Origin of the sequence: Micrococcus sp. HMSC067E09 (assembly GCF_001812555.1) — a bacterium.
Classification (GTDB): domain Bacteria; phylum Actinomycetota; class Actinomycetes; order Actinomycetales; family Micrococcaceae; genus Micrococcus; species Micrococcus lylae.
Map to the genome: position 1 here is coordinate 85,528 of NZ_KV809431.1, position 40,880 is coordinate 126,407.

A 40,880-nucleotide genomic window follows, 5' to 3' on the forward strand; every position below is an offset into this window, starting at 1 on the left:
GCTGGGGTGGCACGGTGCCTTCGATCCGAACGGGAGCACTCCTTGCAGGCCCTGGATCGGATCGAACGCACGGGTGTGGCGGGGCTGGGGTGGCACGGTGCCTTCGATTGTGGCGGGGCTGGGGTGGCACGGTGCCTTCGATCCGAAGGGGAGCGACCCTTGCATGCTCTGGATCGGATCGAGGGCACAGGTGTGGGAGGGCAGGCTGGGGCGGGTCGGTGCTCACCCCCCCCAACACACACGGACGGCGGTCAGCCTCCGGACGCGGACCCCCGGACGCGGGACGGCCCCTCACCCGGGTGAGAACTGCTCCCCGTCTCCTGGAACTGGATATCCAGTCCAAGAAACGGGGAGCAGTTCAGTGTGGGTGAGAGGCCGTCCTGCGGAGGTCGGAGCGCCGGCCTCAGGCGAGCGGGGCGCCCGGGGTGACGTAGCGGCTGGTCTGGCGCTGCCATAGGGAGGCCATGGCGCCGATGGTCAGCACGGAGCCGAGCATGTGCAGAAGGACCAGTCCCTCCGGCAGACCGGTGAAGTGCTGCCAGTAGCCGATGGCGCCCTGGTAGACGATGACCCCCAGCATCATCAAGGTGGTGCCACGCTGGGCCTTGGAGGAGCCGGCGGTCCTGAACACGAGCACGGCGGTGACGATCGCGGCGATCACGAGCGGGTAGACCGGGATGGCGTGCAGGCGGGTGATCATCACGGCGTCGAAGCCGTGGCGGGCGGCATCCGGGTCGCCGGAGTGCGGGCCGGTGCCGGTCACCACGGTGCCGATGGCCACCATGACGGACGCGAGGATCAGCACGATCCACGCGCCGAGGCGGGTGCCGGAGGTGGTGGCGCCGTCCACGAGGGCGTAGCCGCCGCCATGGTTGCGCTCGTCCCTCACCCGCTGGCAGATCATCGCGGCGATGAAGATCATGATCGCTGAGGCCACGAAGTGCGCGCCCACGATCCACGGGTTCAGCTGGGTGAGCACGGTGATGCCGCCGATACCGGCCTGCACTGCCACGCCCACGAGCAGGCCCAGAGCGAGGCGGAACAACTCACGGTGGCTCTGCCGCAGACGCCACAGCAACATCACGAGCCCGAGCGCCAAAAAGCCCAGCAGCCCGGTGAGCGTGCGGTTGCCGAACTCGATGACGCCGTGGATGCCCATCTCCGCGGTGTTCACGAGCGACTCGGGGGTGCACTTCGGCCATGTGGGGCAGCCCAGCCCCGAGCCGGTGAGGCGGACGGCGCCGCCGGTGAGCACGATGCCCATGTTCGCGGCCAGGTTGGCCACGGCCAGTACGACCGTGCCCTTGGTGATCGCCGTGGGCAGCCAGTCGGGTCCGGTGGCGAGCTCGGCACCGTGGAGCGGTGCGGCGGGGCGGTCGGTGACGGTCACGTCTGCCGTCCTTTCGTCTCGGGTGCGGCGCTCGTGCACGCCGCGGTGGTCTGTTCGTTGGGGGCGCCGTCGTCAGGGGCGCCAGCGGAAGAGTCTTAGGCACAGCAGCACGCCGGCCGCGGACCAGACGAGCAGGACGGCGAGGGCGCCGAGGTCCCAGGTGCCGTCGATGAACGCCGTGCGCAGGCCCTCGCCGAGGGCGCCGGAGGGCAGCAGCCCGATCCAGTCCCAGCGCGGCGGGAAGACGGTGCCGCCGAGGGCGCCGAAGAGCACCCAGAGTAGGTTCGCCGCGGCCAGGGTCGCCTCGGGGCGCGCCGTTCCCGCCAGCAGCAGGGCCAGAGCGGTGAATGCCACGGCGCCGGTGCCGACGGTCACCAGGCCGGGGAGGATGCCGGACAGCGCGGGCGACCAGCCCAGGGCCAGCGCCACGCCGCCGATCACGACGACCTGCACCGCCAGCTGGGCCAGCACGGCCAGCGCCTTGCCGAGCACGAGCCCGGCGGTGCCCAGCGGGGTGGTGGCCAGGGCGGCGAGCACGTCGTAGCGGCGCTCGAAGCCGGCGGCGATCGCCGTCGAGGTGAAGGCCGAGCTCATGACGGCCAGCGCCAGCACACCCGGGGCGGCGACGTCCACGCCGCTGCGCCCCGGGGTGTCCAGCAGGCCGGTGACGTGGACGCCGAGCAGGGCCAACAGCGGCAGCACGAGCGTGACCAGGAGCTGCTCGCCGTTGCGCAGCGCCGTCCCGGCCTCCAGGCGTGCCTGGGCGAGGATGCGGGCCGGCAGCGAGGCGGGGGCGGCCGTCGACGAGAAGGCGACGGGACCGTCGTCGTGCCTGAGGCGGTCACGGGCGGGGGCGCTCATCGGCTGACCTCCTCGAGGACGGCCTCCAGGCGCTGGGAGGCGCGGTCCCAGCGGCGCGGGAACAGGTCGTGACTGGCCCATCCGGCGGCCACGGCGGCCATGGCGGCGGGGGAGTCCACACCAACCACCCGGGCGGTGGTCCCGTCCTGCCCCAGGCGCACCTGGACCGCGGCGTGCGGGTCCTCGGCCCAGGCGGCCACGGTGCGCGGGTCCGCGTCGCCGAAGTCCACGTCCACCACGTCACCGGCGCCGATGCGGGTGAGCTCCGCGAGCGTGCCACGGCGGACGATCCGGCCGTCGGCGAGGATGGCGACGTCGTCGGCCAGGCGTTCGGCATCGTCCAGCAGGTGGGTGGTGAGCACGACGGCGGCACCGCGCTCGGTCTGCTCGCGCACCACGTCCAGCACGAGCGGACGGGTCTGCGGGTCGAGGCCGGCGGTGGGCTCGTCCAGGAACAGCAGATCCGGCCGGCCGATCAGGGCGGCGGCGAGGGCCACACGCTGGCGTTGGCCGCCGGAGAGGCGGCGGATGCCGCGGTCGGCACAGGAGGTGAGGTCGAGGCGCTCGAAGAGGTCGCGGGCCGGGATCGGGTCCCGGTGGAGCCTGCCGACATGCTCCACGAACCGTCGCGCGGACAGCGACGGCGGCAGCCCGCCGTCCTGCCACATCACGCCCACCCGTGCGCGCAGGTCGGCTCCCGCCCGCCAGGGGTCACGGCCGAAGACCCGGACGGTGCCGCCGTCGGGCCGGTCGGTGCCGTGGCAGATCGCCAGGGTGGTCGACTTCCCGGCACCGTTGGGTCCCAGCAGCACGGTGACCGTGCCTCGGCGCGCGGTGAGGTCGACGCCGTGGAGCACAGCGGTCCGACGCCGGCCGCGGCCCAGCGTGCGCTGCACGTCGTGCAGGCGCAGGGCGGGCTCGGCTGAGGGGACGTCCGAGGTCAGGGCGACAGAGGGCACCCACCCAGTCTACGTTCACCCTCCCGCGCGGGCGGGTGTGGGCTGCTGGTGTGGCAGGTCTCACGAAGGCCCCGCCGACCGGCGCGCTCACTCCCCGACGCCCGGCGCGCTCACTCCCCGCCGCCGTCCGGTCGACCCCGCCACGGGCCGCCACACCGCCCCGCCGAGGGGATAGGCGCTCCTTACTTGGGCGACCCCCGTCGAATAGGCCACTATGGACTTGTGTATTCGGACGAGTCTGCCCCCATGCCGGGACCGTTTCCGGCGGAAGGCACGCGTGAGCGTGTCCTGCAGCTCGTGCTCACCCGCGGACCGGTCAGTGCGGCCGAGATCGGGCGTGAGCTCGAGCTGACCGCCGCCGCGGTCCGACGCCACCTCGACGCCCTCGAGACCGAGGGCCTGGTCGAGGTCAAGCTGGTCAAGCCCTCCCGGGGCGCCGGGCGTCCCTCGCGGCGCTACGTCGTCACCGAGCGGGCCCAGACCAGGCTGGCGGACGCCCATCTCGCCGTCGCCACCGACGCCCTCGCGCGTCTGGCTGAGCTCGGCGGGGAAGAGGAGCTGCGTGCCGTGGCCCGCCGGTCCTTCGCTGACGTCGAGGAGCGCTTCCTCGCCGCCGTCGGGGACCGGGAACCGGACCTGGGTGAGCGCACCGAGATCCTGACCCGGGTGCTGGACGGGCTCGGCTACGCCAGCTCGCTGCGCCATGTGGGCGAGGGCATGGCACCCACCCTGCGCGCCGCACAGGTCTGCCAGGGACACTGTCCCCTGCAGGGCCTGCCCACCCGGTTCCCGGAGTTCTGCGACGAGGAGACCGCGCTGTTCGCGCGCCTGCTCGACGTGGACGTCCGGCGCCTGTCCACCCTCGCGACCGGCGGCCACGTGTGCACCACGCACGTGCCCACCGGCCGCCACTTGACCGCCCCCGCCCACGACTGACCCGAGAAGAAGACGAGGAGAGGCTGAGATGACCGATCAGATCCTCCAGAAGGACGTCTCGGAGACCACCGACCCCGGTGTGATCCAAGAGATCCTCGAGAAGAACCCCGAGCTGAACGCCATCGGCGCGTACCAGTACGGCTGGCACGACGCCGACGCCGCGGGCGAGGCCGCCCGTCGCGGCCTGAACGAGGAGGTCGTGCGCGACATCTCCGGCAAGAAGGACGAGCCGGAGTGGATGCTCAAGACCCGCCTCAAGGGCCTGAAGTACTTCGACCGCAAGCCGATGCCCGCCTGGGGCCCGGACCTGAGCGGCATCGACTTCGACCAGATCAAGTACTTCGTGCGGTCCACCGAAGGCCAGGCGAAGACCTGGGAGGACCTGCCGGAGGACATCCGCAACACCTACGAGCGCCTGGGCATCCCGGAGGCCGAGCGCGACCGCCTGGTCGCCGGCGTCGCCGCCCAGTACGAGTCCGAGGTCGTCTACCACCAGATCCGTGAGGACCTGGAGGAGCAGGGCGTCATCTTCCTGGACACGGACACCGGCCTGAAGGAGCACCCGGAGATCTTCGAGGAGTTCTTCGGCTCCGTGATCCCGGTGGGCGACAACAAGTTCGCCTCCCTGAACACCGCCGTGTGGTCCGGCGGCTCCTTCGTGTACGTCCCCAAGGGCGTCCACGTGGAGATCCCGCTGCAGGCCTACTTCCGCATCAACACGGAGAACATGGGCCAGTTCGAGCGCACCCTGATCATCGCGGACGAGGACTCGTACGTGCACTACATCGAGGGCTGCACCGCGCCGATCTACAACTCCGACTCGCTGCACTCGGCGGTCGTGGAGATCGTGGTGAAGAAGAACGCCCGCGTCCGCTACACCACCATCCAGAACTGGTCCACCAACGTGTACAACCTGGTGACCAAGCGTGCCGTCGTCGAGGCCGGCGGCACCATGGAGTGGATCGACGGCAACATCGGCTCCAAGGTGACCATGAAGTATCCGGCCGTGTACCTCACGGGCGAGCACGCCACCGGCGAGACCCTCTCGGTCGCCTTCGCCGGCAAGGACCAGCACCAGGACACCGGTTCGAAGATGGTCCACATGGCCCCGCACACCTCCAGCGCCATCGTGTCCAAGTCCGTGGCCCGCAACGGCGGCCGCGCGGCCTACCGCGGCCTCGTCCAGGTCAACGAGGGGGCGACGAGCTCCGCCAACTCGGTGGTCTGCGACGCCCTGCTGGTGGACACGATCTCCCGCTCGGACACGTACCCGTACATCGACATCCGCGAGGACGACGTCACCCTCGGCCACGAGGCCACCGTCTCCCGCGTCTCCGAGGAGCAGCTCTTCTACCTGATGAGCCGCGGCCTCTCCGAGGACGAGGCCATGGCGATGATCGTGCGCGGCTTCATCGAGCCGATCGCGCGCGAACTGCCCATGGAGTACGCCCTCGAGCTGAACAAGCTGATCGAGCTGCAGATGGAAGGATCGGTGGGCTGAGCCATGACCACGACCGACAACACCACCCTCGGCGCCGAGTCGCCGCTGATCCCGGGCATGGGCGAGGAGGGCGAGAAGCTCACCGTCACCCAGGCCACGGCCGCCCCGGCCCGTCGTGCCACCCAGGGTGTGGACTCCCGCGGCTCACGCCCGGTGTCCCGCGAGCTCTCCGCCTTCCCGGTGCTCACCGGCCGCGAGGAGGACTGGCGCTTCACCCCGCTCAAGCGCCTGCAGGGCCTGCACCTGCCGGACGGCGATGAGGGCCGCCTCACCGGTGCCGCCCCGTCCGTGACCGTCTCCGAGCTGGAGGGCGTCCGCGTGGAGACCGTCTCCCGCGACGACTCCCGTCTGGGCACCGTCCACACCCCGGAGGACCGGGTCTCCGCCGCCGCGTGGAACTCGTTCTCCGAGGCCACCGTCGTGACCGTCTCCGGCGAAGTCTCCGCCCCGGTGCGCATCGACGTGGTCGGCACCGGCACCGAGGCCGCCGCCTCCCACCTGAAGGTGGTCGTGGAGGCGAACTGCCGTGCCGACGTGGTGATCACCCACAAGGGCTCCGCCGTGCTGGCCCAGAACGTCGAGTTCGAGCTGGCCCGCGATGCGGCACTGAACGTCACCTCCATCCAGGCCTGGGACGCCGGCTCCGTGCACGTGTCCTCCCAGCAGGCCTCGGTGGACACCGGCGCGCACTTCAAGCACGTCGCGGTGACCTACGGCGGCGACCTGGTGCGCCTGACCCCGACCGCCCGTTTCGCCGACGAGCGCGGCGAGGCCGAGCTCTACGGCCTCTACTACGCGGACGCCGGCCAGCACCTCGAGCAGCGTCTGTTCGTGGACCACAACCGTCCGAACTGCGTCTCCAACGTGCTCTACAAGGGAGCGCTGCAGGGCCAGGACGCCCACACCGTGTGGGTCGGCGACGTGCTGATCCGAGCCGAGGCCGAGGGCACGGACACCTATGAGAAGAACCAGAACCTGCTGCTGACCGACGGCGCCCGCGCCGACTCGGTGCCGAACCTGGAGATCGAGACCGGCGTCATCGAGGGCGCCGGCCACGCCTCTGCCACCGGCCGCTTCGACGAGACGCAGCTGTTCTACCTCATGGCCCGCGGCATCGGCGAGGACGAGGCCCGCAAGCTCATCGTGCGCGGCTTCCTGAACGAGATCATCCAGAAGGTCGGCGTGGCAGACGTGGAGCAGGAGCTCACGGACGTCATGGAGGCCGAGCTCAAGATCGCCTCGCTCTGAGGCAGCCCTCCCCACCACACACTTTCTTCAGAATCAGGAGTACACACACATGGCAACCCTGGAGATCAAGGACCTCCACGTCCAGATCGAGACCGAGAACGGCCCCAAGGAGATCCTCAAGGGCCTGACCCTCACCCTGAGCACCGGCGAGACCCACGCCATCATGGGCCCGAACGGTTCGGGCAAGTCCACCCTCGCCGCCACCATCGCCGGCCACCCGCGCTACGAGGTCACCTCGGGCTCCATCACGCTGGACGGCGAGGACGTCCTGGAGATGGAGGTCGACGAGCGCGCCCAGGCCGGCCTGTTCCTGGCCATGCAGTACCCGGTCGAGATCCCGGGCGTCACCATGACGAACTTCCTGCGCACCGCCAAGACCGCCCTGGACGGCGAGGCCCCGTCGCTGCGCCACTGGACCAAGGACGTCAAGGGTGCCTTCGAGGCCCTGCAGATCGACCCGGCCTTCATGAACCGCAACGTGAACGAGGGCTTCTCCGGCGGTGAGAAGAAGCGCGCCGAGATCCTGCAGCTCGAGCTGTTCAAGCCGAAGTTCGCCGTCCTCGACGAGACCGACTCCGGCCTCGACGTGGACGCCCTGCGCATCGTGTCCGAGGGCGTGAACCGCGCCCAGGCGGCGAACGAGATGGGCACCCTGCTCATCACCCACTACACCCGCATCCTCAACTACATCAAGCCGGACCACGTGCACGTGATGGTCGACGGCCGTGTGGTGGAGTCGGGCGGCCCGGAGCTCGCCGACCAGCTCGAGGCCGAGGGCTACGCCCGCTTCGAGCAGGCCGTGGCCGCGGGGGCCTGACATGACTGCTGACCGTACTCCCGTCGAGGACGTGCGCGAGGCGATCAAGGACGTCATCGACCCGGAGCTGGGCGTGAACGTGGTGGACCTCGGTCTGCTGTACGGCCTCCACTATGCGGACGACGGCGCCCTGATCGTGGACATGACACTGACCACCGCGGCGTGCCCGCTCACCGACGAGATCGAGGACCAGGTCTCCCGGGCGATCGGCACGATGGTGGACGAGTGGCGCCTGAACTGGGTCTGGATGCCGCCGTGGGGTCCGGAGCGGATCACCGAGGACGGCAAGGACCAGATGCGCGCCCTGGGCTTCAACATCTGAGTGACCGCGTCACGACGACGGCCCCTCGCCTTCCAGCCGAAGGCGAGGGGCCGTCTCGTCGTCGGGCGGGCACAGCGACCTCGGTCCCGTCCCGGCGGCAGGTGTCGGGCCGTCGTCGTCCGGGGCCCGTCAGGGCCGGCTCAGAGCTGGTCTGCCGGGATGGAGAGGGTGTCGCACTGGTTGATGTCCGGGTTCGACCGGCCGGACTCGTAGCCGCGCATGAACCAGCGCTGGCGCTGCTCCGAGGTGCCGTGGGTGAAGGCCTCGGGGCGGACCTGGCCGGTGGAGGCCTGCTGGATGCGGTCGTCGCCGACGCTGGCGGCGGCGTCCAGGGCCTGGCGCAGCTGCTCGTCGGAGATCGGCTTCAGGAAGGTCTCGCCGGACTCCGGGTCCACGGTGTGCGCGGCGGAGCCGGCCCACATGCCGGCCATGCAGTCGGCCTGCAGCTCGACGCGCACGATGCCCGAGTCCGGGCCGGTGCGGCCGTCCTGGGAGTAGCGCAGCCAGCCGATGACCTGCTGGATGTGGTGGGCGTACTCGTGGGCCACGATGTACTGCTCGGCCAGCGGGCCGCCCTCGGCGCCGAAGTCGGTCTGCAGGGTGGAGAAGAAGTCGGTGTCGAAGTACATCGACTCGTCGCCGGGGCAGTAGAACGGGCCCATCGCGGAGGAGGCGGAGCCGCACGCGGTGTTCACGCCTCCGGAGAACAGCTCCACGCCCGGCTCCCGGAAGGAGACGTCGCGGTACTGGGACAGATGCTCCTCCCAGAAGGTGTCCGCGGCGATCGTGGTGGCCAGGACACGGCAGTCGGAGCGCTCGTTGGCGTCCGCGCCGGTGCGGCACGAGTCGATCTGCTGCCCCGGGCCGGAGTTCTGGCTCTCGCCGATCTCGCGCTGCTGGTAGGAGCCGCCGCCGATGGTGCCGTCCGGGTTGATGCCGACCTGCTGGGCGAATCCGGGGGCGATGAAGTAGATCAGCACGGCGAGCAGGCCCGCGCCGCCGCCGAGGGCGATGCCCCGGCCGCCGACCCGTCCGCCGCCGAGGACCGCGCCCCGGCCGCCGGAACGTCCACGGCTGTCCCGGGCGCGTCCCGGGTCCAGCTGGACATTGTCGTTGAAGCTCATGCGGTGAGTGTAGACGCACTAGACTGGCCCGGCCTGTGTCCTGCCCTCCGAGACGAAACGAGTGTCCGAGACCCCATGCTGACCGTGACTGACCTGGAGCTTCGCGTCGGTGCCCGCCTGCTGATGGACGAGGTCACCTTCCGGGTGGCGAAGGGCGACAAGGTCGGACTGGTCGGCCGCAACGGCGCGGGCAAGACGACCCTGACGAAGGTGCTCGCCGGCCGTGCCGAGCCCACCGACGGCACCGTGACCCGCTCGGGCCGCATCGGCTACCTGCCGCAGGACCCCAAGGTCGACGACATGGACCAGTCCGGCCGGGACCGGATCCTCTCCGCCCGCGAGCTGGACCAGACCCTGCGCCGGATGCGCGAGGCCGAGCAGCAGATGGCCGCCGCCGCAGACGCCGACCGGGACCGCGCCATGGCCCGCTACGCCTGGCTCGAGGCCGAGTTCTCCGCCCGCGGCGGCTACGCGGCCGAGTCCGAGGCGGCCCGTATCACCTCCAACCTGGGACTGCCGGACCGCGTGCTGGACCAGCCGCTGCACACTCTCTCCGGCGGCCAGCGCCGCCGCGTGGAACTGGCCCGGATCCTCTTCTCGGACGCGGACACGATGCTGCTGGACGAGCCGACCAACCACCTGGACCACGACTCGATCGTCTGGCTGCGGGACTACCTGAAGACCTTCGAGGGCGGGCTGCTGATGATCAGCCACGACGTGGAGCTGATGGAGATGACGGTCAACAAGGTGCTCTACCTGGATGCGAACCGTCAGACCATGGACGTGTACAACATGACGTGGAAGAACTACCTCGCCCAGCGACAGCAGGACGAGGCGCGCCGCCGCAGGGAGTTCGCGAACGCGGAGAAGAAGGCCACCGCGCTGATGGCGCAGGCGGAGAAGATGCGGGCGAAGGCCACCAAGGCCGTGGCCGCCCAGCAGATGATCCGGCGTGCCGAGCGCCTGATGCGCGGTGTGGAGGGCGAGCGTGCGCAGGACAAGGTGGCGGCCATCCGCTTCCCGACCCCCCAGGCCTGCGGCAAGACCCCGCTCACCGCACAGGCGCTGTCCAAGTCCTACGGATCGTTGGAGATCTTCACCGGAGTGGACCTGGCCATCGACCGCGGCTCCCGCGTGGTGATCCTCGGCTACAACGGCGCCGGCAAGACGACGCTGCTGCGTCTGCTGGCCGGGGTGGAGGCACCGGACTCCGGGCGCGTCGTGGAGGGTCACGGGCTCAAGCTGGGCTACTTCGCCCAGGAGCACGACACCCTGGACCAGGAGGCGACCGTGCTGGACAACATGCGTCACGCCGCCCCGCAGCTGGGGGACACCCAGGCCCGGACGCTGCTGGGCTCGTTCCTCTTCCAGGGCGACGACGTGGACAAGCCAGCCCGTGTGCTCTCCGGCGGCGAGAAGACCCGGCTGGCCCTGGCCACCCTCGTGGCGTCCTCGGCCAACGTGCTGCTCCTGGACGAGCCGACGAACAACCTGGATCCGGCCTCCCGCGAGGAGATCCTCAACGCCCTGCGCACCTATGAGGGCGCCATCGTCCTGGTGACCCACGACGAGGGCGCCGTGGAGGCACTGGACCCCGAGCGGGTCGTGCTGCTGCCGGACGCCGTGGAGGACCTGTGGAACGACGAGTACCGGGACCTCATCACGTTGGCCTGATCGGCATCGGGGACGCTCCGGCCTGATCGGGCCCGCCGACCGGTGACGCCGGTCGTACCCGGTGGGCGGGCCTTCAGTCGAAGAGCGCGTCCTCGGCCTCCTCGTCCGTGATCCGCCCGGAGCGGCGGCGCTTCACGCGCTGCCGGCGCGGGTGGTGCTTGGCGGGGATGACGGCGTCGTCACCGGCCTCGGCGGCGTCCTCGAGGTCGTCCCTGTCGTTGCGGGCGCGGGTGTAGGCCATGTAGCCCCAGACGCCGAAGCCCATGAGCGCGAACAGGTACCACTGCAGGGCGTAGGACAGGTGTGGCCCCTCGTCCAGGGTCGGCTGGACCAGCGGCCGGGGTCGCTCGCCCGGGTCGTTGGACTCGGACACCATCTCCCCGTAGGCGCGGTCCGCGACCTCCATGCCGGTCACGCGGCCGATCTGCCGCAGGTCGATGGAGGCCACCTGGCCCTCCGGGGCGTCACGGTCCAGGGTGGGCTCGCCGGGGCGCAGCCGCACCTCGATCTCCTGCTGTCCCTCGGCGGGCGCGGGGATGCTGTCCGGGCGGCCGGGGGAGTTGCCGATCGGCAGCCAGCCGCGGTCCACCACGACGACGGCCCCCTCCTCGGTCTTGAACGGCACCAGCACCTCGTAGCCGGGGCGGCCGGCCCGTGGCCGGTTCCGGACCACGAGGGTGTCCTCGACGAGGTACTCGCCGGAGAGGGTGACCGGGGTCCACTCGTCGTCGGCCTGGAAGTCGGCCACAGGGGCGTCGGCGAAGGGGACCGGGGCGTCGTCGTAGTTCTCCAGCACCCGGTTGATCTGGTTCATCACCTGGATGCGGCGGTCGATCTGCCACTGCGCCAGGTGGTGGCAGGCGAAGGCGAAGAGGATGCATACCACGAACCCGAAGATCCACGGGGCGGTCAGCAGGAAGCGGAAGTCCAGCTTGGTGCGCTGCTGCGCGCCGTACTGCGGCGCGTCGGGGCTCTGGCGGTGCGCCGCGCCGGTGCCGGGGGCGGTCACTCAGCGTCCCCTCCTCGGGTGCTCGGGGTCCGGTCCGCGGTGCTCGCGCGCCCCGCCGCAGCGTCGGCGGGGCAGTCCAGGCCGGGCAGCTCGGCCACGTCCACGGTCTCGCGCAGGAAGCCGCGGTCGGACAGGAAGGCGGTCAGGTGCTCGCGGTGGACGGGGCAAGCCAGCCACGTCTTGCGCCGCTCGGGCGTGTGGATGCGCGGGTTGTTCCAGCGCAGGCCGAACGCGGCCTCCGCGGAGCAGCCGCGGGCGGAGCAGGGCAGCGGGGCGCCGTCGGCGCCGTCAGCGGAGCCGGCCGCGCCGGCGTCCCGGCCACGGGAGGAGGAGCCGGGGGCACCCGGGTGCGCGGCCGTCGTCGTGTCCCGGGCGGCCTCGTCCGGGGAGGACCCGGACATGAGCGAGCCCAGCAGATCGAAGCCGCCGGTCATGCCGCCGGGCCCTTCGTCTGGGCGGAGTCCTCCGGACGGTGCCAGGAGCCGGCGGGCAGGGCGGGGGTGTCTTCGACGACCTCGCCGACCACCACGTCCTGAGCCGTACTCGGCGCGGTGGGCTCGGACGGCTCGGCGGCGAGGGCGGTCGCCTGCGTGGCCGGAGCCTGCATGGTGCCGGGGGAGTAGGGCCGGGCGTTGTTGCTGCCCACCACGGCCACGTAGGGCAGGACGGCGGCGGCTGCGAACAGCACGATCTGCAGCCAGCCGTCGGCGAAGAAGGCGCCGATGAAGCAGCCGGTGCGGATGATCATCTGGATCAGGTACTTCCGCATGCGCTGCTCCCGGTCCGCGGAGCTGGCCTGCGGCGCGGTGGTGACGGACTGGATCGCGGCGGGACCGCAGGCCTCGGCAGCGGACGCAGCCATGACAGCCTCCCTCAGGTCGGTGCAGACGAATCGGGCTCGGACAGGCGTCCATTGTCTCACGCCGGGCGCCACGTAGAGTGGACCCGTACGTCTGCGTGACGGACGCCTCCGCACGGCCCCGGGCCGTCCGGCGCCCGCCGCGCAGTGAACGACGACGTCACCGAACGTGCCGGTCACGGGCCGGCCCAGGATGCAGGAGGACCCGAGCATGGCCGCAGAGAAGACCACCACCGAGGGGCAGACCACGGGCCGCAGCGTCCTGGTCACCGGCGGCAACCGCGGCATCGGCCGGGCGATCGCCGAGGCGTTCCTGGCCAACGGGGACACGGTGGCCATCACCTCCCGCAACGGCGAGGGGCCCGCCGGCGCCCTGGCCGTCGCCTGCGACGTCACCGACTCCGCCTCGGTCGACGCAGCGTTCACGCAGGTCGAGCAGGCCCACGGCCCGGTCGAGGTGCTCGTGGCCAATGCCGGCATCACCAACGACCAGCTGCTGCTGCGCATGTCCGAGGACGACTTCACCTCCGTAGTGGACACCAACCTCACCGGCTCCTTCCGCGTGGTGCAGCGCGCCACCAAGGGCATGATGCGCCTGAAGCGCGGCCGCATCGTCCTGGTCTCCTCCGTGGTGGGCCTGCTCGGCTCGCCCGGTCAGGTGAACTACGCCGCCTCGAAGTCCGGCCTGGTCGGCATGGCCCGGTCCATCACCCGTGAGCTCGGCGCGCGCGGCATCACGGCCAACGTGGTGGCCCCCGGCTACATCGACACCGAGATGACCCAGGGTCTGGACGAGGACCTGAAGAAGCAGTACAAGAAGTCCATCCCGGCCGGCCGCTTCGCCCAGCCGTCCGAGGTCGCCGACGTCGTCACCTGGCTCACCTCGGACCAGGCCGCCTACATCTCCGGCGCCGTCATCCCCGTGGACGGCGGCCTCGGCATGGGCCACTGAGCCCGCGCCCCGCTCCGAGCAGACCCACCAGCCCAGACCACGTCCCAGGAGGGAACATGACCGAGAACACCACCGCCGCCTCCGGCGAGAAGGACCTGGCCGGCAAGGGCGTCGTCGTCACCGGCTCGTCCCGCGGCATCGGCGCGGAGACCGCCCGGCTGCTGGCCGCCCGCGGCGCCGGCGTCGTCGTCAACTACCGCCAGAAGGCTCCGCGCGCGAACAAGGTGGTCACGTCCATCGAGGAGGCCGGCGGCCGGGCCGTGGCCGTGGGAGGGGACGTCACCTCCGCCGAGGACCGCGCCGCGCTGCTGGACGCCGCGGTGTCGACCTTCGGCTCGCTGGACGTGCTGGTGCTCAACGCCTCCGGCGGCATGGAGTCCCAGTTCGGCGAGGACTACGCCATGAAGCTCAACCGGGACGCCCAGGCCGCGTTGGCCGACGCCGCCGTCGAGCGGATGTCCGCCGGCGGCCAGATCGTCTTCGTCACCTCCCACCAGGCGCACTTCATCAACGAGGTGCCCACCATGGACTCCTACGAGCCGGTGGCCCGCTCCAAGCGCGCCGGCGAGGACGCCCTGCGTGAGCGCATCCCCGCGTTCACGCAGAAGGGCATCGGCTTCGTGGTGGTCTCCGGCGACATGATCGAGGGCACCATCACCGCCACCCTGCTCAACCGTGCCGAGCCGGGCGCCATCGAGGCCCGCCGCGAGGCCGCCGGCAAGCTCTACACCGTGGAGGAGTTCGCCGCCGAGGTCGCCGCCCTGGTCGGCCGCACCGACCTTCCGGCCGGCCACACCGAGCTCGTGGGCGGCGCCCGCGACTTCCAGGGCGACCAGCAGGGCTGAGCGGCCTCATCCGGGCGCGTAGCTGAGCTGCCTCATCCGGGCGCTGAGCTCGGCTGCCTCATCCGCGCGCTTACTGGTGAGGACTCACCCTCTGCACCTCACGTTTCAGGTCGGTTGGCGGTGTGTCCTCACCAGTAAGCGGGGAGGTGGGGCACCAGTAAGCGGGGAGGTGGGGCACCGGCGCCGCTCAGAGCCCGAGTATCCAGCGCACGACGGCCAGGTGGGGCACGTCCACGCAGGCGTCGGCGACCTCCCGCAGGGCGGGCTTGCCGCACAGGGCCACGCCGCACCCGGAGGCGGTGAGCAGGTCGATGTCGTTGGCTCCGTCGCCGCAGCCGAGGGTCCCGAGCAGCGGCATCTCGGCCTCGGCGGCCCATTGCCGCAGCATCTGCTCCTTTACGGCGCGGTCCACCACGGAGCCGGCCACCCGGCCGGTGAGGTGGCCGTCGGCGATCTCGAGCTCATTGGCGCAGAACCCGGACAGTCCCCACGCGGCGGCCAGGGGAGCCAGGACCTGGGTGAAGCCTCCCGAGACGGCATAGATCCGACCGCCCGCGCCGGTCACGGCGGCGATCAGGTCCCGGGCACCCGGGGTCGGGCGCACCCGGGCGACGACCTCCTCGATCACCGCCACCGGCAGTCCACCGAGGACCTCCACACGCGCGTGCAGGGACTGCGCGAAGTCGAGCTCGCCGCGCATGGCGCGCTCCGTCACCTCGGCGACCTCGGCCTCGCGCCCGGCGTGGGCGGCGAGCAGCTCGACGACCTCGTCCTGGATCAGGGTGGAGTCCACGTCCGTGACCACGAAGGGCATCGGGGCATCCACCACGTCCGCGGGGACGCGGACGGCATGCCAGCCCTCGGGGGCCTCGGCGGCCGCGGCCCAGTTGTCGGACAGCCAGCGCCAGCCCTCCACGGCCGTGCCCGCTTCGGCCGCGGCCGTCAGGTGCTCGGCGTGCTCGGGCACGCCGGCGGGACGGTCGGGTTCCACGCCCGGCATCGTGCCCGGCGCAGCCTGCCCGGGCACGGCGAAGGACCCGGCCACGGACGCTTTGGAGGGGAGGGCGCCGTCGTCGGGAAGGGGACGGTAGACCACATCACGGACCTGGCTCATACGGCCGATGGTAGGCAGATCGCAGGCCGGGCGGTCCCGTGCGTCGTGACCGGGTCCGCATGGTGGAGGCCACTACAGTGGTCCGCATGAGCACCTCCGCCTCGGACGCCCACCTCCACGACGACCTCTTCGCCCCGGACAGCGACGCCGTCCTGCAGCTGCGCGGGGTGACCGTGCGCCGCGGGACGAAGGCCCTCATCGAGGACGTGGACTGGACCGTCCGCGAGGGCGAGCGCTGGATCGTGATGGGCCCGAACGGGGCCGGCAAGTCGACGCTGCTGCAGGTCGCCGCCGCCCGCATGCACCCGACCACCGGCGACGTCGGCATCCTGGACGAGGTGCTCGGCGCGGTGGACGTGTTCGAGCTGCGTCCGCGCATCGGCCTGTCGTCGGCTCAGCTGGCCCAGCAGGTGCCGGACGGGGAGAAGGTCCAGGACGCCGTGGTGACCGCCTCCTACGGCGTGACCGGCCGCTGGCGCGAGGAGTACGAGGTCGAGGACGAGGGCCGCGCCCTGGCCCTGATCACACAGTGGGGCCTGTCCCGCCTGGCCCACCGCCGCTTCGGCACCCTGTCCGAGGGCGAGCGCAAGCGCGTGCTGATCGCCCGCGCCCTGATGACCGACCCGGAGCTGATGCTCCTGGACGAGCCGGCCGCCGGGCTGGACCTGGCTGGACGCGAGAAGCTCGTGGCCCAGCTGACCGAGGTGGCCGAGGACGAGTTCGCCCCGGCCCTCGTGCTGGTCACGCACCACCTCGAGGAGGTGCCGCCGGGCTTCACCCACGCCCTGCTGCTGCGCGACGGCCAGGTGGTCACGGCCGGTCCCATCGAGCAGACCCTCACCGAAGAGCACCTCTCCGCCGCCTTCGGCATGCCGCTGAAGGTCTCCCAGCACAAGGGCCGGTACGCGGCCGTCGCCGCCTGATGGAGCTGCTGACCGCGGACGTGCTGGGGCTGGAGCTCTGGCAGGTGCTGGTGGTGCTGCTCGCCGGGTTCTGGGCCGGCACCATCAACTCGATCGTCGGCTCCGGCACGCTGGTCACCTTCCCGGTGCTGGTGGCGGTCGGCTTCCCCCCGGTCACCGCTCAGATCTCCAACGCCATGGGCCTGGTGGCCGCCGGCTTCTCCGGCACCGTCGGATACCGGCGGGAGCTGAAGCAGTCGATGGCGGTCGTGCCCGTGCTGACGGTCGCGTCCCTGCTGGGCGGCGTCATCGGCGCCTTCCTGCTGACCGTGCTGCCGGAGCGGGTCTTCGAGATCGCCGCACCGTGTCTGATCGTGGTGGCCCTGGGCTTCGTGGTCTTCCAGCCGCGCCTGAACCGCTGGGTGAAGGCCCGCAGGGCCACCGAGCAGGGGGAGGGACAGCCGGTGGGTGCCTTCGCCGGACCCGTCGACCAGGCCGACGACGTCCCCCGCGGCCCCGTGTCCCCCCTGCTCTGGGCCCTGGTGTTCGGCGCCGGGGTCTACGGCGGCTACTTCGTGGCGGCCCAGGGGGTGCTGCTGATGGGCATCCTCGGTGTCTTCCTCACCGGTCTGCTGGTGCACGCCAACGCGGTGAAGACGTGGCTGTCCCTGTGCGTGAACCTCGTGGCCGCCGTGTTCTACCTGCTCTTCGCCTTCGACCGCATCGACTGGGTGGCCGTGCTGCTGATCGCCGCCTCCTCACTGGTCGGCGGCTCCGTGGGCGCGAAGATCGGCCGCAGGATCTCCCCGACGCTGCTGCGCGGCGTGATCGTGGCCGTCGGTCTGGTGGGCCTGGCCGTGATGCTCCTGCGCCTCGTGCAGGGCTGAGCCGGACGTGGTCGCCTCCGCCGGCACCGCCGCACCGCGTCCCGACGACGGCCGCCTCAGCGTGCTCGTCTCCCGCCGAGACCTGGACTCGCCCGAGCTCGCCCCCTACGTCTGCATGACCGATGCGGCGCTGCGCCGCGCCGCCGATGCCGAGCACGGCGTGTTCCTGGCAGAGTCCACGCCCGTGGTGCGCCGGGCCCTGGACGCCGGCTGCCGGCCGGTGTCCTTCCTGCTGCCGCAGCGGTACCTGGAGACGGCGGCCGAGCAGCTGGCCGACGCGTTCGAGACGTTCCCGGAGGCGCCGGTGTTCACCGGGGACGACGAGCTGCTCAGTCAGCTGACCGGGTTCCACCTGCACCGCGGTGCGCTGGCGGCGATGGAACGGCCGGCGCCGCGTCCGGTGGACGAGGTGCTGGCCGGCGCCCGCCGGGTGCTGGTGGCCGAGGACCTCACCGACCCGACCAACCTCGGAGCGATCGTCCGCTCCGCCGTGGCCCTGGACTGGGACGGGCTGCTGCTCTCGCCACGGGCCGCTGACCCGCTGTACCGCCGCGCGATCCGGGTGTCCATGGGCACGGTGTTCCGGCTGCCCTGGGCGCGAGCGCTGGCGTGGCCGGGGGCCGGCCACTACGGGATGCCGGCCGGGCAGGTGGGGAAGCCGCACCGGGCGCCGGCCACGGACGGACTGGAGGCGCTGCGACGGGCGGGCTTCGTCGTCGTCGCACTCGAGGTGACGGATCAGGCCGTGGCACTGGAGGACCCCGTGCTCGAGCCACTGCGGTACGCCGAGCGGCTGGCGCTGGTGGTGGGTGCCGAGGGGCCAGGCGTGCGAGCCGAGACCCTTGCCCTGTGCGACGTCCACGTGAAGATCCCGATGCCTGCCGGCGTGGACTCGCTCAATGTCGGCGCCGCGGCCGCGGTGGCACTGTGGGAACTGCGCTGTCGTCCGGTATAGTGATGCGCTGGCCGTGCGCGATGTACGGCTGACAGATGTGACCTCTCGAGCGCCCTGGCCAAAACCAGGGGCACTGAACGAAGGACTTTCCATGAAGGCTGACCTGCACCCCGAGTACCGCTACGTGATCTTCAACGATCTGGCCTCCGGCGAGAAGGTGCTGACCCGCACCACCGCCGACTCCGACAAGACCATGGAGTGGGAGGACGGCAACACCTACCCGGTGATCGACGTCGAGATCTCCGCCGCCTCGCACCCGTTCTACACCGGCAAGCAGCGCATCATGGACACCGCCGGCCGCGTCGAGCGCTTCAACGCCCGTTTCAAGGGCTTCGGCGGCAAGAAGTGATCTGAGGCGGCCTGAGCCGCTGGTCCGATCCGCGAAGGGTCCGTCTCCCCTCAGAACGGGGGCCGGGCCCTTCGTCGTGTCCGGGCTGAAACGCGGGTCACCTGGCCTGTGCCGTCCCCGCGCGGGACGGCGGCGCTCGAGCGATAGGCTCGAGGCATGAGCACCCAGCATCACGGCCAGTACAAGGTCCTCGGCGGCAAGCTCGTGCGCGTCGACCTCACGGTGGAGGACGGCGACGTCACTGCCGCGAGCCTCAATGGGGACTTCTTCCTCGAGCCGGACGAGGCGCTGGAGGACATCAACGGCGCCCTCGTCGGCCTCGCCGAGGACACCGAGCACGCCGTGACCGCCCAGCGGGTGCAGGCGGCGATCCGCCCGGGTGCCCAGCTCTTCGGCTTCGACGCCGACGCCGTGGCCACCGCCGTACGCCGCGCCCTCGGCCGGGCCACGGCCTGGGAGGACCACGAGTGGGAGGTCATCGCCCCCACGCCACTGCCGATCCACCAGCACGTGGCCCTGGACCAGATCCTCACCGAGGACGTGGCCGCCGGACGCCGCAAGCCGTTGATGCGCCTGTGGCAGTGGACCGAGCCGGCCGTGGTGATCGGTGCCTTCCAGTCCCTGGCCAACGAGGTCGACGCCGAGGGGGCCGCCGCCCATGACATCCACGTGATGCGCCGCATCTCCGGCGGCGGGGCGATGTTCATGGAGGCGGACAACTGCGTCACCTACTCGCTGTCCCTGCCGCGCTCCCTGGTGGACGGCATGAGCACCGAGGAGTCCTACCCGTTCCTGGACGACTGGACCATGGAGGCCCTCTCCCGCGTGGGCGTGGAGGCGTTCTACCAGCCGCTGAACGACATCGCCACGCCGCAGGGCAAGATCGGCGGTGCCGCCCAGAAGAAGGTCGGCACCCACGGCCTGCTGCACCACGTGACCATGAGCTACGACATCGACGCGGACAAGATGACCCAGGTGCTGCGCATCGGCCGCGAGAAGCTCAAGGGCAAGGGCGTCGCCTCCGCGAAGAAGCGTGTGGACCCGCTGCGCCGGCAGACCGGCAACATGACCCGCCCGGAGATCTGGGAGGTCATGATGCAGGTCTTCGAGGAGCGCTACGGTGCGAAGCGTGTCGAGCTCGACCAGAAGACCCTGGACCGTGCCCAGGCCCTGGCCGAGGAGAAGTTCCTCACCCAGACGTGGCTTCAGCGCGTGCCGTGACGGCCCCGACGACGTGGGCCACCCTCCCCACCGTCCAGAGTGAGCCCCACCGTCCGGAGTGAGGGCGAGACACGGTCACGTTGGTCGATCTCATCACCGTGTCTTCCCCTCACAACGCAGTGATCAGCACCAGAGACGGCCCGCCGCCTTCACTTCAGAAGGCGACGGGCCGTCGTCGTCGACCCCGGCACAGGATCAGATGTGCCGCAGCTCCTCCTGGCGGGACTGGACGCGCAGGCTGCGGCGCAGTGCGTCCGTCTCCTCGATCACCAGGCGGCGCAGGGCGCCCGGGGCGTCCGGGTGCCCGTCGATCCACGCCTGCGCGGCGGCCAGGACGGGGTGCTGCTCCTGCGCGGCCTCGTCGCCGTCCACGGCGTCCTGGTGCAGCGGGAACAGGCCGTGGATGGCACGCGAGGCCAGGCCGTTCGAGCGGGAGGACCACAGCTGCTCGAGCTCGCCGAACAGCGTCTGGCCGTAGCCGGCGGTCAGCTCGCCGGCGTCGGTGGCGAAGCCCTCCGCGGTGGCCGAGAGCAGGTCATTGGACAGGGGCGCGCCCGCTGCGTCCACGCCGGAGATCACGGCGTCCCATGCGGCCTGCTTCACCTGCGCCTCCGGCAGGGCGTTCACGGCCAGGGTGTGGCCGACCACGGTCTTGGCGGTGCGCTGCTCGGCCAGGGCGGTGTCCAGGCCGGCGCGGTCGATGCCGCCGGTGGCCGCCAACGCCTGCAGCACCAGCCAACGGATCTCCGTGTCCACGGCCAGGCCCGGCGCGGCGGCCTCGGCGTCCTGCACGAGGGCCTGCTCCACCTGACCGGCGAGCTCGGCGTCCTTGCGTGCCAGCAGGGCCAGGACGCGGGCGGCGGCGCGCTGCCGGTCCGAGCCGGCCTCGAGCCCGGCCACGTGGCGCAGCAGCAGCGAGCCCAGGCGGGTGCGCAGCCGGGCGCGCTCGTCGGCAGCGGCGTAGAGGGACACGGCCGAGGCGGCCTGGGTCAGCACCTGCGTGTACACGGCCACCGGGGCGATGGTGTCCGCGAGCGCCTCCACGGCGTCCACGAAGGCCGCCACGGACAGCTCGCCGCCGCGGACCATGGCCCACAGGGAGGCCCACACGGTGGCCTGCGCCAGCGGGTCGGCGATGCGGTGGGTGAGCACGGCGTCCAGGGAGATCTGGTCCAGGGACACGGCGGCGTAGGTGAGGTCCTCGTCGTTGGGCAGCACCAGGCGCACGCCGTGCTCCGGAACCTCCAGGCCACGGATCGGGGTGCGCTCGACACCCTCGGCCACGTCCACGGTGACCGAGTCGGTGCGCATCAGGGCACCCGAGGCGTTCGGCTCGTAGACGCCCACCTGCACCACGTGCGGGCGGCGGATCGGTTCGCCGGTGGTGGGGTCCTCGCCGGACTGGACCAGCACCGCGGTGCCGTCCACGATGTCCACGCGCAGCGTCGGCACGCCGGCGGTGTGCAGCCAGGCATCGGCCCAGGCGGACATGTCCCGGCCGGAGGCCTCGGACAGCACGGCCAGGAAGTCCTTCAGCTCGGCATTGCCCCACGCGTGGCGCCGGAAGTAGGTGCGGGCGGCCTGCTCGAAGGCCTCGCGGCCCACATAGGCGGCCAGCTGCTTGAGCACCGACGCGCCCTTGGCGTAGGTGATGCCGTCGAAGTTCTGGCGGGCGGCCTCCAGGTCCACGATGTCCGCCACGATCGGATGCGTGGTCGGGTACTGGTCCTGCACATAGGCCCAGGCCTTGCGCCGGGAGGCAAAGGAGGTCCAGGCCTCGGTGAAGCCGGCGGCCTCGGCGGAGGCGAGGGTGCCCATGTAGTCGGCGAAGGACTCCTTCAGCCACAGGTCGTCCCACCACCTCATGGTCACCAGGTCGCCGAACCACATGTGCGCCATCTCGTGGAGGATGGTGTTCGCGCGACCCTCCAGCTGGGCGCGGGTCGGCGCGGTGTCATGGATGTAGTGCTCGGTGAAGGTCACCAGGCCCGGGTTCTCCATGGCGCCGAGGTTGTACTCCGGCACGAACGCCTGGTCGTACTTGCCCCACTCGTAGGGGACGCCGAAGAGGTCATGGAAGAAGTCCAGGCCGTTCTTCGTGATGGCGAAGACGGCGTCTGCGTCCATGTGCTCGGCCAGTGTCTGCCGGCAGAAGATGCGCAGGTCCACCGGCACGGCCCCGGTGGCCTCGTGGCCGCCCCAGTGGTCCTCGAACACGGCGTAGGGTCCGGCGAGCAGCGTGGTGATGTAGGTGGACTGCGGACGGGTGGCCTGGAAGGCCACGGTGACCGAGCCGTCGTCGTTCTTCGTCCGGGAGGTCTCCGCGCCGTTGGAGGCGAGGACCCACGCGGCGGGGCCGGTGAGGCGGAAGGAGAAGGATGCCTTCAGGTCCGGCTGCTCGAAGTTCGGGAACACACGGCGGGCGTCGGCCGGCTCGTACTGCGTGTACAGGTAGGTCTGGCCGTCGGCGGGGTCCACGTAGCGGTGCATGCCCTCACCGGAGCGGGAGTACAGCGAGGTGCCCCTGAGCACCACGGTGTTCTCCGCGGCCAGGCCGGGCAGGCGGACACTGTTGCGGCCGGCGACCTCGGCGACGTCCAGGGTCACGCCGTTGAGCTCGACGGACTCCACCGAGGCGTTGATCCAGTCCAGCCAGGTCTCCGAGCCCGGCTCGGAGCAGGAGAAGACGAGGGTCGCGGTGACCGGGTACGCCTCGGCCCCCGCGTCCTCGGCGTTCCGGACGTCGACGCAGACGTCGTAGGAGCGCACGGACACGGCGTTCGCGCGCCCACGGGCCTCATCGCGCGTGAGCTCGGCGGTGTCCCAGTCCGGGCGCGGCAGAGCGGAAGTGTTCTCAGACATGCGTCCTATCCCATCACATCAGCCGCCCCGGGCCGTCGTCGGGTCGGGTCTGTCGGGGACACGGCCGGGTCAGGCCGGGACGGCCTGGTTCTTCGGGATGACCGTCAGGCCGGACGCGGTGACCGTGAATCCGCGGGCCTCGTCCTCGGCGCGGTCGAAGCCGATGCGCACGCCCGGCGGAACCACCACGTTCTTGTCCAGGATCGCGTTGCGCACCTGGGCGCCCTCGGAGATCACCACGGAGTCCAGCAGCACGGACTGCTCCACCCATGCCTCGTCGAGGATCCGGCAGTCCGTGGACACCACGGACTGGGCCACGGTGCCGCCGGAGACGACCACGCCCTGGGCCAGCAGCGAGTCCACCGCGGTGCCCGGGCGCTTCGAGGCCGAGCGGACCAGCTTGGCCGGCGGGGACACGGACTGCCGGGTGTACAGCGGCCAGTCCCGGTTGTAGAGGTTGAACTCCGGCACCGGCTGGACCAGGTCCATGTGGGCGTCGTAGTAGGAGTCGAGGGTGCCGACGTCCCGCCAGTAGTGCTGGCAGGAGCGGGCGCCCGGGATCTCGTTGGCGGTGAAGTCGTACACCCCTGCCTCGCCGCGCTCCACGAACCAGGGGATGATGTCCCCGCCCATGTCATGCGTGGAGTCCTCGTCCTCGGCGTCACGGTTCAGGGCCTCCACGAGGGCGTCCGTGTCGAACACGTAGTTGCCCATGGAGGCGAGGAACGCGTTCGGGTCGTCCGGCAGGCCGGGGGTCGAGTCCGGCTTCTCCACGAAACGGTCGATCCGCTGCCGGTCGGACTCCGCGGTCTCGATGACGCCGAAGGAGGAGGACATCTGAAGCGGCTGGCGCACCGCGGCCACGGTGGCCTTCGCGCCCGAGGCGATGTGCTGGTCCACCATCTGCTGGAAGTCCATGTGGTAGACGTGGTCCGCGCCGATCACCACCACGATGTCCGGGCGGGCGTCCTGGATCAGGTTCATCGACTGGTAGATGGCGTTCGCCGAGCCGAGGAACCAGTCCTTGCCGCGGCGCTGCTGCGCCGGCACCGACGCCACGTAGTTGTTCAGCAGGGTGGACATCCGCCAGGTCTCGGAGATGTGGCGGTCCAGGGAATGCGACTTGTACTGGGTCAGCACCACGATCTCGCGGTAGCGCGAGTTCACGAGGTTGGACAGGGCGAAGTCGATGAGCCGGTAGGCACCGCCGAAGGGCACGGCCGGCTTGGCGCGGTCCGCGGTCAGCGGCATCAGACGCTTGCCCTCACCTCCGGCCAGGACGATCGAGAGGACCTTCTTCTGGACCATGGAACGAGGACTCCCTTCCTGCTGGCTGAGATGCCGGCATCGCACCGATGTCCGGTACCGCCAGACTATCGGCACGGTTCGGCGCTGGACTAGGTTGGAGGCGTGCGCATCGACATCGTGAGCAAAGAGTTCCCCCCGGCCGTCTACGGCGGAGCCGGCGTCCACGTCGCGGAGCTGACCCGCGTCCTCGCCGCACGCGCCGACGTCCGCGTCCACGCCTTCGGCGACCCCCGCGACGCCGACTTCCACGGGGCCCAGGTGCTGACCTACCCGACGCCGTCCGGCTTCGAGCAGACCAACGGCGCCGTCCAGACCCTCGCCACCGACCTGACCATGCTCGAGTCGTTCGCCGGAGCGGACGTCATCCACTCGCACACCTGGTACGCCAACATGGCCGGCCACCTCGGCGCCCTGCTGCACGACACCCCGCACGTGCTCTCCGCCCACTCCCTCGAGCCGCTGCGCCCGTGGAAGGCCGAGCAACTCGGCGGCGGCTACCGCGTCTCCAGCTGGGCCGAGTCCACCGCCTACCACGCCGCGGACGCCGTCATCGCCGTCTCCGAGGGCATGCGCAGGGACATCCTGAGGTGCTACCCGCAGGTCGACCCGGCCCGGGTGCACGTGGTGCACAACGGCATCGACACGAAGCTCTGGACGCCGCAGACCTCCCAGGGCGCCCTGGCCGAGCACGGCATCGACCCGGACCGGCCGTCCGTGGCCTTCGTCGGCCGCATCACCCGCCAGAAGGGCGTGCCGCTGCTGCTCAAGGCCGCCCTGCAGCTGCCGGAGGAGGTCCAGCTCGTCCTCTGCGTCGGCGCCCCGGACACCCCGGAGCTGGCGAAGGAGGTCGACGCCCTGTTCGCCCAGCTGCGCGAGAAGCGCGACGGCGTCGTGGTGATCGAGGGCATGCTGCCCCGCCAGGAGGTCATGGAGATCCTGTCCCAGGCCACCGTGTTCGCCTGCCCGTCCGTCTACGAGCCGCTGGGCATCGTCAACCTCGAGGCCATGGCCTGCGGCACCGCCGTGGTCGCCTCCCGCGTCGGCGGCATTCCCGAGGTCGTGGACCACGGCACCACCGGGCTGCTCGTGGACATCGAGCAGGAGGACGACGGCACCGGCACCCCCGTCGACGAGGACGCCTTCGTGGCCGACTTCGCCGCCGCCCTCACCCAGGTGCTCTCCGACCCGGAGAAGGCCGCCGCCATGGGCGAGGCCGGTCGCACCCGGGCCATCGAGCACTTCTCCTGGGAGACCATCGCCGAGCGCACCCTCGAGGTCTACCGGACCGTCCTGCGCTGACCCGGCCCCACGCGAACGGCCGCCCGCCTCAGGCTGAGGTGGGCGGCCGCCGTCGCGAAGGGCAGGACCCGGCCGGACCGGGTCACGTCAGGCTCAGGCGTCGGAGTTCTTCGCCTTCTTCGCCGTCTTCTGCCGGGCGCGCAGGGTGCGCTCGTGGACCGGGGCGTCACCCGAGGCGGCCAGCTCCGCGTAGTGGGCCTGGGCCTCCTCCTGACGCGCGTGCTCCTCGTCGGTGGTCAGCTCCATGCGCAGGTGCTCCTGCTCCAGGCCGTAGGCCTCCACCAGCTCCTGGGCGAAGGGGCGAAGGCGCTCGGCGAGGCGGTTGATGTATCCGCGCAGGGCACGGGCGCGCTGGGAGGACACGCGGCCGTGGGCCACGTACCAGCCGAGGTCGTCCTCCACCGTGCGCAGCGCGAAGAGGTCGCGCAGCCAGGTGAGCACGGTGCGGGTGTGCTCATCCTCGATGCGCTCCACGGCACGGGTGAAGGCCTCCCACTGCAGCAGGGCGGCGTGGTCGCGGGCGACCTCGATCAGCTCGTGCTGACGGGAGTTGAAGGCGGCGGCCTGCGCGGCCTGGTCCTTGCCGCGCACCTTCTGCAGGGTGCCGGCGATGTCCGCGGTCTTCGAGCGCACCCGATCCGTCAGCAGGCTCTGCTGGACCTGCGGGTCCTTGAACCAGTTCGCCGAGCGGCGCTCGTCCGAGCGGTCGGACACGGACTGGACCACCTTGTGCAGGCCGGCCCGGTGCAGGGCCTCGGAGGCCTGGCTGGCCACGTACTTGGACACGGCGCCGACGTCGAGGCGGCCGAACTCCTTCGAGTAGTCCGTGAGCAGACGCTTGCCCACCAGCTGGAGCAGGACGTTGTTGTCCCCCTCGAAGGTGACGAAGACGTCCAGGTCCGCGCGCAGCTGGGTGACCCGGTTGCGTGCCATGAAGCCCTGGCCGCCGCAGGCCTCGCGGGCCTCCTGGAGGGTGTCCAGGGCGTTCCAGGTGGTCACCGGCTTCACCGCCGCCGCGAGGGTCTCGAGCTCCTGGCGGTGATGGTCGGTGTCCCCGCGGCCGGAGAAGACCTCGTCGAACTTCTCCAGCAGCTCGTTGGCGGAGAAGGCGTCTGCGTAGGTGCGGGCGAGGCGGTCGATCAGGCGGCGCTGATGGTTCTGGTAGTCCATCAGCACCTCCTCGCGGTCCGGGGAGGACGCGTTGAACTGGCGGCGCTGGTTGCCGTAGGTGATCGCGCCCTGCAGGCCGAGGAAGGAGGCGCCCGTGGCGGACAGGGACAGCGAGACACGCCCCTGCACGAGGGTGCCGAGCATGGTGAAGAAGCGGCGGCCCGGGGAGGCGATGGGGGAGGAGTAGGTGCCGTCCGCGGCCACGTCGCCGTAGCGGTTCAGCAGGTTGGTGCGCGGGATGCGGACCTCGGTGAAGTGCAGTCGGCCGTTGTCGATGCCGTTGAGGCCGCCCTTGAGACCGTCGTCTTCGCCGCCGACACCCGGCAGGAAGTTCCCGTCCTCGTCACGGATCGGCACGAAGAAGCAGTGCACCCCGTGGTTGACGCCCTTGGTGATCAGCTGGGCGAACACCGTGGCGGCACGGCCGTGCAGTGCCGCGTTGCCCAGGTAGTCCTTCCATGCGCCCTTGAACGGCGTGTGGATCACGAACTCCTCGGAGGCCTCGTCATAGGTGGCCGTGGTCGCGATGGAGGCCACGTCCGAGCCGTGGCCGATCTCCGTCATGGCGAACGCGCCGGGCAGCTGCAGGGTGAGGGCGTCCGGCAGCCACTTCTCATGGTGCTCGGCGGTGCCCAGGTGCAGGATCGCCGAGGAGAACAGGCCCCACTGGACGCCGGCCTTGATCTGCAGGGAGGGATCCGCGGTGACGATGTCTGAGAACGCCGCCACGGAGGCACCGTGCGCGTCCTCACCGCCGAACCTGGCCGGGAAGGCGCGGGCGATGGCGTCGTTGTCCACGAGGATCCTCAGCTGGTCCAGCACGCGTTCACGGTGCTCGTCCATGCCGAGCAGGGGATCGCGGTGCAGCGCCGGATCCTTCATGAGGGCGCGGGAGGCGCGGCGGACATCGGCCCACCGTCCCAGCAGCGCCTCCTGGAGGGCGGCCCCATCGAGGGCGCCGGCCTCCGGGTGCTCCGGGGCGATCTGGTCGATGTCGTGGGGAACGGAGTCCGTGGGGTCGGCGGCGGGGGTCCCGGTCGTGGGGTCTGCGGCGGTCATGAGGTGCTCCTTTGCGTGCGGGAAGGGGCGGATGTGGTGGATGTGGTGGATCCGGTCAGGCCGTTGAGCAGCCAGCCGGTGATCTGGGCGGCGGTCTGCTCCGCCGTGGCGCGGCCGGGCACGCCGGACGCGGAGAGCCAGGCCTCGCCGGCGGCCTTGACCATGCCGAGCGCGGCGGTGGGCCACAGCAGCAGGGGGTCGCCGTCGGCGGGTGCCTCGCGCCCGGCGGCGGCGAGGTGGGCGCGCAGCCGCTCCTCCAGGGCCTGGTGCATGCGCTCGAAGAAGCCGTGGAGCGTCTGCGCGTCGGCGCCGTCCTGCTGCCCGTGGGCCGACTGCACGGAGAAGGCGTACACATGCGGAGAGGAGTCGGCCATCCGCAGGTAGGTCTCGACCATGGCGCCCAAGGCCAGGCGGGGGTCCGAAGAGGTTCCCACCGCTTCGAGCAGGCGCCGCTCCATCAGGGCGATGGCCTCCTGCGAGACAGCCTCCTGCAGGCCCGCCTTGTCCCCGAAGTACCGGTAGAACACGGACTTGGAGGTGCCGGCGTGGGCGGCGATCTCCTCCATGGAGGGGTGGGGGCCCAGGTCATGCACGGCCTCACGGGTGGCCCGAAGGAGCGCGCGGCGCCGCAGGCGGCGATGCTCGTCCCAGCGGGCATGACGCCCGTCGCGCAGCGAGGATGTGTGTGACTTCACGGAACCCACCGTATCAGGTACTCTCGGTTGCGGAAACAACGTTCGCCCTGGCGACGTCCCCTCTTCACGCGGACGCGCCTGCCCCTCGAAGGAGACCGACGTGACCGTCACCGACGCCACCGATTCCCGTCCCGCCGTCGCCGGCGGCCCGCTGCGCAAGGCCGTCGTGGTCGGCGGCAACCGCATCCCGTTTGCCCGTGCCAACACCGCCTACGCGGACGCGTCCAACCAGGACATGCTGACCGCGGCCATCGAGGGTCTCGTCGCCCGCTACGGCCTGCAGGGAGAGCGCCTCGGCCAGGTCGCCGCCGGCGCCGTGCTCAAGCATCCGCGCAACTTCAACCTCACCCGCGAGTCCGTGCTCGGCTCGTCGCTGTCCCATGACACCCCGGCCATGGACCTGCAGGTCGCCTGCGCCACCGGCATGGAGGCCCTCGGCATCCTCGCGGACAAGATCCGCCTGGGCCAGATCGACTCCGGCATCGGCGGCGGCGTGGACTCCATCTCCGACTCGCCGATCTCCGTCTCGGACGGCCTGCGCCGTGTGCTCCTGCGCCTCAACGCCGCCCGCACCGGCAAGGAGCGCCTCGCCGCCATCAAGGACCTCCGCCCGGGCCACCTCGTCCCGGAGCCCGCCGGGGCCGGTGAGCCCCGCACCGGCCTGGCCATGGGCGAGCATCAGGCCCTGACCACCCACGACTGGGGCGTGACCCGCGCCGAGCAGGACGAGCTCGCTCTCGCCTCCCACCAGAACCTGGCCGCCGCCTACGACTCCGGCTACATGGACGACCTGGTCACCCCGTTCCGAGGCCTGGCCAAGGACAACAACCTCCGCGGTGACTCCACCCTGGAGAAGCTCGGCCGCCTCAAGCCGGCGTTCGGCCGCCACCTGGGGGAGGAGGCCACCATGACGGCCGCCAACTCCACTCCGCTCACCGACGGCGCCTCGGCCGTGCTGGTCTCCTCGGAGCAGTGGGCCGCCGAGCGTCGCCTGCCCGTGCTGGCCGAGTTCGTGGACCACGAGATCGCCGCCGTGGACTTCGTGGACGGGGACGAGGGCCTGCTCATGGCCCCGGTGTACGCCGTCCCGCGTCTGCTGGGCCGCCACGGCCTGACCCTGGAGGACCTGGACTTCATCGAGATCCACGAGGCCTTCGCCGGCACCGTGCTCTCCACCATGAAGGCCTGGGAGGACGAGGAGTTCTGCCGCTCCCGCCTCGGCCTGGACGGCGCCTTCGGCACCGTGGACCGCGCCAAGCTCAACGTGCACGGCTCCTCCCTGGCCGCCGGCCACCCATTCGCGGCCACCGGCGGCCGCATCACCGCCCTGCTGGCCAAGATGCTCCACGAGAAGGGCGAGGGCTCCCTCGGCCTGATCTCCGTGTGCGCCGCCGGCGGCCAGGGCGTCGTCGCCCTGATGCGCGGCCGCTGAGCCGAACCGACCGTCGAGACCGACTGAAGAAGGACTGATCTGATGAACGACCCGTACGGCACCTTCGTCGACTCCGCCGTCGGCAAGAGGCTCGCCAAGGCCCTCGGCCTGCCGATGCCCGTCCAGCTGCGCCGGCACACCCCGGGCGCCCCGCTGCTCGAGGGCCCGGCGCTCGTGCTCGGCGGCACCCCCGCCGCCGAGGCCGCCGCCCGTCTGCTGACCAGCTGGGGCGTGGAGGTCCAGACCTCCCGTGCCGAGTCCGTGAAGTACGCCGCCGTGGTGGCCTGCTTCGACGGCATCGACACCCCCGCGGCCATCGGCGAGACCGTCCTCGACCTGGGCGGCACCCTCCGTCAGCTGGCGACGAACTCCCGTGTGGTCACCGTGGCCGAGGACCCGGAGGCCGCCTCGGTGGCCGAGGACCCGGCCGCCCGCGCCGCCCGCCAGGGCATCACCGGCCTGACCCGGTCCCTCGCCCACGAGATGCGCGCCGGCGGCACCGCCAACGGCATCCAGCTCGGTGACGGCGTGGGCCTGGACGCCCCGGGCGCCGCCGGCGCCCTGCGGTTCCTGCTCTCCGGTCGCTCGGCCTACGTCTCCGGCCAGTTCCTCCCGGTCACGACGACGGCCGGTCGCCTCCCGGAGGACCCCGACCGTCCGCTGGCCGGGAAGGTGGCCGTGGTCACCGGCGCCGCCCGCGGCATCGGTGCGGCCATCATCCGCACCCTCGCCCGGGACGGCGCGACCGTGGTGGGCGTGGACGTCCCGGCCGCCGGCGAGTCCCTCACAGCCGTGGTGAACGAGCTCGGCGGCACCGCCCTGCCGCTGGACATCACCGCCGAGGACGCCGGCGCCAGGATCCTCGAGCACTGCCGTTCGCGTCACGGCCGCATGGACATCGTGGTGCACAACGCCGGCATCACCCGGGACAAGATGCTCGCCAACATGGACGCGGCCCGCTGGGACTCCGTCCTGGCCGTGAACACCCTGTCCCAGCTGCGCATGAACGAGGCGTTCCTGGCGGACGAGGCGAAGGACGTGGTGGGCGAGGGCCTGCGCATCGTCACCCTGGCCTCCACCTCCGGCATCGCCGGCAACCGCGGCCAGACCAACTACGCCGCCTCCAAGTCCGGCGTGATGGGCCTGGCGGCCGCCACTGCGCCGCTGCTGGCCGCCCGCGGCGGCACCATCAACGCCGTGGCCCCCGGCTTCATCGAGACCGAGATGACCGCGAAGATCCCGCTGCTCACCCGTGAGGTCGGCCGCCGCATCAACTCCCTGAGCCAGGGCGGCACGCCGGTGGACGTGGCCGAGGCCATCGCCTTCCTCGTCTCCGACGCCGCCGGCGGCACCAACGGCAACACGCTGCGCGTGTGCGGCCAGGCCATGATGGGAGCCTGAGATGACCGAGCTGCAGACCATGCCGTCCCTGGCCGCCTGCTACCGGGCCGCCTTCGGCCAGGCCGCCAAGGACGCCGTCACCAGGCGGCGTCGTCCCGCGGATCTGCCCGCTGCGCCGGTTCTCGTGCGCGGACACCGCATCTCTGCGGAGTCCCTGGACGCCTACCGCCGCCTGCTCGGCGTCGGCGAACCGGAGTCCGTGCCCTCCGTGCTGGTGCACATCGAGGCCTTCCCCGCCGCGATGCACCTGATGGCGGACGAGTCCTTCCCGCTGCCGCTGATGGGCATGGTGCACCTGACCAACACGGTGTTCCACCACCGCCCGGTCCCCGTGGACGTGCCGCTGGACATCACCGCCCGGGCCTCCGAGCTGGTGGCCCACCACGCCGGCACCGCGGTGGACCTGACCGTCACCGTCACGGACCCGGAGACCGGCGAGGTCCTCTGGGAGGGCGTCTCCCGCTACCTGGCCAAGGGCGTGCACCGCGGTGCCCGGCCCGAGCGTCCGGCCCGCGAGGAGTTCACCGCTCCCGGCATGACCGGGCAGTGGCGCTTCGACGGCGGCGCAGGCCGAAAGTACGCAGCCGTCTCCGGCGACTACAACCCGATCCACCTGAGCGGCCCCACTGCCAAGGCGCTCGGCATGAAGGGCGCCATCGCCCACGGCATGTACCTCGCCGCGAAGATGCTCGCCGGCCGCGAGCCCACCGCAGCGGGCTTCCGCTGGGAGATCGGCTTCGACGCCCCGGTCCAGCTGCCCGGCACCGTCGCGGTCGCCTACGCCCATCCGGCCGCGGGCATCACGGAGGTGACGGGCTGGAACGCCCGCAGGGGCCGCCGGCACTTCACCGGCACGATCGCCCCGATCGAGGCCTGACCCGGCCCCACTCGCACCGAGGCCTCGTGTGAGGCAGACAGGACGGCCCCCGTCACCGCAGAGAAGGTGACGGGGGCCGTCGTCGTGAAGCGCGGGGGCGGGGCAGGACCCGGGCAGGTCGCCGTCCGAGGAGACGACCGGTGCCGGCCGTCCCGTTCAGAGCCCGGCGACCGCTGCGCGCAGGCGGCGGGCGTAGTCGTCCCAGGTGTGGGAGCGGGCCCGGCGCTCGGCCTCGCCGGACATGGCGCGCCAGGAGGCCGGATCCTGGAGGACCCGCTCCAGGGCATCCGCCCAGGCCTGAGGCGTGTTCTGCCGGACGAGGCGCCCGGTGGCGCCGTCTGCCACCGCATGCACCAGCCCTCCGGTGCGGTGGGCGAGCACCGGCGTGCCGCAGGCCTGCGCCTCGAGGGCCACCAGGCCGTAGGACTCGGAGAAGCTCGGCATGGCCACCAGGTCCGCGGCGCGGAACTGGGCGGCGAGCTGATCGGCCGGGACCGGCTCGCTGAAGGTCACCAGGTCCGCCACGCCCTCGGCCTCGGCCAGGGCGGCCAGGTCCGGGGTGTCGGCGCCGGAGGGGGCCCCGTTGACGTGGGCGCGCAGGCGGTCCGTGCCCGGGGCGAGCACGCCACGGCGGCGCAGCTCGCCCAGCGCGGAGATGAGCACCTGGGGACCCTTGTGGTGCTGGATCCGGCCGGCGAACAGGACACGCAGCTCCGGGTCGAACGGATCCACGTCCTCGGCCTCACCGCCGGGCCACCAGGCATGCCCCGCGGGAGTGAAGACGTCCGTGTCCACGCCGGGGGTGGCCACCACGATGCGGCGCCGAGGGGCGTCCAGCACCTCCATGAGCGTGCGGGCCTCACCGGGGGAGTTCACCACCAGCAGGTCCGCGCCGGCGGCGATCTCCCGCTCGGCCGCCCGACGCTCGTCCGACTCGGCCGCGTCCGGGTCCGCGGCCATCTTCATGGCGGCCACGGTGTGCATGGTGTGCAGCCAGGGTGCGTCCGCGGCCTGCGCGATGCGTCGGGCGGCCGGAGCGGAGAGCCAGTAGTGGCCGTGGACGAAGGCGATCTGCTCGTCGGCCACAAGGCCCTCCTGGTCCAGCCAGGCCAGTGCGTTGCCCGCGAACTCATCCGCGTGCGCGGCGAGGTCCTCCTTGGACAGCTCGCCGCCGGGACCGGCCGGGACCTCGACGACGGTCACCTCCTCCGCCTGCACGCGCGGGGCCGCGGACGGCAGCGCGGACACCACCGGATCCGGGCCGGTGCCACGGGTGAACACGACCGGCCGCATGCCCGTGCGGGCCAGCGCAGCGGCCTCGTGGCGGACATAGGTGTTCAGGCCCCCGGCGTCGCCCTGGCCGGGCTGGTCCAGGGGGTGGGTGTGGAAGGCCACCAGGACGGCGACCGGCACGTCCTGGCGCAGACGGCGGTCCACCGCGTCGAAGAGTCGGCCCGCCCGCGGGCTCGCCGCGATCTCGTCCGCGTGCACCACGGCGCCGTCCGGTCCGCCGAGGGGCACGGTCCAGTTGCGGTACTGGTCCTGGGTGGTGCCGGGCTGGTTCTGGATGCGGCGTTCTCCCACGGCGTCCACCAGGGCCACCGCGTGCAGGGCGGCGGGGGAGCCTGCGGCGAAGCGGTGCAGGGCCAGGATCTTGGCCTCGGTCTCGTCGGACGGCCGGCCGAGCGCGGGATCGCTGGGCAGCTGAGCAGCGGCGTCGAGGAAGCCGGCGACCGTGTGCTCGTGGCCGGCCCGCTCGTCCGCGGGGTCCCCGTCCACGAGGCCGAGCGATTCGCGCAGGTCCAGGTGGACGCCCTCCAGGTAGCCGGCGGTCGGAGGCAGGTCGTGGGTGTTGACGGCCGCCATGGCCAGTGCCCGGTGGGTGCCGGGCTCGGTCGGGACGCCGTCCCTATTCTCGAACCAGAGGATGGTGGTGCCCAGGATCCCGGCGTCCGCCAGGGCCTGCTGGACCCACGGCTCGAAGGTCCCCAGGTCCTCACCGACCACCACGACGCCCGCCCGCTGGGCCTCGATCGTCAGCACGGCCAGCATGGCCTCGTGGTCGTAGCTGACATAGGCGCCCTCGCGCGGACCGCGGCCGGCCGGGACCCACCACAGGCGGAACAGACCGAGGATGTGGTCGATGCGGACGCCGCCTGCATGGCGCATGACGGTGCCCAACATCTGGCGCAGGCCCGCGTAGCCGTTGTCCGCCAGGGCCTTCGGATGCCATGGGTGCTGCGACCAGTCCTGGCCGAGCTGGTTGTACATGTCCGGGGGAGCGCCGACGGACATCGACTCCACGAGCTGGTCCCCGAGCAGGGCGAGGTCTGCGGCGTGGCGGTCGGCGCCGACGGCCAGGTCCAGCATCAGGCCCAGGCGCATCCCCGAGGACACGGCCGCGGCCTGGGCGGCGGCGATCTGCGTATCCGCCACCCACTGGCACCAGCGGTGGAAGTCGCGTTCGTCCTCGGTGTCCGTGCCGGTGCGGACGGCGCACCAGGACGCGAAGTCCTCCAGGCCCCGGCCCTGGTCGGCGCAGAAGCGCTCATAGGCGGCCTGGCGCTCGGCCGAGCGGCCCACGGCGTGCACGGCGCGCAGGGCGGGCCACTGCACCTCGGCGACCGCGGCGCGGTCGATCGGCCCGCCCGCGTCCACGGCGGCCTGCAGGGCGGCCCCCGCCGAGAGCCAGCGCTGCTGCTCCGCCTCGGGCAGGTCCGCGAACTCCGGGATCTCGGGAACCCGGACGACCTGCACGTTGAGGAAGCGGCGGCTGACGGGGGAGTAGGGCGAGTCGAGCGGGGCGTGGCCCGGGTCGATCGCATGCAGCGGGTTGAGCAGCAGGAAGTCCGCGCCGTGCTCGGCCGCCGCGGCGGCCACGGTGGCGGCGTCGTGCATGTCGCCGATGCCCCAGGAGCCCGAGGAGGTCACCGAGTAGAGCTGCGCGGAGGCGCCCCAGCCGCGGCGGGCCAGGAACGGCTCGGCGGTGGTGAGCCGTTCCGGGGCGCAGAGGACCGCGGCCTCGGCGACGGTGCGGCCGTCCACGGACACCACCAGACGGTGGTAGCCCACCGGCAGGGACTCGGGCAGCTGCAGGTGGCGCCGCTCGCGCTCGATCGAGTCCACGCTCCGGCGCTCCCCGAGGGAGTCGGTGGCCCCGGCGAGCACGTGGCTGCCGTCCTCGCAGACCACGGTGGCCGCCACCTCCGCGCCGGGGCGCACGGTGAGGGGGACGGTACGCCGCGAGCCGGAGACCGCCACCACCGTGGGCGCGACCACGCGGCGCCAGTCGATCTCCTCGGCGGCCTGCACCGCGGCGTCGAGGGCGACCATGCCGTCCGAGGGGACGTCCACGCCGAGGGCGGAGAGCACCTCCACGAGGACGTCGGCGGCGACGGTCTGGTCGGAGCCGTCCTGGCCGACGTAGGTCGGCTGCACGCCGTGCAGGCGGGCAAGACGGTGGAGAAGGTCCTGGGCGGCGCGGTTCACCGGTGTCCTCCATCGGATGCTCTGGGCCGGGCGGGGAGGCCTCGGTCGCTGAACGCGCGGGCGTGTGCGCACGAGGCCCACCCCCACACTACCGGGACTGTCCAGGGTCCCCGCCCCGACGAGATGCCGGACACGGCGAAGGCCCCGGCAGTTCTGCCGGGGCCTTCGCCTCGATGAGCAGTGCGCGAAGGGGGACTTGAACCCCCACGTCCTTATCGGACACAGCGACCTCAACGCTGCGCGTCTACCAATTCCGCCACTCGCGCTCATTGATGCGGACCCGGACGTGGCCGTTCCGCCATGCCCTGCGCGGGCAACTCGAGAACTGTACCACGGTGCTTCGGCGACCGCCAAAACGCAGGTGAGGCACCGTCGTCGGGCCGTCTCGGCCAGCCATGATGAGTCGCCGCGGGACACCGCCGGCCACGGCGGATCGGCTCCGGCGCTAGCCTGAAGGCATGTCCGAGAACAGCGCACAGACCACCCCGACCGACGCCGAGGCCGGTGCGGAGCAGACCCCGTACCGCGATGTCGTCCAGATCTGCCGCGACCTGATCCGCATCGACACCACCAACCGCGGCGGCAACGTGTCCGTCGGCGAGCCGGAGGCCGCCGAGCTCTGCGCCGAGCTCATGCGCGCCGCCGGCATGGAGCCGCAGCTCTTCGAATCCTCGCCCGGGCGCGTGTCCGTGGTGGGTCACCTGCCCGGCTGGGAGCCGGACGCCCCAGGGCTGATCCTGCACGGGCACACGGACGTGGTCCCCGCCGACGCCTCCGAGTGGAGCGTCGACCCGTTCGGCGCGGAGATCAAGGACGGCATGATCTGGGGCCGCGGCGCCGTGGACATGAAGGGCATGGACGCCATGATCCTGTCCACGCTGCTGCACTTCGCCCGCACCGGACAGCGCCCGCGCCGTCCGCTCACGGTCGCCTTCTTCGCCGACGAGGAGGCCGGCGGCGTCTACGGTGCCGGCCACGTGGTCCGGGAGCACCCCGAGGTCTTCGCCGGCTGCACCGAGGCCATCAGCGAGGTCGGCGGGTTCTCCACCGAGATCGGGAGCACCCGCGCCTACCTGGTGCAGACCGCGGAGAAGGGCATCCACTGGCTGAACCTCAAGGCAGTCGACCGCCCCGGCCACGGCTCCGCCCCGCATCCGGACAATGCCGTCACCCACCTGGCCGCCGCCATGCAGCGCATCGGCACCCACGAGTGGCCGCTGGAGTACACCAAGACCACCCGCCAGCTGCTCGAGACCGTCGCCGAGCTCACCGGCACCGAGTTCGACGAGCAGGACCCGACCCCGCAGCTCGAGGCCCTCGGCCACGCCGGCACCTGGGTCGCCGGCACCCTGCGCACCTCCACCAACCCCACCGGGCTCGGCGGCGGATACAAGCACAACGTCATCCCGTCCACCGCCACCGGCACCGTGGACATGCGCACCCTGCCCGGCTCGGACGAGGAGGCGCTCGAGGTCCTCAAGACCCTGGCGGGGGAGAAGGTGCAGGTGGAGCACGAGCACCGGGACATCGCCCTGGAGACCCCGTTCTCCGGCGACCTCGTGGAACTGATGGCCACGGCCCTGCAGGAGGAGGACCCGGATGCCGAGGTGCTGCCCTTCATGCTCGGCGGCGGCACGGACAACAAGCACCTGTCCCGCCTGGGCATCGCCGGCTACGGCTTCTCACCGCTGCGCCTTCCCCCGGACCTGGACTTCACCTCCCTGTTCCACGGCATCGACGAGCGCGTGCCCATCGACGCCCTCGAGTTCGGCTGCCGGGTCCTGGCCCGGATCCTCGAGCCGCGAGAGACGCAGCGCTGAGAGCAGGGCTTCCGTGCCCGCCGCGACGGGGGTACCGTGAGCGCATGAGCACTGACCCGCGCCTGGCCCTCGAAGCCCTCGTCGCCGCCTTCAACGAGCACCTGGTCGCCGTCCAGAACAGCCGCGGCGAGGACGACCCGGCCGTCGAGGCCGCGTTCTTCTCGATCGCCGACGCCTTCGAGGCCTACGAGGACGCCCTCTACGCCAGCACCGGCGAGGTCACCCCGCTCGAAGTGTTCGAGGACGACGATGACGACGACGAGGAGCTCGACGACCTCGAGGACTGACCGCCGCCGGCTTCCCAGAGGCCCCTCCTTTTCAGAGAGGGTGTTCACACCTGCGCGTCGCCCCCGGTGCAGGGCCGTCGCCGTGCCGTAGAGTGACCCCGTGAGTTGGATCGAAGCAGTCATTCTGGGCCTGGTGCAGGGCCTCACGGAGTTCCTCCCGATCTCGTCCTCGGCGCACCTTCGCATCGTGGGCGAGTTCCTGCCCTCCGCGGCGGACCCGGGTGCGGCATTCACCGCCATCACCCAGATCGGCACCGAGCTGGCCGTGCTGATCTACTTCTGGAAGGACATCACGCGCATCATCGCGCAGTGGTGCAGGGCGCTGTCCGGCAAGGTCCCGCACTCCGATCCGGACGTGCGCATGGGCTGGCTGATCATCCTCGGCTCCCTGCCGATCGCGATCCTCGGCCTGCTGCTGGAGGACTGGATCGACACCGAGTTCCGGTCCCTGTGGGTCACCGCCACCATGCTGATCGTCTTCGCGATCCTCCTCGCCCTCGCCGACCGCTTCGGCCGCCAGCGCAAGCCCCTCGAGCAGCTCACCGTCCGCGACGGCATCCTCTACGGCTTCGCGCAGGCCCTCGCCCTGATCCCGGGAGTCTCCCGCTCCGGCGGCACCATCACCATGGGCCTGGCCCTCGGATACGCCCGGGAAGCCGCCGCCCGCTATGCGTTCCTGCTGGCCGTGCCGGCGGTGTTCGCCTCCGGCTTCTACAAGCTCTTCAAGTCCGTCGGCGACCCGACCACCGCCGGCCCGTACGGCATGGGCGAGACTCTGCTGGCCACCCTCATCGCCTTCGCGGTGGGCTACGCCGTCATCGCCTGGCTCATGCGCTTCATCACCCAGAACTCCTTCATGCCGTTCGTCTGGTACCGCATCGCCCTGGGCCTCGGTCTCTACGTGATGCTCGGCACCGGCCTCATCAGCGCCTGAATCACCGCCTCCGACTCGAAAGGCCTCCATGCAGTCCTGGTCCGTCCCCGGCGTGCCCACGCTCCCGGCCCATCCGGACACCCTGCGGGTGCACGACACCGCCACCGGCACGCTGCGCCGTCCCGGGAACCCGGAGGGCTCAGCCTCGCTCTACGTCTGCGGCATCACCCCCTATGACGCCACGCACCTGGGCCACGCGAACACCTACGTGGCGTTCGACCTGCTGCACCGCTACTGGCTCGGCGCCGGCCTGGCCGTGACCTACACCCAGAACGTGACCGACGTGGACGACCCGCTCCTGGAGCGGGCCACGGCCACGGACGTGGACTGGCAGTGGCTCGCCGAGCAGCAGACGGACCTGTTCCGCTCGGACATGACCGCCCTCAACGTGCTCCCGCCGCACCACTACCTCGGCGTCACGGAGACGGTCCCCGCCGTCGTGGAGGGCGTCCAGGCGCTCGTGGACGCGGGCCTGGGGTACACCGTGCCGGGCCGGGACGGCGAGCCGGACGGGGACGTCTACTTCGACACCCGCGCCGCCGAGCGGACCACCGGCTGGCGCCTCGGCTCGGTCGGGGCGCACACGGACGCCGAGATGGCCGAGATCTTCCCGGAGCGCGGCGGCGACCCGCAGCGTCCGGGCAAGCGGGATCCGCTCGACCCGCTGCTGTGGCGCGTGCACCGCGAGGGCGAGCCTGTCTGGGACGGCGGCCCGCTCGGCCGCGGCCGTCCCGGCTGGCACATCGAGTGCTCGGTGATCGCCCGCCGGACGCTGCCGGCTCCGTTCACGGTCCAGGCCGGCGGCTCGGACCTGCGCTTCCCGCACCACGAGTTCTCCGCCGCGCACGCCACCGGCATCGACGGCAAGGACCTCGCCCACACCTACCTGCACTCCGGCATGGTCGCCCTGGACGGGCAGAAGATGTCCAAGTCACTGGGCAACCTCGAGCTCGTGTCCCGCCTCACCGCCCGCGGCGTCGAGGCGGTGGCCGTCCGTGCCGCGCTGCTGGACCACCACTACCGCTCCGACTGGCAGTGGTCCGAGGACGTGCTCACCCACGCCCAGGAGCGGGTCGCGGCCTGGCGCGCCGCGCTCCTGCAGGACTCCCGCCGGGACGGCGCCGCGGTGCACGCCGCTGTGGTCTCCGCCCTCTCCACAGACCTGGACGCCCCGGCCGCACTGCAGGTGCTGGACGCCTGGGCCGTGGGGGAGCGGCTGCCCGAGGCGGAGCCGATCGGCGCCGGGCAGGACGTGGACGTCGCTGACGTGGCCGACGCCCTGCTGGGCCTGCGCCTGCGCTGAGGTGCCCGCTCAGGAACGACGGCGGCCGCGCAGGTAGCGCTCGAACTCCCGTGCGATGGCCTCGCCCGAGGCGTCCGGCAGCTCGCGGGCGTCGGTGGCCTCCTCGAGCTGCTGCACGTAGGCGGCGATGTCCGCGTCGTCCTGGGCGACCTCGTCCACCGACTGCCGCCACAGCGCCGCGTCCGCCTGGAGCTCGGCGGTGTCCACGGTGACGCCGAGCAGCTCCTCGAGCGCCTCCACCAGGGACAGCTGTGTCTTCGGCGAGGGCGACTGGGCCACGTAGTGCGGGACCATGCCCCACAGGGAGAGCGTCGGCAGGCCGGATCGCGCGGCGGTGTCCGTGACCACCCCCACGATGCCGGTAGGCCCCTCATAGGTCGGCTGGTCTGCACCGACGGCGACGCGCACATCCCCCATCGGCGAGGAGGCCCGGGCGGGCATCGGACGGGTGTGGGGCACGTCGGCCAGCAGCGCACCCACGACCACCAGGGCGTCCACGCCCTCGTCTGCGGCCACCTGCAGGATCTCCTGGGTGAAGGCACGCCAGCGCACGTTCGGCTCGACGCCCGAGCACAGCAGCAGCTGCAGCCCGTCCGCGCCGCACTCCTCGGTGGAGACCGGACGTCCGTCGGCGTCCAGCACCGCCTCGTGGACGTGCATGGCGGGCCACTCGATGGTGCCCATGCCGTCCGCATCGCGCCGCACGGTGGGGCGGGTGACCTGGAAGTCGTAGTACTCGCCGGTGCAGACGTCCGCGCGCTGGAAGGCCTCCCACTGGCGGACGAGCGTCTCCAGGGCGCTGGTGGCGGCCTGGCCGGCGTCGTTCCACCCCTCGAAGGCCACGAGCATGACGCGCGGCGCCCGCGCGCCCGACTCCACGGCGGGCACCGTGGCAGTCAGGTAGGCGCGCAGCGGGCCGAGCTCGTCGTCGGTCCTCTCGGTGGACTCCACTTCACTCATGGACGCCACCCTAGACGGTCGGCCCCTGGCCTAGGTGTACTCGGCCATGACGTTGGTGA

General features: G+C 71.8%; 35 protein-coding genes and 1 tRNA gene. 21 read left to right on the top strand and 15 right to left on the bottom strand.

Annotated elements, in window-relative coordinates:
- Nucleotides 1-403: 403 nt before the first annotated feature.
- The 3 genes from HMPREF2863_RS04540 to HMPREF2863_RS04550 all read right to left on the bottom strand — a co-directional run bounded on the left by HMPREF2863_RS04540 (nucleotide 404) and on the right by HMPREF2863_RS04550 (nucleotide 3,210).
- Nucleotides 404-1,390, bottom strand: a complete 987-nt coding sequence (locus tag HMPREF2863_RS04540; protein WP_246828825.1) for a COX15/CtaA family protein — start codon at nucleotides 1,388-1,390, stop codon at nucleotides 404-406.
- A 72-nt stretch (nucleotides 1,391-1,462) separates the two neighbouring features.
- Nucleotides 1,463-2,251, bottom strand: coding sequence for an ABC transporter permease (locus HMPREF2863_RS04545; protein ID WP_070638296.1), 789 nt, complete (start codon nucleotides 2,249-2,251; stop codon nucleotides 1,463-1,465).
- Complete coding sequence (locus HMPREF2863_RS04550; protein ID WP_082740143.1) at nucleotides 2,248-3,210, bottom strand: ABC transporter ATP-binding protein; 963 nt, start codon at nucleotides 3,208-3,210, stop codon at nucleotides 2,248-2,250. Before HMPREF2863_RS04550 ends, HMPREF2863_RS04545 begins: the two co-directional genes overlap by 4 nt.
- 246 nt (nucleotides 3,211-3,456) lie before the next feature.
- Between HMPREF2863_RS04550 and HMPREF2863_RS04555 the strand changes: the two genes are divergently transcribed.
- Genes HMPREF2863_RS04555 through HMPREF2863_RS04575 form a run of 5 tightly spaced genes read left to right on the top strand, consistent with a single transcriptional unit; the run spans nucleotide 3,457 to nucleotide 8,034 of the window.
- Nucleotides 3,457-4,146 (top strand): helix-turn-helix transcriptional regulator, encoded by a 690-nt coding sequence (locus tag HMPREF2863_RS04555; RefSeq protein ID WP_070638299.1) that lies wholly within the window; start codon nucleotides 3,457-3,459, stop codon nucleotides 4,144-4,146.
- A gap of 28 nt (nucleotides 4,147-4,174) precedes the next feature.
- The gene (sufB, locus tag HMPREF2863_RS04560; RefSeq protein ID WP_070638302.1) at nucleotides 4,175-5,647 is read left to right on the top strand and encodes a Fe-S cluster assembly protein SufB; all 1,473 of its coding nucleotides are present in this window, start codon (nucleotides 4,175-4,177) and stop codon (nucleotides 5,645-5,647) included.
- A gap of 3 nt (nucleotides 5,648-5,650) precedes the next feature.
- Nucleotides 5,651-6,895: a Fe-S cluster assembly protein SufD gene (gene sufD / locus HMPREF2863_RS04565; RefSeq protein ID WP_067190691.1), complete on the top strand. Its 1,245-nt coding sequence runs from the start codon at nucleotides 5,651-5,653 to the stop codon at nucleotides 6,893-6,895.
- A gap of 49 nt (nucleotides 6,896-6,944) precedes the next feature.
- Nucleotides 6,945-7,712 carry a Fe-S cluster assembly ATPase SufC gene (gene sufC / locus HMPREF2863_RS04570; RefSeq protein ID WP_067190693.1) on the top strand — a complete coding sequence of 256 codons (768 nt, stop codon included), beginning with the start codon at nucleotides 6,945-6,947 and terminating at the stop codon, nucleotides 7,710-7,712.
- Between the two features lies 1 nt (nucleotide 7,713).
- The gene (locus tag HMPREF2863_RS04575) at nucleotides 7,714-8,034 is read left to right on the top strand and encodes a metal-sulfur cluster assembly factor (protein WP_067190695.1); all 321 of its coding nucleotides are present in this window, start codon (nucleotides 7,714-7,716) and stop codon (nucleotides 8,032-8,034) included.
- A gap of 140 nt (nucleotides 8,035-8,174) precedes the next feature.
- Here HMPREF2863_RS04575 and HMPREF2863_RS04580 read toward each other — a convergent pair whose 3' ends face one another.
- On the bottom strand, nucleotides 8,175-9,158 hold the full coding sequence (locus HMPREF2863_RS04580; protein WP_067190697.1) for a KPN_02809 family neutral zinc metallopeptidase: 984 nt from the start codon (nucleotides 9,156-9,158) through the stop codon (nucleotides 8,175-8,177).
- A gap of 75 nt (nucleotides 9,159-9,233) precedes the next feature.
- Between HMPREF2863_RS04580 and HMPREF2863_RS04585 the strand changes: the two genes are divergently transcribed.
- Complete coding sequence (locus HMPREF2863_RS04585; RefSeq protein ID WP_070638305.1) at nucleotides 9,234-10,832, top strand: ABC-F family ATP-binding cassette domain-containing protein; 1,599 nt, start codon at nucleotides 9,234-9,236, stop codon at nucleotides 10,830-10,832.
- Nucleotides 10,833-10,905: 73 nt separating this feature from the next.
- Here HMPREF2863_RS04585 and HMPREF2863_RS04590 read toward each other — a convergent pair whose 3' ends face one another.
- From HMPREF2863_RS04590 to HMPREF2863_RS12035, 3 genes are read right to left on the bottom strand one after another with little or no spacing between them, the layout of a single operon-like run.
- Nucleotides 10,906-11,841 carry an SURF1 family cytochrome oxidase biogenesis protein gene (locus HMPREF2863_RS04590; RefSeq protein ID WP_070638308.1) on the bottom strand — a complete coding sequence of 312 codons (936 nt, stop codon included), beginning with the start codon at nucleotides 11,839-11,841 and terminating at the stop codon, nucleotides 10,906-10,908.
- A complete protein-coding gene (locus HMPREF2863_RS12295; protein WP_070638311.1) occupies nucleotides 11,838-12,275 on the bottom strand; it encodes a hypothetical protein in 438 nt (145 codons plus the stop codon). Before HMPREF2863_RS12295 ends, HMPREF2863_RS04590 begins: the two co-directional genes overlap by 4 nt.
- Nucleotides 12,272-12,703: a DUF3099 domain-containing protein gene (locus tag HMPREF2863_RS12035; RefSeq protein WP_067190703.1), complete on the bottom strand. Its 432-nt coding sequence runs from the start codon at nucleotides 12,701-12,703 to the stop codon at nucleotides 12,272-12,274. The genes HMPREF2863_RS12295 and HMPREF2863_RS12035 overlap by 4 nt, the downstream gene beginning before the upstream one ends.
- 208 nt (nucleotides 12,704-12,911) lie before the next feature.
- Here HMPREF2863_RS12035 and HMPREF2863_RS04605 point away from each other — a divergent pair, with 208 nt between their 5' ends.
- Complete coding sequence (locus HMPREF2863_RS04605) at nucleotides 12,912-13,652, top strand: beta-ketoacyl-ACP reductase (protein WP_070638314.1); 741 nt, start codon at nucleotides 12,912-12,914, stop codon at nucleotides 13,650-13,652.
- Nucleotides 13,653-13,708: 56 nt separating this feature from the next.
- Complete coding sequence (locus HMPREF2863_RS04610) at nucleotides 13,709-14,497, top strand: SDR family oxidoreductase (RefSeq protein ID WP_070638318.1); 789 nt, start codon at nucleotides 13,709-13,711, stop codon at nucleotides 14,495-14,497.
- 187 nt (nucleotides 14,498-14,684) lie between these two features.
- Here the strand turns inward: HMPREF2863_RS04610 and serB are convergent, their stop codons facing one another.
- Nucleotides 14,685-15,611, bottom strand: coding sequence for a phosphoserine phosphatase SerB (serB, locus tag HMPREF2863_RS04615; RefSeq protein WP_246828826.1), 927 nt, complete (start codon nucleotides 15,609-15,611; stop codon nucleotides 14,685-14,687).
- Nucleotides 15,612-15,697: 86 nt separating this feature from the next.
- Between serB and HMPREF2863_RS04620 the strand changes: the two genes are divergently transcribed.
- The 5 genes from HMPREF2863_RS04620 to HMPREF2863_RS04640 all read left to right on the top strand — a co-directional run bounded on the left by HMPREF2863_RS04620 (nucleotide 15,698) and on the right by HMPREF2863_RS04640 (nucleotide 19,925).
- The gene (locus HMPREF2863_RS04620; protein ID WP_070638376.1) at nucleotides 15,698-16,534 is read left to right on the top strand and encodes an ABC transporter ATP-binding protein; all 837 of its coding nucleotides are present in this window, start codon (nucleotides 15,698-15,700) and stop codon (nucleotides 16,532-16,534) included.
- Complete coding sequence (locus HMPREF2863_RS04625; RefSeq protein ID WP_087133332.1) at nucleotides 16,531-17,400, top strand: sulfite exporter TauE/SafE family protein; 870 nt, start codon at nucleotides 16,531-16,533, stop codon at nucleotides 17,398-17,400. The genes HMPREF2863_RS04620 and HMPREF2863_RS04625 overlap by 4 nt, the downstream gene beginning before the upstream one ends.
- A gap of 115 nt (nucleotides 17,401-17,515) precedes the next feature.
- The gene (locus HMPREF2863_RS04630; RefSeq protein ID WP_070638379.1) at nucleotides 17,516-18,355 is read left to right on the top strand and encodes a TrmH family RNA methyltransferase; all 840 of its coding nucleotides are present in this window, start codon (nucleotides 17,516-17,518) and stop codon (nucleotides 18,353-18,355) included.
- Nucleotides 18,356-18,446: 91 nt separating this feature from the next.
- Complete coding sequence (locus HMPREF2863_RS04635; RefSeq protein ID WP_067190712.1) at nucleotides 18,447-18,704, top strand: type B 50S ribosomal protein L31; 258 nt, start codon at nucleotides 18,447-18,449, stop codon at nucleotides 18,702-18,704.
- Nucleotides 18,705-18,860: 156 nt separating this feature from the next.
- A complete protein-coding gene (locus tag HMPREF2863_RS04640) occupies nucleotides 18,861-19,925 on the top strand; it encodes a lipoate-protein ligase small subunit (protein ID WP_070638323.1) in 1,065 nt (354 codons plus the stop codon).
- A gap of 195 nt (nucleotides 19,926-20,120) precedes the next feature.
- Here HMPREF2863_RS04640 and pepN read toward each other — a convergent pair whose 3' ends face one another.
- Complete coding sequence (gene pepN / locus HMPREF2863_RS04645) at nucleotides 20,121-22,787, bottom strand: aminopeptidase N (RefSeq protein ID WP_070638326.1); 2,667 nt, start codon at nucleotides 22,785-22,787, stop codon at nucleotides 20,121-20,123.
- A gap of 69 nt (nucleotides 22,788-22,856) precedes the next feature.
- Nucleotides 22,857-24,095 (bottom strand): glucose-1-phosphate adenylyltransferase, encoded by a 1,239-nt coding sequence (gene glgC / locus HMPREF2863_RS04650; protein ID WP_070638328.1) that lies wholly within the window; start codon nucleotides 24,093-24,095, stop codon nucleotides 22,857-22,859.
- A gap of 102 nt (nucleotides 24,096-24,197) precedes the next feature.
- On the opposite strand from glgC, the gene glgA reads away from it, so the two are divergent.
- Nucleotides 24,198-25,394, top strand: coding sequence for a glycogen synthase (glgA, locus tag HMPREF2863_RS04655; RefSeq protein ID WP_070638330.1), 1,197 nt, complete (start codon nucleotides 24,198-24,200; stop codon nucleotides 25,392-25,394).
- A gap of 93 nt (nucleotides 25,395-25,487) precedes the next feature.
- Here the strand turns inward: glgA and HMPREF2863_RS04660 are convergent, their stop codons facing one another.
- Both HMPREF2863_RS04660 and HMPREF2863_RS04665 read right to left on the bottom strand, forming a co-directional pair.
- Nucleotides 25,488-27,623, bottom strand: coding sequence for an acyl-CoA dehydrogenase family protein (locus HMPREF2863_RS04660; protein WP_070638333.1), 2,136 nt, complete (start codon nucleotides 27,621-27,623; stop codon nucleotides 25,488-25,490).
- Nucleotides 27,620-28,318, bottom strand: a complete 699-nt coding sequence (locus tag HMPREF2863_RS04665) for a TetR/AcrR family transcriptional regulator (RefSeq protein ID WP_168165758.1) — start codon at nucleotides 28,316-28,318, stop codon at nucleotides 27,620-27,622. Before HMPREF2863_RS04665 ends, HMPREF2863_RS04660 begins: the two co-directional genes overlap by 4 nt.
- 100 nt (nucleotides 28,319-28,418) lie before the next feature.
- Between HMPREF2863_RS04665 and HMPREF2863_RS04670 the strand changes: the two genes are divergently transcribed.
- Genes HMPREF2863_RS04670 through HMPREF2863_RS04680 form a run of 3 tightly spaced genes read left to right on the top strand, consistent with a single transcriptional unit; the run spans nucleotide 28,419 to nucleotide 32,028 of the window.
- Nucleotides 28,419-29,750, top strand: coding sequence for an acetyl-CoA C-acetyltransferase (locus HMPREF2863_RS04670; RefSeq protein WP_070638339.1), 1,332 nt, complete (start codon nucleotides 28,419-28,421; stop codon nucleotides 29,748-29,750).
- A gap of 42 nt (nucleotides 29,751-29,792) precedes the next feature.
- Nucleotides 29,793-31,151, top strand: a complete 1,359-nt coding sequence (locus HMPREF2863_RS04675) for a 3-oxoacyl-ACP reductase (protein WP_070638342.1) — start codon at nucleotides 29,793-29,795, stop codon at nucleotides 31,149-31,151.
- A 1-nt stretch (nucleotide 31,152) separates the two neighbouring features.
- Entirely contained in the window at nucleotides 31,153-32,028 is an 876-nt protein-coding gene (locus HMPREF2863_RS04680) for a MaoC/PaaZ C-terminal domain-containing protein (RefSeq protein WP_070638345.1), read from the top strand.
- Nucleotides 32,029-32,184: 156 nt separating this feature from the next.
- Here the strand turns inward: HMPREF2863_RS04680 and HMPREF2863_RS04685 are convergent, their stop codons facing one another.
- On the bottom strand, nucleotides 32,185-35,517 hold the full coding sequence (locus tag HMPREF2863_RS04685) for a 4-alpha-glucanotransferase (RefSeq protein ID WP_246828827.1): 3,333 nt from the start codon (nucleotides 35,515-35,517) through the stop codon (nucleotides 32,185-32,187).
- A gap of 181 nt (nucleotides 35,518-35,698) precedes the next feature.
- Nucleotides 35,699-35,783, bottom strand: a tRNA-Leu gene (locus tag HMPREF2863_RS04690).
- Between the two features lie 192 nt (nucleotides 35,784-35,975).
- Here HMPREF2863_RS04690 and HMPREF2863_RS04695 point away from each other — a divergent pair.
- The 4 genes from HMPREF2863_RS04695 to mshC all read left to right on the top strand — a co-directional run bounded on the left by HMPREF2863_RS04695 (nucleotide 35,976) and on the right by mshC (nucleotide 39,861).
- Entirely contained in the window at nucleotides 35,976-37,337 is a 1,362-nt protein-coding gene (locus HMPREF2863_RS04695) for a M20/M25/M40 family metallo-hydrolase (RefSeq protein WP_083315219.1), read from the top strand.
- Between the two features lie 44 nt (nucleotides 37,338-37,381).
- Nucleotides 37,382-37,624, top strand: a complete 243-nt coding sequence (locus tag HMPREF2863_RS04700; protein ID WP_067190732.1) for a hypothetical protein — start codon at nucleotides 37,382-37,384, stop codon at nucleotides 37,622-37,624.
- Nucleotides 37,625-37,724: 100 nt separating this feature from the next.
- Nucleotides 37,725-38,558, top strand: a complete 834-nt coding sequence (locus tag HMPREF2863_RS04705) for an undecaprenyl-diphosphate phosphatase (protein WP_070638349.1) — start codon at nucleotides 37,725-37,727, stop codon at nucleotides 38,556-38,558.
- A 28-nt stretch (nucleotides 38,559-38,586) separates the two neighbouring features.
- Entirely contained in the window at nucleotides 38,587-39,861 is a 1,275-nt protein-coding gene (mshC, locus tag HMPREF2863_RS04710) for a cysteine--1-D-myo-inosityl 2-amino-2-deoxy-alpha-D-glucopyranoside ligase (RefSeq protein ID WP_067190736.1), read from the top strand.
- Between the two features lie 9 nt (nucleotides 39,862-39,870).
- On the opposite strand, the gene HMPREF2863_RS04715 is transcribed toward mshC, so the two are convergent.
- A complete protein-coding gene (locus HMPREF2863_RS04715; RefSeq protein WP_067190739.1) occupies nucleotides 39,871-40,821 on the bottom strand; it encodes a PAC2 family protein in 951 nt (316 codons plus the stop codon).
- Between the last annotated feature and the right edge of the window lie 59 nt (nucleotides 40,822-40,880).

Bases quoted from the DNA above. Each gene is read 5' to 3' on its own strand.
- HMPREF2863_RS04545 (WP_070638296.1), bottom strand. From the start codon at position 2,251: ATGAGCGCCCCCGCCCGTGACCGCCTCAGGCACGACGACGGTCCCGTC.
- HMPREF2863_RS04555 (WP_070638299.1), top strand. From the start codon at position 3,457: ATGCCGGGACCGTTTCCGGCGGAAGGCACGCGTGAGCGTGTCCTGCAG.
- sufB (WP_070638302.1), top strand. From the start codon at position 4,175: ATGACCGATCAGATCCTCCAGAAGGACGTCTCGGAGACCACCGACCCC.
- sufD (WP_067190691.1), top strand. From the start codon at position 5,651: ATGACCACGACCGACAACACCACCCTCGGCGCCGAGTCGCCGCTGATC.
- sufC (WP_067190693.1), top strand. From the start codon at position 6,945: ATGGCAACCCTGGAGATCAAGGACCTCCACGTCCAGATCGAGACCGAG.
- HMPREF2863_RS04575 (WP_067190695.1), top strand. From the start codon at position 7,714: ATGACTGCTGACCGTACTCCCGTCGAGGACGTGCGCGAGGCGATCAAG.
- HMPREF2863_RS04580 (WP_067190697.1), bottom strand. From the start codon at position 9,158: ATGAGCTTCAACGACAATGTCCAGCTGGACCCGGGACGCGCCCGGGAC.
- HMPREF2863_RS04585 (WP_070638305.1), top strand. From the start codon at position 9,234: ATGCTGACCGTGACTGACCTGGAGCTTCGCGTCGGTGCCCGCCTGCTG.
- HMPREF2863_RS12295 (WP_070638311.1), bottom strand. From the start codon at position 12,275: ATGACCGGCGGCTTCGATCTGCTGGGCTCGCTCATGTCCGGGTCCTCC.
- HMPREF2863_RS12035 (WP_067190703.1), bottom strand. From the start codon at position 12,703: ATGGCTGCGTCCGCTGCCGAGGCCTGCGGTCCCGCCGCGATCCAGTCC.
- HMPREF2863_RS04605 (WP_070638314.1), top strand. From the start codon at position 12,912: ATGGCCGCAGAGAAGACCACCACCGAGGGGCAGACCACGGGCCGCAGC.
- HMPREF2863_RS04610 (WP_070638318.1), top strand. From the start codon at position 13,709: ATGACCGAGAACACCACCGCCGCCTCCGGCGAGAAGGACCTGGCCGGC.
- serB (WP_246828826.1), bottom strand. From the start codon at position 15,611: ATGAGCCAGGTCCGTGATGTGGTCTACCGTCCCCTTCCCGACGACGGC.
- HMPREF2863_RS04620 (WP_070638376.1), top strand. From the start codon at position 15,698: ATGAGCACCTCCGCCTCGGACGCCCACCTCCACGACGACCTCTTCGCC.
- HMPREF2863_RS04630 (WP_070638379.1), top strand. From the start codon at position 17,516: ATGACCGATGCGGCGCTGCGCCGCGCCGCCGATGCCGAGCACGGCGTG.
- HMPREF2863_RS04635 (WP_067190712.1), top strand. From the start codon at position 18,447: ATGAAGGCTGACCTGCACCCCGAGTACCGCTACGTGATCTTCAACGAT.
- HMPREF2863_RS04640 (WP_070638323.1), top strand. From the start codon at position 18,861: ATGAGCACCCAGCATCACGGCCAGTACAAGGTCCTCGGCGGCAAGCTC.
- pepN (WP_070638326.1), bottom strand. From the start codon at position 22,787: ATGTCTGAGAACACTTCCGCTCTGCCGCGCCCGGACTGGGACACCGCC.
- glgC (WP_070638328.1), bottom strand. From the start codon at position 24,095: ATGGTCCAGAAGAAGGTCCTCTCGATCGTCCTGGCCGGAGGTGAGGGC.
- HMPREF2863_RS04660 (WP_070638333.1), bottom strand. From the start codon at position 27,623: ATGACCGCCGCAGACCCCACGACCGGGACCCCCGCCGCCGACCCCACG.
- HMPREF2863_RS04675 (WP_070638342.1), top strand. From the start codon at position 29,793: ATGAACGACCCGTACGGCACCTTCGTCGACTCCGCCGTCGGCAAGAGG.
- HMPREF2863_RS04680 (WP_070638345.1), top strand. From the start codon at position 31,153: ATGACCGAGCTGCAGACCATGCCGTCCCTGGCCGCCTGCTACCGGGCC.
- HMPREF2863_RS04695 (WP_083315219.1), top strand. From the start codon at position 35,976: ATGTCCGAGAACAGCGCACAGACCACCCCGACCGACGCCGAGGCCGGT.
- HMPREF2863_RS04700 (WP_067190732.1), top strand. From the start codon at position 37,382: ATGAGCACTGACCCGCGCCTGGCCCTCGAAGCCCTCGTCGCCGCCTTC.
- mshC (WP_067190736.1), top strand. From the start codon at position 38,587: ATGCAGTCCTGGTCCGTCCCCGGCGTGCCCACGCTCCCGGCCCATCCG.
- HMPREF2863_RS04715 (WP_067190739.1), bottom strand. From the start codon at position 40,821: ATGAGTGAAGTGGAGTCCACCGAGAGGACCGACGACGAGCTCGGCCCG.